This window comes from Anaerobacillus sp. MEB173, from assembly GCF_052119505.1.
Lineage (GTDB): Bacteria > Bacillota > Bacilli > Bacillales > JBJMAU01 > JBJMAU01.
Window position 1 is genome coordinate 115,344 of sequence record NZ_JBJMAU010000006.1, and the last position, 57,671, is coordinate 173,014.

The following is a 57,671-nucleotide window of genomic DNA, read 5'->3' on the forward strand; positions in this document are numbered from 1 at the left end:
TTAAAGAAATTATAGATGGAAAAGAATACAAAACGATTATTGCTGGTAGCAAAGAATATAAAGCACGTGCCGTTATTTTAGCGACGGGTGCAATGTACAAGAAACTAGGTGTTCCTGGTGAGAAGGAGCTTGCTGGTCGTGGAGTCTCCTACTGTGCCGTTTGTGATGGTGCTTTCTTTAAAGGGAAAGAATTAGTTGTTGTTGGCGGAGGGGATTCAGCGGTAGAAGAAGCTGTATACTTAACTCGATTTGCAACAAAGGTGACAGTAGTCCACCGTCGTGATCAGCTGCGGGCCCAAAAGATTCTGCAAAAACGTGCATTTGACAATGAGAAAGTGGAATTTATTTGGAACCATACAGTAAAAGAAATTAACGGTGAAAATAATAAAGTCGGCAGTGTTACACTAGAAAATACGCAAACTGGAGAAATACAAGAATTTAAGACTGATGGCGTCTTTATCTATGTAGGAATGGTACCTTTAAATGATGCTGTGAAAAATTTAAACATAATAAATGAAGAGGGCTATGTTGAAACGAATGAGAAAATGGAGACGAAAGTGCCTGGTATTTTAGCAGCCGGAGACATTCGTGATAAGACGTTACGCCAAATCGTTACAGCTACGGGTGACGGAAGTATTGCTGCTCAATCAGCACAGCATTATATTGAAAACTTAATGGAAGAATTAAAGGTGAAAAACTAGTTAGAAGTTAAAAGTTGAAAGTTAAGAGCTAACAACTAACAGCTAAAAATTAACAAAACGTAATTCGGTTTTAACTCTGTTGTAACAGTTATGAAATAAAAAGGGAGTATTATAAAGGTAAGTAATTGACCCCCTTTTTTTATATACCTTGGAAAACACGGATCAGAGCATCCGTGTTCTTTTTTTGTGTGAAAGGTTTTTAACTCTAAACTCTAAACTCTAAACTCTAAACTCTAAACTCTAAGTTTTCCTTAAATTCGTATATATATTCATCCTAACTTTGTCTATATTCAATGAAACCTCGAAAATTTGTAAAAAAACTTTTGATGGCATTATTAAATAAGAAGAAACAAGTGCAATACATAAACAGTTTAGAAATGGAAAATCAACAATATTGTTAGTGAATAAAAATGATAGTATACTTGAATAAAGAGGTGAATACTGTGCAAAGAGTAACGAATTGTTTATTGCGTAATGGTCAGCAAGTCCTCTTACTCCAAAAGCCCCGCAGAGGATGGTGGGTTGCACCAGGTGGAAAAATGGAGTCTGGAGAATCAATAAAAGAAGCAGTAATGCGCGAATATCGCGAAGAAACTGGAATTTTCCTGAAAAAACCACAAATTAAAGGTGTATTTAACTTTGTCATCATCGAGAACGACAAGATTATATCAGAATGGATGATGTTTACCTTTGAGACATCTGAATTCGATGGGGAATCAATGGAACAGTCGCCTGAAGGAAAGCTGGCATGGAAACATGTTGATGAAATAAATGAGTTACCAATGGCACCAGGAGATTATTTTATCTTAGATCATATGATAAATGGAGAAGGCGTTATGTACGGCACCTTCCATTACACACCAGAATTTAAACTGTTAAAATACCGCTTAGACCCTGAACCGAAAAAAATAATGTAAAATGTAAAATTTAAAATTTAAAATGTTGTAAGAGATTTCAAAGATGTTATCTTCCTAGAAATACTATAACCATTTTACATTTTACATTTTCAATTTTAAATTTAACCGTGGTGGTGATCGTATGTCGTTTGGGCAAGAGGATATTCAAATTGTCATAATTACAGGAATGTCAGGAGCTGGGAAAACGGTTGCTGTCCAAAGTTTTGAGGATCTAGGTTTTTTCTGTGTGGACAATTTGCCACCAGCACTCATTCCTAAGTTTGTAGATTTAATTGAAAGCTCCGACGGGAAAATGAATAAAGTAGCACTAGTTATCGATTTAAGAGGTCGAGAGTTTTTTGATCATCTTTTTGAAGCAATTGATGATTTAAGTAAAATATCACAAGTGAAGCCGCAAATTCTATTTTTGGATGCAAAAGACGCGGCACTTGTTCGACGTTATAAAGAAACAAGGCGTTCTCATCCTTTAGCTAAAAAGGGCCTTCCTTTGGAGGGGATTCAATTAGAAAGAAATATGCTGGAGGATTTAAAAGGCAGAGCACAGCAAATCATCGATACTTCGGATTTAAAACCGATTCAGTTGCGAGAAATCATTATTCAACGCTTTTCTAATTTTGAGCAGCAAGGCTTTTCGGTAAATGTAATGTCATTTGGATTTAAATATGGAATTCCGATTGATGCTGATCTTGTCTTTGATGTTCGTTTTTTGCCTAACCCTCATTATATTGACCATATGAGACCAAAAACAGGATTAGATAATGAGGTTTCATCATATGTTTTAAAATGGTCTGAAACACAACAATTCCTTGAGAAATTAGATGACCTTCTGACCTATATGCTTCCTCAATATAAACGGGAAGGAAAGAGTCAGGTGGTGATCGGGATCGGGTGTACAGGTGGAAAGCACCGTTCTGTAACGTTAGCTGAACATTTTGGAAAGAAATTTTCAAATGAATACTTAACACATGTTACACACCGAGACATCGAGAAGGGAAAGGAAAAATGACTTGAGTAAACAAAAAAAAGCTAATATTGTCGTTATCGGAGGAGGAACAGGCCTCTCAGTCCTATTAAGGGGTCTCAAAATGTTCCCAGTCGATATTACAGCAATTGTAACGGTTGCTGACGATGGCGGAAGCTCAGGGAGACTGCGGAAGGAATTCGACATTCCTCCACCAGGCGATGTTCGAAATGTTCTGGTTGCTTTATCCGAGGTAGAGCCGCTTGTTGAGGAACTGTTTCAACATCGATTTACGAACGGAAATGGCCTAACAGGTCATTCACTCGGCAATTTGCTTCTCGCTGGAATGACATCGATTACAGGTGACTTTGCCCAAGGGATACGTGAGCTGAGTCGAGTCCTTAATGTACGTGGAAAAGTACTTCCGGCAGCAAATCAAAGTATTATTTTAAAAGCAGAAATGGATGACGGTTCAATTGTTGAAGGGGAATCAAAAATTCCTCTTGCAGGAAAGAAAATTAAAAAAGTTTTCTTAGTACCAAAGCAAGTGAAACCGTTGCGTGAAAGTATTACTGCGATTCGCAGTGCGGATTTAATTGTTATTGGACCAGGAAGCCTTTATACGAGCGTGCTGCCTAATTTATTAGTCCCGGGACTGGCTGATGAAATAAGTCAGGCAAAGGCCAAAAAGGTATATATTTGTAATGTTATGACTCAACCTGGAGAAACTGATAGATACACTGCAGCTGACCATGTGCAAACATTATTTGATCACATTGGGCTTGAAATTTTAGATACGATTATCGTGAATAAACAAGCGATTCCAAAGGAAATCAAACTGCGGTACGAAAAGGAGCATGCAGAGCCAGTCTTATATGACCGTGCCCGCCTGCAGAAGCTGGGGCTGGAAATCGTAGACGAAAATCTGCTCCAATTTAACGGAAATTACCTGCGCCACAACGCAAAGAAAGTCTCGCAAATACTTTTAGAAACAATTAAGAAAACTTAAGAACAAATTTAGAATTTATAATGTATAATTTAGAATTGGTTGTGGGTATATCAACGATGATTTAGCACATATAAGAAGTTTTCTTCATAGAAAACACTTACACCAATTCTAAATTCTTAATTCTAAATTATAAATTATTGTGGAGGTGAGATAGGTGTCTTTTGCTGCTAAGACGAAGAAGGAGCTTACAATGCTCGAGATTAAGGAGTGTTGTAGTCAGGCGGAATTGGCAGCGCTTATTCGAATGAATGGCTCACTTTCATTTAGCAATCGGCAAATCGTCCTGGATATTAGTACCGAGAATGCTGCGATTGCTAGAAGAATTTATACATTAATCAAAAAATCTTTTGATATTCATGTAGAATTACTTGTTCGAAAAAAAATGCGCTTGAAAAAAAATAATGTGTATTTAGTACGAATTTCTAAACAAGCCAAGCAACTTTTAGAAAATCTTGGTATTATAGGAGAAGGTTTTACTTTTACGAGGGAAATTTCTCCACAGTTTACGAAAAAAAATTGCTGCAGGCGTTCATACTTACGAGGAGCATTCTTGGCAGGAGGATCAGTCAATCACCCAGAAACTTCTTCCTATCACTTAGAAATTTTTTCAATGTATGAAGAGCACAATCAATCTCTTTGTGAATTAGTGAACTCTTTTGGATTAAATGCGAAAACATTGGAACGAAAAAAAGGATTTATACTATATATAAAAGAGAGTGAAAAAATTACTCAATTTCTCAATGTGATTGGGGCACATCAAGCTTTACTGCACTTTGAAGATGTGCGTATTATGAAAGATATGCGTAATTCGGTAAATCGTCTGGTGAATTGCGAGACTGCCAACTTAAATAAAACTGTTGGTGCTGCAATGCGACAGGTTGAAAATATTCGATTCATCAATGAGACAGTTGGATTAGATGTTTTGCCAGGAAAATTAAGAGAAATTGCCGAACTGAGAGTGAAACATCAAGATGTAACTTTGAAGGAACTTGGAGAGATGGTTACAAGCGGCAAAGTAAGTAAGTCAGGAGTGAACCATCGCTTACGTAAGATTGACGAAATCGCCAACAAATTAAGATTAGGTCAAACAATCAATGAATAAGCTAAATAAAGAGGAGGTAAATAACCAGTGGTTCAAGAGAATATTGTAGTTAAATTAAAAACAGGTTTACAAGCACGTCCGGCTGCTTTGTTTGTACAGGAAGCCAACCGTTATCATAGTGAGGTTTTTGTAGAGAAAGATGGGAAAAAAGTGAATGCGAAAAGCATCATGGGAATTATGAGTTTGGCAATTAGCTCTGGCACAGAAATTACTGTCATTGTTGAAGGAAAAGATGAGGTTGAGGCTCTGAAAGGGCTTAAGGCTTTTGTAGAAAGAGAACAATAAGGAAAGGCTTCCCCAAATCACAATTTGGAGGAAGCCTTTATTTGTGTCGGCGCCTGGGCGCTTAAGGGTAAGTCACTTGCGTTTTCTTATCTATTCTTTCTTTGCGCTGCTTGCGATAACATCGTCAATTAAGCCATATTCTTTCGCAGCAGGAGCTGTCATGAAGTTGTCACGATCTGTATCGCGTTCAATCACTTCTATTGGCTGACCAGTACGCTCAGAAAGGATTTCATTTAACTTTTCACGCATTTCGATAATACGCTTCGCATGGATTTGAATGTCTGATGCTTGACCTTGTGTACCACCTAGTGGTTGGTGAATCATGACTTCACTGTTTGGAAGTGCATAACGTTTTCCTTTTTCACCTGCAGCTAGCAAGAAAGCACCCATAGAAGCAGCCATACCGATACAAATTGTTGAAACTTTTGGTTGAATGAATTGCATTGTATCATAGATGGCCATCCCAGCTGTGATGGATCCCCCTGGACTGTTAATATAAAGGGAAATATCTTTCTCAGGATCTTCTGCAGCAAGGAATAATAATTGAGCAACAATTGAATTCGCGACATTGTCATCAATCGCGCTACCTAACAAAATAATACGGTCTTTCAATAGACGGGAATAAATATCGTATGCTCTTTCGCCACGGTTTGTTTGTTCAATAACTGTTGGAATTAGGTTCATCTTAAATTCCTCCCTTTAATTAAGTTTTAAGTAAAGATACGCTCAGATCAAAATCTGACCGTTTAGTAAAGAAAGTATCGTATGTAAGTTCATGATACCGTAAAGGTCAACTAAGGTCAAATGATATGCTATCACCTTACCTTATTGTTAAATTCGGTGTTAACCAATTAAATCCTTTCTCAAAAATAATAAATTATGTAACAATATTTTGACACCCCACTCATTCACAGTCACTTTCAACATTTACTTTTAACTATACCCTAATACATCATAACCCTTTTGCGAAAAAATAATAACAGTGAAAAGGCTGTTTATAGTGCTAGGCAGTTAAAGTTCATATAATCTTTTTATTTTCGGATAAAGTAAACAAGTATAATGGTTTGTATACTAAACGAAAGAGGGGATTTCTAATGGAACAGCAAAGACCTGTAACAAATGTCATACTGAGGTACAAAGAAAAACAAAATGTTGAGGATTTTGCGATGATGTTAGAAACAATCGCCAAGAAGCTGAAAGAGCAAGGCAAATTTATTTTCGTTCAAAATGGTGAAGAAATTGAAGTTCAACCAGGTCCAGTCATTAAAACAGAAATTGAATATACGCAAAAAGGGGACAAGCATTCCTTTGAAATTGAATTTGATTGGTACGAAGGGAGACAAACCGAGCAAGGCGGAAAAATGGAAATAAGGTAATGGTTTCCACACATACCATTAAGACACTATCGATTTACGGATATAAAATATGAGAAAATGAAGTCAGTAAGTTAGTCCAACTTACCTGCTGCAGCTGCGCTATCATTATGATGATAGCGCAGTTTCAATTTTATAGAAAAAACAGTTATTTTTATGATAAAATAAGGTAATCACCTCATTTTGTAGGTATCGAGACAAGGTTTTCTTTCATATAATCAAAAAAGAAAACGTTTACAAGCATGGAGTGAAAGTTTAGAGTTTAGAGTGTAGAGTTGATTTTTTAGTACACTAGAAGCGGTTTTGCAGGAGTTTTCCTTCTTCAATGAAAAAGTTCGTCAACTCTAAACTCTAAATTCTAAACTCTAAACTAATAAGCAGTTGTAGGGGTGATGATGATGAATATGGATTTTGGATTATTTCAACAGCAGAAGTTAAAGCTTGTCATGACAAACGAACTGAGACAGGCTATCACCATTTTGCAATATTCAACATTAGACTTACTAGATTATATCCAAGAACAAGCGATTGAAAACCCTTTAATGGAGCTCTCTGATTCTACGGGCAATGAGGAGCAATGGGAGAAGTCATCGATAGAAGATTGGGAACCTAATTTAGATTCAAAGCCATATGAAGGCGATCCGACATACTCACCGCTTGATCATATTAGTAAAAATGAGGATGGTCTTCAGGATTATTTATTAAATCAAATCCGTTTTTTACAAATTAAAGATATAGAACGTAAGACAATGATGTACTTAGCGCTCAATCTGAATGACCATGGATATTTTGTAAGAGATGTTCATGATATTGCTCTTGAACTGAATGTGGATGTTTCTGTAGTGGAAACGTCATTGATGAGACTGCAGATGTTAGAGCCTGCTGGTGTAGGGGCTAGGAACTTACAGGAATGCTTACTGATTCAATTAAACGATTTAGAAAGTCGAGATGTCCTCGCAGAAACAATTGTTGAGCAATATTTGGATTTATTCGCTGAGAAAAAGTGGAAGCAGATTGCAAAAGAATTGTCTGTAACCGTCCAAGATATACAAGCTGTTTCTGATCTGCTGCAAACATTAGAGCCTAAACCAGGCGCTTGTTTTGGCGGCGATCCTTCTAAATACTTAATTCCAGATGTTACGATTGAGCAAGTGGAGGATGAATATTTTGTTATCGTCAACGATTCATTATTGCCAAGAATTCAATTAAACACGCAATATCGATCGTTGTTAAAGCAGAATGAGGAAACTGATGCCTCTAAGTTTGTTCATCAAAAATATCAACAAATGATGTGGCTATTAAAAAGCATTGACCAGCGCAGAGTCACATTAATGAAAGTGACTGAAGCGATTGTTCGTCACCAAAAAGACTTTTTTGATCATGGTCCAAATCATTTGAAACCATTAACGTTAAAGGAAATTGCTGAGGAAGTAGAAGTACATGAGTCAACGGTAAGCCGGGCAACGAATCAAAAGTACGTCCAAACGCCAAGGGGGCTGTATGAATTAAAGTATTTCTTTACTTCATCCCTAAGTACAGAAGATGGTGAACAAACATCGTCAAATAGTGTGAAAGAGTCTATCAAAGCATTGATTGAACAGGAAAATAAGGAAAAACCATTATCTGATCAAAAAATCGTGACACTACTTAAAGATCAAGGAATTGTCGTTTCAAGGCGGACAATCGCAAAGTACCGTGATGAAATGAGAATTCCATCATCTGCAAAGAGAAAGCGGTATGGGTGAGTTTCAATTTAGAATTTAGAATTAAGAATTTAGAATTAAAAGATAAGAGAAAAAGTAATGTAAAATTTAAAATTTAAAATGTAAAATGTAAATTGAAAAGATAATGAAAAAGATATAGTTAAAGATTTTGTAAAAGGGATGGTTGGATTTGGAGCGTGTACGTGTTGTGTTTTATTCGAAGGTGGATTGTCCTTTATGTGATAAAGGCTTAGCGGTTTTGCATGAAATTGATAAGGAAATTCCACTGGATATAGAAGTTATTGATATCTATCAGGACGATGAATTATTAGAAAAATACCAAATCATGATCCCGGTTGTCGAAATTAATGGTGAAGAAGTGGACTATGGGATACTGACGAGAGAAAAAATAGAAAAATACTTACGTTAGTTTAGAGTGTAGAATTTAGAGTGTAGAGTTTAGAGTTAATGAAAGATTCTCTGTGAAGAGCTTCTAGAAACAACATACAAACAACTATAAACTCTACACTCTTAACTCTAAACTCAAAAAAAGGGCTTGCCATAAGATTGATTCCTTGGTAAAATTGTGAATTATCAGGAGTTGATCTTTTTTTTGTTCTAGTCGGGACATAATATGTCTATGCGGGACAAAGATAGTCCACCGATGAATCCGTAAGGGGTAGATTCGTTTGAAAGTATTATTAGACATTCAAAAAAAATTATTACCGGACTTCCTGACTGTGATGAATGAGCGCTACCGTATTTTACAAACAGTGCGTTTGTTGGAACCGATTGGAAGAAGGAATTTAGCAACTAATTTAGGGATTTCAGAGCGTGTCCTTCGTGGAGAAGCAGATTTTCTGAAAGACCAAGGGCTAGTCAATGTTTCACCTTCCGGGATGAGTTTGACGGATGAAGGAAGACACTTGCTCTTTCAACTTGAGGACATCATGAAAGAATTATTTGGTCTAAAGGATTTGGAGGAGCAATTAATAGGGAAATTACCTGTCAAAGGGGTCGTCATTGTTCCGGGTGACAGCGATCAGCATCCATGGGTAAAGCAGGAAATGGGAAGATCATGTGTTAGCGAAATGAAGCGTAACCTCACTGGTGAAAAAATTATTGCTGTTACAGGTGGCAGTACTTTAGCGGCAGTTGCTGAGATGATGACACCTGATGAAACAATGAAAGAGGCGTTATTCGTTCCTGCACGAGGCGGTCTAGGAGAGCAAGTAGAAAATCAAGCTAATAACATATGTGCAACGATGGCCAGAAAAGCGCTGGGGCATTATCGCTTACTTCATGTTCCTGATCAACTCAGTACAGAAACGTATGAACGATTAATTGCTGAGCCATCGGTAAAGGAAATTCTTTCATTAATCAAATCGGCTTCAATGATCGTCCATGGAATTGGTGAAGCAAAAACAATGGCCAAGCGTAGAAAATCATCAGATCACGTAATAAGTAAGCTTGAAGAGATGGAAGCAGTTGCTGAAGCTTTTGGTTATTATTTTAACCAATCAGGGGATATTATCGATAGAGTGAATACTATCGGCCTACAACTTGAAGATGTAAAACAAAGTCATTCAGTAATAGCAGTAGCTGGTGGTCGTTCTAAAGCAGCGGCAATCGCCGCTTACATGAAAAGAAACCATAGTGACATTTTAATCACTGACGAAGCAGCAGCGAGAGAACTGTTACAGATAATGTAAAATTAAAAATGTAAAATGTAAAATTAATATCTTGGGTTTACACTCAAGGTAGAACTTAAGAGTTCTTCAATAAGGCTCTTACAACAATTTTAAATTATAAATTATTAAATATAAATTGAACTTATTGGGAGGAATTTTTTATGACGACGAAGATTGGGATTAATGGGTTTGGACGTATTGGACGTATTGTGTTTCGCGCAGCATTAAAAAATCCTAATGTTGAAGTAGTAGCGATTAATGACTTAACAGATGCGGAGATGCTTGCTCATTTATTGAAGTATGATTCTGTTCATGGAAGATTTGATGGAACAGTTGAAGCAACGCAAGGCGCTCTTATCGTTAATGGGAAAGAAATTAAAGTAATTGCTGAGCGTGACCCAAGTCAGCTTGGCTGGGGCAACTATGGTGTTGATGTTGTTGTTGAATCAACGGGCCGTTTTACAAAGAGAGAAGATGCAGCAAAGCATTTAGAAGCAGGGGCGAAGAAGGTTATCATTTCTGCACCGGCATCTGATGAGGATATTACAGTTGTTATGGGTGTTAACCATGAGCAGTATGATGCTGCAAACCACCATGTTATTTCAAATGCTTCTTGTACAACAAACTGTTTAGCGCCGTTTGCGAAAGTGTTAAATGACAAATTTGGAGTGCGTCGTGGAATGATGACAACTGTACACTCTTATACAAATGACCAACAAATTCTTGATCTGCCGCACAAAGATTATCGTCGTGCTCGTGCTGCTGCAGAAAATATTATTCCAACAACAACAGGTGCTGCTAAAGCAGTAGCTCTTGTACTGCCTGAATTAAAAGGAAAATTAAATGGTGGAGCAATGCGTGTTCCGACACCAAATGTTTCCCTTGTTGACCTTGTTGCAGAATTAGATAAAGAAGTAACAGCGGAAGAAGTGAATGCAGCATTTAAAGCAGCGGCTGAAGGTGAATTAAACGGCATCCTAGGATACAGTGAAGAGCCATTAGTTTCTGGAGACTACAATGGTAACCCATATTCTTCAACAATTGATGCACTTTCAACAATGGTGATGGAAGGAAATATGGTAAAAGTAATCTCTTGGTACGATAATGAAACAGGATATTCACACCGTGTCGTAGATTTAGTTGAATATATTGCCAAACAAGGGCTATAATCCTTGTAGAGGAATTTAATACATTGGGAGGAGAAAGTAATTTCTCCTCTTTTCAATGAACAAAAAAGAAAATGTAAAATTCAAAATGTTAAATGTAAAATTAATACGGGAAAATTCATAAGATGAAGTTATGAATTTCCTACTGCGTTTAGCCAAATAATAATTTTAAATTTTACATTCTACATTTTACATTTACTAAAAGGGGGATACTTCCATGAATAAGAAATCAATTCGCGATATTGATGTTAAGGGCAAGAAGGTTTTCTGTCGCGTTGACTTCAATGTACCGATGAATAGTGGTGAGGTTGGCGATGATACAAGAATTCGTGCTGCAATTCCTACAATTAATTATTTACTTGAGCAAGGAGCAAAACTAATTTTAGCTAGTCATCTAGGACGTCCAAAGGGACAAGTTGTTGAAGAATTACGATTAGATGGTGTTGCCAAAAGACTAAGTGACTTATTAGGGAAAACCGTAACCAAAACTGATGAAGCCTATGGTGAAGAAGTAAATAAAGCAATTGACGGTTTAAATGAAGGCGAGGTTCTTTTACTGGAGAATGTTCGTTTTTATCCTGGAGAAGAAAAAAATGATCCTGAATTAGCCAAATCATTTGCGGCTTTAGCTGATATTTATGTAAATGATGCATTCGGTGCTGCTCATCGTGCCCATGCTTCAACTGAAGGAATCGCACAGCACATCCCAGCAGTAGCCGGGCTTTTAATGGAAAAGGAACTTGAAGTATTAGGGAAGGCATTAACGACTCCTGAGCGTCCTTTTACAGCGATTATTGGTGGGGCAAAGGTAAAAGATAAAATTGATGTGATTAATAATTTGCTAGAAAAAGTGGATAACCTTATTATCGGTGGTGGTTTAGCCTATACATTCGTAAAAGCAAATGGTCATGAAATTGGAAAATCACTTTTAGAAGAAGATAAGATTGATCTCGCCAAATCATTTATGGAAAAAGCAAAAGAAAAAGGCGTTAACTTCTATATGCCAGAAGATGTGATTGTTGCTGACCAATTTTCTGAAGATGCAACTACACAAGTTGTTGATATTGATGCGATTCCAAGTGACTGGCAAGGATTAGACATTGGTCCAAAAACAGTTGATACATACCGAAATGTCATCATGGAATCAAAACTTGTCATTTGGAATGGACCAATGGGTGTGTTTGAAATGGAAGCATTTGAAAGAGGAACACGGTCCGTTGCAACTGCATTGGCTGATGCAAATGATGCTTATACAGTCATCGGCGGTGGTGATTCAGCAGCAGCAGTGGAGAAGTTTGGACTTGCTGACAGTATGAGTCACATCTCAACAGGCGGCGGTGCTTCCCTCGAATTCATGGAAGGAAAACAACTGCCAGGCGTAGTAGCACTTAATGATAAATAGAGTGTAGAGTTTAGAATTTAGAGTTTAGAGTTAGTGAACGGTTTCTCAAAGAAGTAAGTACTTCTTGAGAAAACATACAAACAACTCTACACTCTACACTCTCAACTCTAAACTAAAGAAAAGGTGGTTTTATAACATGCGTAAGCCGATTATTGCGGGGAATTGGAAAATGAATAAGACTTTGTCTGAAGCTAGGGCTTTTGTGAAAGAGGTTGATGGTCTCGTACCTCCGGAGGATAAAGTCGATTCAGTAGTATGTGCGCCTGCATTATTTTTAGATTGTTTAGTGGAAAATGCTCAAGGATCAGCATTGAAAATTGGTGCACAGAATATGCACTTTGAGGATTCAGGGGCTTTTACAGGGGAAATTAGTCCACTTGCTTTAAAGGATCTTAATGTAACTTATGTTATCATTGGACATTCTGAACGTCGTGAAATGTTTGCGGAGACTGACGAAACTGTAAACAAAAAGGTTCATGCAGCATTCAAGCATGGGCTAATTCCAATTATGTGCTGCGGAGAAACGCTTGAGCAACGTGAAGCAGGTCAAACAAATGACTTAGTCAAAGGACAAGTTGAAAAAGGATTAGCAGGCTTAACAGAAGAACAAGCAAAACAAGTGGTTGTTGCTTATGAACCGATTTGGGCGATTGGAACCGGAAAGTCCTCATCGGCTGAAGAAGCAAATGACACATGCGGAGTTATTCGATCCGTTATTGAAAATGTGTTTTCTAAAGAAGTAGCAGAGCAAGTTCGTATTCAGTATGGTGGCAGTGTGAAGCCAGAAAACATCAAAGATTATCTCAATCAGCCTCATATTGATGGTGCCCTTGTAGGTGGGGCAAGCCTTGATCATCAATCATTTTTACAATTGTTGGAGGCAGTAAACGAAAATGAGTAAAAAACCAGTAGCATTAATAATACTAGATGGGTTTGCTTGTAGGAAAGAGACGAAAGGAAATGCGGTTGCACAGGCAAAGAAACCAAATTTCGATCGTTATTGGGGTGAGTATCCTCACGCCCAACTACAAGCATGTGGAGAAGCAGTGGGATTACCAGAAGGACAAATGGGGAACTCAGAAGTCGGGCACTTAAATATTGGTGCAGGACGTATTGTGTATCAAAGTTTAACTCGTGTGAATAAGTCAATTCGTGAAGGCGAGTTTTTTGAAAATGAAACATTTGTTGAGGCGATGAAGCATGTGAAACAGCATAACAGTGCCTTGCATGTGTACGGACTTCTTTCTGATGGCGGTATTCATAGCCATATTGAACATCTATTTGCACTGATAGATTTAGCAAAAAAAGAAGGCGTAGACAAAGTGTATATTCATGGTTTCCTCGATGGGCGCGATGTTGGGCCAACAAGTGCAGAGGTATATATTAAGTCACTTGAAGAGAAATTAGCAACAGCAGGCGTTGGAAAAATAGCGACAATTCATGGCCGCTATTATGCGATGGACCGTGATCAACGCTGGGAAAGAGTTGAAAAATCGTACCGCGCCATGGTCTACGGTGAAGGTTTAAGTTATCGTCAACCACTAGAAGCGTTAGAAGATTCCTATAAAAACGGAATTCATGATGAATTTGTGCTTCCTTCTGTTATGACGAATGAGGATGGAAGTCCAGTCAGCACAATTCAGGACAATGATGGGATTATCTTCTTTAACTTCCGTCCGGACCGTGCGATTCAAATGTCGCAAGTGTTTACAAACGAAGATTTTCGTGGCTTTGAACGAGGTGACAAGCATCCAAAAGATGTCCACTATGTTTGCCTTACACATTTTAGTGAAACAGTTCAGGGATTTGTCGCTTTCAAACCGACAAACCTCGATAATACGTTAGGTGAAGTGTTGTCGCAGCAAGGCTACAAGCAGCTTAGAATAGCTGAAACGGAGAAGTATCCACATGTAACATTCTTTTTCAGTGGTGGTAGAGAAGAGAAGTTTCCGGGCGAAGAGCGTGTCTTAATTGACTCTCCAAAGGTTGCTACATATGATCTGAAGCCGGAAATGAGTGCGTATGAAGTAACTGATGCACTGCTGGCAGAAATAGAGGCTGATAAGCACGATGTCATTATTTTAAATTTTGCAAACCCAGACATGGTGGGTCATTCGGGTATGTTAGAGCCAACGATTAAAGCCGTTGAAGCCGTTGATGAATGTCTTGGGAAAGTCGTTGATGCGATCGTAGCAAAAGGTGGTCACGCCGTCATTACTGCTGATCATGGAAATGCTGATGAAGTCATCACACTAGAAGATACACCAATGACAGCTCATACGACAAACCCGGTTCCAGTTATTGTTACGAAAAAAGGTGTCGAGCTAAGACAAGACGGCATTTTAGCAGATCTATCACCTACGGTCCTCAATCTACTAGGTGCAAACCAGCCAAAAGAAATGACAGGACAAAGCCTTATAAAGGGCAGTTAAAAGTTAAGAGTTTAGAGTTATTGTGGGTTAAATCTTTGATGCCAAGTAATTGAGAAATAATTGATAATAGAGGATTTATTTTTTAAAATATTATGGTATGCTTTTCCAAGACATCATTGAACTACTTACATACAACTCTAAACTCTAAACTATAAATTCTAAACTAATAAAAATGGAGGTTTTTTTGATGACGTTAATTACTGATGTATATGCTCGTGAAGTGTTAGACTCTCGTGGGAATCCTACGGTTGAGGTTGAAGTGTATTTAGAATCTGGTTCAATGGGACGCGCGCTTGTTCCAAGTGGAGCATCAACAGGTGAGCATGAAGCGGTTGAGCTTCGTGATGGTGGTGACCGTTACATGGGCAAAGGAGTAACAAAAGCTGTTGATAATGTAAATGATATTATTGCTCCTGAATTAGTAGGTTTTGATGCATTAGATCAAGTGGGGATAGATGAATTATTACTCGAATTAGATGGAACTAGCAACAAAGGAAAATTAGGTGCTAATGCCATTCTTGGTGTATCTATGGCTGTTGCTCATGCTGCTGCTGATGCTTTGGATGTTCCTTTATATGTATACCTTGGTGGATTCAATGCGAAGACGTTACCTGTACCAATGATGAACATTTTAAACGGCGGGGAACATGCGGATAACAGTGTTGATATTCAAGAATTTATGGTTATGCCGGTTGGTGCTGAGAAGTTTTCTGATGCTCTTCGTATGGGAACAGAAATTTTCCACAACTTAAAATCAGTTCTTAAAGAAAAAGGCCATAACACAGCTGTTGGTGATGAAGGTGGTTTCGCGCCAAACTTAGCATCAAATGAAGAAGCGATTACAACGATCCTTGAAGCAATAGAACGTGCCGGCTACAAAGCTGGAGAAGAAGTCATGCTTGCTCTTGATGTTGCAGCTTCTGAAATGTATGAAGGAGGCAAGTACCACTTCAAAGGCGAAGGTGTTGTAAAAACTGTTGATGAAATGGTTGAGTTCTACAAAGACTTAACTAGCAAATATCCAATTATTTCAATTGAAGACGGTCTTGATGAAAACGATTGGGAAGGCTGGAAGAAGCTGACTGATGCGATCGGTGACAAAGTTCAGTTAGTTGGTGACGACTTATTCGTTACGAACACGGAAAGACTTTCAGATGGTATCGAAAAAGGTGTTGGGAACTCAATTTTAATTAAAGTGAACCAAATCGGTACGTTAACAGAAACGTTCGATGCGATTGAAATGGCGAAACGTGCTGGTTATACAGCGGTTATCTCACATCGTTCTGGAGAAACTGAAGATGCAACAATTGCTGACATCGCAGTTGCAACAAACGCTGGGCAAATCAAAACGGGTGCGCCTTCACGTACTGACCGCGTAGCAAAATATAACCAATTATTACGTATTGAAGATGAATTAGCTTACATTTCACGTTACGGTGGAAAAAAAGCATTCTATAACCTTAATAATAAGTAATCTCCAAAAAGCCTGCTTTAACAGTAAAAAGTTAAAGCAGGCTTTTTTTGCGTTGAAATAAATAATTTTTTTATAAAAACTAGTCTGAATTTTCCCTATTGTCTGCTATAATAAAAAGAAAACCTAGCAAAAAGGAGCCCTTTCTTATGACTACTGAGCTACTAGAGGATGTATTGCATAAACTTAATCAGGTTGAGGAAAATATAAACGAAATGAAAGCGGTTGCAGTTAGTGTTGACGACTTTAAAGTCGTGAAAGAGATGGTGTCATCGATATCCGAACAACTAGAGGCTGAATTAGGACAAGATCAGAAATTTAACGATGACGTTCTTAGTGCTATTTTTGATTAAGTTTTCATGAACAAATTGCTATAGCCTCAATTTTGTGATACATTTATACTATTGTATAGTGTGTCTTGGAGGTGACTGTTGTGCAAGCTGTTGCATTTACATTATTAATTATTGTTTCAATCGCTCTAATTATCGTTATATTATTGCAATCAGGTCGAAGTGCAGGTTTAGCAGGGGCTATTTCTGGTGGTGCTGAACAATTACTGGGAAAACAAAAGGCTCGTGGGATTGATGCTTTCTTAGGGAAAGCTACGGTTGTTTTGTCAGTCTTATTTTTCCTTTTATCGATTGCAGTAGGATATTATATGTAATAAAGGCAAGCAGTAAGTCACAACACTAGTGACTTGCTGCTTTTTTTGTTTGTTGATTCAATTTGTACAATCTGCGCCCATATAATAATCTTACATTATAGTTGATCACAAAAAGGGTAAATTAAATGTATGAATAAAACGAATAATATTAGCATGAATCTTGTATGAAAAGAAAGGTGAGCAAGATGATTGGATGTTTATGTATCCATGGTTTTACTGGAGAGCCTTATGAAGTGAAACCATTAGCTGATTATTTACGTAAAGAAACGGATTGGTTAATTTATACACCTGTTCTGCCAGGACATGGACCGAATGAAAGTTTAAAAGGTGTAACGTATAAACAGTGGCTACATGCTGCAGAGACTGCGCTGCAAAGACTTCAAGAGCACTGTAAGAAAGTATATATTATTGGGTTTTCGATGGGTGGAATGATTGCCGGTTATTTAGCCTCAAAATATCAAGTGGAAAAACTTGTATTACTCAGTGCGGCAGCGTATTATTTTAATCCTAAGCAGCTGTTCATGGATATTAAGGGGATTGTAAAGGATGGTTTTCGTGGTCACCTTCATCATAACGAGCTGTATCAGCGCTATCGCCGTAAAATTATTAATACACCAATGACGGCAACGTATCAATTTACTCAGACAGTTCGAAGAGTACGGCCATCACTTAGGAAAATTGAAATCCCGACACTTATCATCCAAGGTGAGCAAGACGGGCTAATTCCAAAGAAGAGCGCCCAGTATTTATATAACACGATACCGGCACAGAAAAAAGAAATTCGTTATTTTAAAAAGTCAAAGCACATGATCTGTCACGATTGTGAAAAGGAACAATTATGTGCTGAAGTTTATCAATTTTTACATGAAGACAGCTTCACGCAAAAAAAGCCTAGTTAATAAAATAATACATTGTAGTTTGGAGAGGTAATGATAATGAAAGAAGTTGCACCAAAGCCGTTTACATTTGAAGGAGAAAATCAGCGGGCAGTTTTGCTTTTGCATGGTTTTACCGGTAGTTCGGCCGATGTTCGAATGCTCGGCCGGTTTCTGCAAAAACATGGATACACCTGTCATGCCCCCCAATATAAAGGGCACGGAGTTCCACCGGAAGAGCTCGTTCATACTGGTCCTGAGGATTGGTGGAAAGACGTCATGGAAGGATACGAATACTTAAAAGGGGAAGGTTTTGAAGAAATTGCCGTAGCAGGGCTTTCCTTAGGTGGGGTTTTTTCTTTGAAATTGGGATACACTGTACCAATAAAGGGGATAGTCCCAATGTGTGCGCCAATGTTCATAAAAAGCGAAGAAGTCATGTATAGAGGTGTTTTAGCTTATGCTGAGGAATATAAAAGAAGAGAGCAAAAAAGTAACGAGCAAATCCGGGAAGAGATGGAGCAGTTCGAACAAACTCCAATGAAAACATTAAAGGCGCTTCAAGAACTAATGACTGAGGTAAGACAGCAAGTTGACCTCATCTATTCCCCTATCTTTGTAGTACAAGCTAGACATGACGAAATGATCAATCCAGATAGTGCAAATATCATTTACAACGAAGTCGAGTCAATTGAAAAAGACATCAAATGGTACGAAAACTCAGGCCACGTCATTACACTGGATAAAGAGAAAGAACAATTGCATGAGGACATACTTCGGTTTTTAGAGAGACTTGATTGGAATAGTTAATAGTTGAAAGTGGTTTAAAGTTTAGAGTTTAGAATTTAGAGTTTAGAGTTGGTGAGGGTTACTTCAATGGAGCGCTAAAGAAAGGCTTCGTAGTAGTACTTGCACTAACTATATACTCTACACTATAAACTCTAAACTGAAAAGATTTTGATAAAAGGGGTGATTTATTTGAATCAGGAGAGAATGAATAAGGTTTTAGGGTTTATGAAGGAAGAGGCTTATAAACCTTTATCTGTAACAGAATTAGAAGAAGCGTTTGGAATTACTGATTCGGGTGATTTTAAAGAGTTTGTCCAAATGCTTAACTATATGGAAGAGAACGGAATGATTGTTCGCACTCGCAGTAACCGCTATGGTATACCGGAGAAAATGAATCTTGTTAAAGGGAAAGTCCAAGGTAATGCCAAAGGCTTTGCCTTCATTATTCCGGAAGATGGTGAACGTGATGTGTATGTAACGCAATCAGATATGAGTGGAGCAATGAACGGAGATACGGTCCTTGTTCGTCTTCATCCCAAATCATCTGGTGCAAGGCCAGAAGGTAAGGTCATTCGAATATTGGAGCGTGGCGTAACTGAAGTCGTTGGTACATATGTTGATAGCAAACATTATGGGTTTGTCGTTGCAGATGACAAACGAATACCAAATGATATTTTCATACCAAAAGAGGCTGCTGGTGGAGCTGTTGATGGTCATAAGGTTGTTGTAAAATTAACAAAGTATCCTGAAGGACGTATGAGTGCTGAGGGTGAGGTTATAACAATTCTTGGTCATAAAAATGATCCGGGGATTGATATTCTCTCAATTATTCATAGTCACGGGTTACCACAGGAATTTCCGCAAGACGTACTTGACCAGGCAAATGCTGTACCTGATCAAATCGATCCGAAAGAAATTGAGGGGCGCAGGGATTTGCGTGATCAGACCATTGTTACGATTGATGGTGCGGATGCAAAGGACTTAGATGATGCTGTTGCCGTTGAGAGACTCGATAATGGAAACTACAAGCTTGGTGTTCATATCGCAGATGTCAGCTATTATGTAAAAGAAGGTTCACCAATTGATAAAGAGGCATTTGAGCGCGCAACGAGTGTCTATTTAGTTGACCGGGTGATCCCGATGATTCCGCATCGACTATCAAATGGGATCTGCAGCTTAAATCCGCAAGTAGACAGGTTGACGCTATCTTGTGAAATGGAAATCACACCAACGGGAGAAGTGGTTAACCATGAGATCTTCCAAAGTGTGATTAATACAACCGAACGAATGACATACACGGATGTTCGTAAAATTTTACAAGATGAAGATGAAGAAGTGACGAAGCGTTATGAACCACTGATTCCATTCTTTAAACAAATGGGAGAACTTGCAGACATCCTTCGTAAAAAACGAATGGAACGCGGGGCGATCGACTTTGACTTTAAGGAAGCAAAGGTGCTAGTTGATGAGGAAGGGAAGCCAACAGATGTAGTTGTTCGTGAACGTTCTGTTGCTGAGCGATTAATTGAAGAGTTTATGCTTGCAGCAAACGAAACGGTTGCTGAACATTTCCATTGGCTAAAAGTTCCGTTTGTATATCGGATCCATGAAGATCCAGATGCTGAAAAACTAACGAGATTTTTGGAGTTTATTACAAACTTTGGTTATGTTGTACGAGGCAATGGCAATACTGTTCACCCTCGCGCATTACAACAGCTGCTTGAAGAAGTACGTGGTGAGCCTGAGGAAACAGTCATTAGTACGGTAATGCTTCGTTCGATGAAGCAAGCTAAATATGATCCGAACAGTCTCGGTCACTTTGGTTTATCAGCTGAATTCTATACTCACTTCACATCACCGATTCGTCGATATCCTGACTTAATTGTTCATCGTCTAATCCGGACATATCTAGTCGAAGGAAAAATGGATGACGGAACACAAACTCATTGGAATGAAAAGCTCCCGGATATTACACGACACTCGTCTGAAATGGAGCGACGCGCCGTTGAAGCTGAACGTGAAACGGATGAGCTGAAGAAAACACAGTTCATGGAAGATAAAATTGGTGAACAGTTTGAAGGAATTATTAGCAGTGTTACAAACTTTGGTATTTTCGTAGAACTGCCAAATACAATCGAAGGACTTGTTCATGTCAGCTATTTAACCGATGATTACTACCATTATGATGAAAAGCAGTATGCGATGATCGGTGAGCGTACAGGAAATGTATTTCGAATTGGTGATGAAATTGAAGTTCGTGTGATCGGTGTTAATGTTGACGAATCCTCAATTGATTTTGAAATCGTCGGCATGAAGGGAAGCAAACCGAGAGAACGAAAAGCAAGACCGAAAGTCATTGTGTCCGAAAAACGCCGACCAGCCAAAGGAGCTCAAGGGAAAGCTCAAGGGAAAGCTCAAGGGAAAGCGCAAGGAAAAGGCCAAGGTCAAGAAACAGGTCAAAAGCAAGGTGAAGGAAACAGAAGGAAAAAGAAGAAGAAATTCTACGAAAACGCACCAAAAGCGAAGAGAAGTAAAGGGAAGAAAAGACGGTAGTTTAGAATTTAGAGTTTAGAGTTGGGTTTGAGGAATGACTTTGTTTTCATTCCTCTCCCTTTTAATTAAGAATTTAGAATTTAGAATTATTGTAGGAGATTTCTAAGAGGTAGCGTAAAGAACTTTTTCTTTATTGGCTTCTTTGAAGTTATCCCAAAACAATTCTAAATTCTACATTATAAATTCTAAATTCGCCTTTCTTGTTTTTTCCTGGTAAATTTGCTACTATTAAAGTCTAGATTGTAATTGAAGGGTGCGTTTGGCTATGGCTGGAACTGGAACTGAAGGGAAAGTAGTTGCTCAAAACAAAAAAGCGCGACATGATTATCATATTGAAGAAACGTATGAAGCAGGGATTGTTTTAACAGGTACTGAAATTAAATCTGTTCGTGCCGGGAAAGCAAACATTAAAGATGCTTTCGTACGAATCCAAAATAATGAAGCGTTTCTTTGGAATGCTCATATTAGTCCTTATGAACAAGGCAACCGCTATAACCATGATCCGCTGCGCACGAGAAAACTTCTTTTACACAAGAAGCAAATCAACATGCTTATAGGTGCTACTCGTGAAAAAGGCTATACACTGGTACCACTGAAGATTTACATTAAAAACGGTTTTGCCAAAGTATTAGTTGCGCTGGCAAAAGGGAAGAAAAACTACGATAAGCGTGAAACGTTAAAGAAAAAGGATGCGAAGCGTGAGATCGAGCGTGCCTTCCGCGAACGCCAAAAAGCATAACAGATAAGACACAAATTACCATTTGTTTTATCAATGTCATATGTTATACTAACTTACGTAGAAGTCATTAAAACAACTCACATTGTTCTTTTGAAAATTCTATATGATTTTTAACTTTAGCTGTTTAGTAATAATTGTTTAGATTTATCAGCACTTCATCAATGAAGCTGGCTGCACAACTCTAAACTCTACATTCTAAACTCTAAACTTTATAACCTGGGGACGTTTTGGATTCGACAGGGATAGTTTGAGCTTAAGTTGCGAGTCGAGGGGGTCGGCCTCGTTAAAACGCCAACGCCTATAACTGGCAAAGAAAACAACAACTTCGCTTTAGCTGCTTAATAGCGCTTAGCGGTTCCTCCCTCCATCGCCCATGTGGTAGGGTAAGGGACTCACTCTTAGTGGGCTACGCCGGTTGTTCTCCGTCTGGGGACGATGGAAGAGATTAATCAGACTAGCATCACGGAAGCCTGTCGCTGGGCCGAAGTGATTGCGAAATACTAATATAGCGACTACGCTCGTAGAAGCTTAAGTGCCAATGTTCTTGGACGTGGGTTCGATTCCCACCGTCTCCACCAAAATACCATGAAGGAAGACCACCGTGTTAGGTGGTCTTCTTTGCGTTTAGAGTAAACTTATTTCCTCGAATAATATTCATTACATATTTCCTTCTGATTAGGCAATTTTAACATTGTACCAAAAATAATTTAACTCAGGAGGAACAGCTATGTTTCAAAATCAATTCAATTCATCATCTATTGGGGTCCAAGTTCAAAACATGCTTCATCAAATGCAGCAAATGGAGTCACAACATGCACAACAATTACGACAAATAACAAGTCAGTTGCAGCAGATTGCTCAACATGAAAGTTCAGCCAGTCAACAAATTCAGCAATTATCGAATCTCTACAATCAGCTCATTCAAGAAAATCAACGTATCAGTCATATGAACCAACCACAAACACATTACCAACAGCCGATGTTCCAGCAACATCAGAACCCTAATCAATTCCAGTAAAAGCTACTTTAATATCAAAAAAAAGGAAATTCAAATTCAAAAAAGTTACGTATGTTTTCGCTAGGTTCTTCACATAATAATTTTTGTGAACGGGGGTGAGACAAGATGGCACGTAACAATCGTAATAACCGCAACAACAACAATAACAACAATAATAACAACAACAATAACGAGTTGAACGTGAACAATGCGAACGTTGAGTTTGCAAATGAAAACGACGCTCAAAATTTAAACAACCGTAACAACCGTAATAATCGCAACAACAATAACAATAACAACAACTAATTGTTGATGCCGAAAAAAAGCGTACGAAGGTAATGAAACCTTTGGTACGCTTTTTTTTATGGAGTAACGGAGTATTGATATAATTCCTAATTGTGAATAATTGACCTCTAATGGGGAAATTTAGAATTAAAATAACCAATTTATTCGAGGTATAACATGAAACAAACGAAAAATCCTATAGTTCATAACGTACAAATAAATCTTGCTACATTTAAGGAACAATTTAATAACTGTGCTGATGTTGTTTTTCGAAAATTTCATGTTAAAGGTAAAGTGGCCTACTTATTTTATGTAGATGGACTAATTAATACTGAGAATATTCAAAGTCATGTATTACATGAGTTTGTGGTTAATCGACGGGATAATAATGCGACATTACAAACATTAGATGAAGAAATTATTACTCTTGCAGATATATCTGAAAATAATCATGTTGAAGACGTAGTGAACGAAATTTTAGATGGTAATGCTGCTTTGATTATTGATGGATTTGATAAAGCCTATATCTTCCCAGTTGGAGGGTTTGAATCTAGAGCTGTTTCCGAACCAGAGTCGGAATCGGCAATTCGTGGACCTAGGGAAGGTTTTATTGAAAATATCCGTGTTAATACATCGTTAATAAGGCGGAAAATTAAGAATCCCAATTTAAAACTTATAACAAAGAAGATTGGTGAGCAAACAAAAACAGCTGTTGAAATTTTTTATATTGATGGGATTGCTGATGAGAAAGTGTTGAAGGAATTACATAATCGTTTAGATCGAATTGAAATCGATGGAATATTCGAAACGGGTTACATTGAAGAGCTCATCGAAGATAATGCATGGAGTATCTTTCCTCAGCTGCAAGTGACTGAACGTCCCGATTCTGTTGCTGCTAATTTACTTGAGGGAAGAATTGCGCTTCTTGTTGATGGGACTCCATTTGTCATGATTATTCCAGCAACGTTTTGGCAGCAGTTTCAAGCAAGTGAGGATTATTATGACCGTTTTTATATTGCTATATTTCTAAGAGTCATACGGTTATTTTTTTTAGCAATTGCCCTGTTATTACCAGCATTATATGTGGCAATAACGACCTATCATCAAGAAATGATACCAACAAATTTATTATTAAGTTTTGCAGCGAGTCGAGAGGCGATTCCATTTCCCGCTTTTGTAGAGGCGTTAATTATGGAAGTTTCATTTGAAGCGTTACGTGAAGCAGGGGTAAGACTTCCAAAAACAATCGGCCAAGCCGTCAGTATTTTGGGGGCACTTGTTATTGGAACTGCAGCAGTTGATGCCGGGATTGTTTCTGCACCGATGGTTATTATTGTCTCTTTAACAGGGATCGCTTCGTTCACAATTCCAAAATTTAATTTAGGGATTTCAATTCGACTATTACGGTTTCCGTTAATGATCTTAGGAGCTACATTTGGATTATTTGGGATCGTTATTGGTATGTTAATGATTTTAACTCATTTATGTAAGCTGAGATCGTTTGGTGTTCCGTATTTTGAGCCGCTAGCACCATTAAAGTTCTCAGAATTAAAAGATGTACTTGTACGTGTACCTATATGGATGAATGACTTGCGTCCAAGGGATTTTGCGAAAAAGAACGTAAGAAAACAAGGTAATAATCTATACCCATCTCCTAGACAAAAGCAAAAACAATGGAGGAAGGATCTATGAAGCGTCTGTTCAAGCTTATCATTTGTATCATTGTTCCAGTCGCTCTCACTGGTTGTTGGGATCGTCTCGAGGTTAATGATCTAGCAATTGTGACTGGAACAAGTTTTGACAGGGTAAATGAAACGACCTTCAGGATTGCAGCACAGATTCCATTACCCGGTCAAATGGGTGGAGCTGGAAGTTCAGGAGGCGGTGGCGGTACCTCAGGGGGAGCTTCGTATTATTTGGATGCTGGTGTAGGCAAAAGTGTCCGGGAGGCAAATGCAGATTTGCAGAAACGAATGTCAAGAAGGTTGAGTTTCGGTCATCGTCGTGTAGCAATTTTTGGAGAAGGATTAGCACGGGATGGATTAAGTAAAGCATTAGATGTTTTAACAAGAACAAGGGATTCACGGTTGACAACACAAATCTTTATTGCTGAAGGAGAGGCTATGCCAGTATTAAGTGCAAATCCGCAGTTAGAAAGTTTTTCTTCAGAAATAGTTAGAGAAATTGGTGTTTATACCTTTTACTTAACAGTTAAAGATTTTTTATTGAATTTTCAGCAAAAGGGTAATGATCCGATTCTCCCTGTAATTAGTGTGACAAAGAATGTTAGCCCAAACCCTGAGCTTGTAGAAGATCAAATTGAAATTGAAAAAGTAGCGATTTTTCAAGGTGATAAATTACAATTCTTTACTGACCAAAAACAAACAGTTGCAGTAAAATATTTACTTGAAAAAATGGAGGGGGAGTTTTATACGATCGATTTTGAACCGGGAAAAAGTATTACACTTCGGATAACAGAACAGAACACCGATCTTTCTTATCGTCTCGAAAATGATAAACCTGTTTTTCAATATAAAATTGATGTGTATGGAAACGTTATCGAAAATGAAACAGAATTAAACTTTGAAGATAAAGGTGTACTCGATATTGTTAATAAGCAAATGGAAAAAGAAATTGTCAAAGCAATTCAACCGTTACTGACTGAAACTTTATCAAGAGGTATCGATTCATTTGGTTTTGGGTGGCTCCTGCATCGAAGAGAGCGAGAGAGATGGAACGAAGAATGGAAGCAAAACTGGAAGGAAAACCTACCCAACATAGATTATGAAATACAAGTAAATGCTTCAGTTGAATTTACTGGTTTGGTAACAGAAGGGATAGGCATAGGAGAGTGAAAGGAAAAATGATTGACGCTATTTTTATTTGGAGTACATTAATCATTACCTATCTACTAAGCAGACATGTCTTTAAAAAAGAAAAAAAAGTGAGGAATATATACCTTCTCTTTTCAGGTATTACAGCTGCAGCTGCTATTTTTTTACACTTTAACCTAGTGTTTAATGGTTATCTTGATTTTTTATCAACAATATTTGGTGGTTTTACAAGCCTGGTGATTGGTCAATGAAAATCCAAATATCCGATCGACAACTTGGGTTTTTAACCGCTAATAACATTTTAGCAAGTAGTTTAGTTGTTCTGCCTCAATCATTAATTGATCTGGCACTTCAAAATAGCTGGCTTGTTCCCTTTTTTTTGTTTGGCTTTGTCATTATCACCGTGAATGTGGGATTATTTGGATTACCTAAACTTAATGCCATATTATTTGAGCCAAACAGTATTAAGACAAAACTGTTTGCTCTCCTTATGGTTATTTTTATTTCGCATATTGTAGTACGTGACCTTAGAATTATTACAGGGTTTATTGAAACAACATTACTGCCGATTACTCCAACATTCATTGTATTGATGCTGATCATTGGTTGCAGTTTATATATAGCATGGGCTGGTATTGAAGTTATTGCAAGGGTTAATGAAATTGTATTTGTCTTATTTGCTTGTGTTGTATTGTTTATTCCATTATCATTACTTGCCGAGATCGAGTTAGAAAATTTTGAACCAGTTTTAGGTTTCGAAGTTATCCCATCTGTTTTTCAATCAACGTACCTTGGCTTAGCTTGGATTGGTGAATTCTTAATTATTTTATTAATAATTGGTACGACCAAATCTTTAAAAAACACAAAAAAAACACTTATTTGGGGTGGTGGGCTAGGCCTTGGATTATTTTTTATCCTATTGTTTACGGAAATCGCTGTACTGGGAGCAGAAATTGTTCGGTATTCTGCTTATCCGACTTATTCACTTGTTCAACAAATTCGGTTAACCGAGTTTTTAGACAGGCTTGATTTTGCGATTGTATCAATGTATTTTCCGACAATCATTGTAAAATTTGCGCTTCTCTTATATGGGTTGAATCGTTCGATTAATTTGCTTTTTACCAGTAATAGTAGGATCCCGCTAATTCCTTTATCTTTATTAATGCCAATATTATCTGTGATACTTATTAAAAATAAGAGTATGTTATTTGAATTTAAGATTCATGTCTGGGCTACACTTGGTTTGTTATTAGAGCTTCTTCTTATTCTCGTTATCTTTTTTATCATTAGAGATAATAGGAAAGAAACAAAGAAGCAAACTTTTAATGAGTAGGGATAAGCTATTAATTTTAAAATTAAAAAATGGCTTAGAAATCATAGTCTAAGCCATTCTTAATATCTTTCATTAATTCTTTTCATGAGAAAAAGATTATACACGATGTCGTCGCCAACCGATATAGATGTCTTGATAGATTTCTTTCAGATGCTGCTCTTCTAGATTCATTCGGTAGTGAAGAGCTGCACCCATAACTGGGAAGACGATGGTAAGTACTAACCAATTTACACTAATAAATAAGCTTAGCCCGATTACGATGAGAAACAGCCCGGTTTGAAAAGGATGACGAGTAATACGATACGGTCCGTGACTTAGCAATGGACGAACTTTCACTGAATGAATGGACCGTGTGTAATACTGTTTCATTAGGGAATAGCTCCAGTAACGAAAGATAATACCACTTGCCATTGAAAATAACCCAAACTCTTTAATTAATAGGTTAGGTCCCCACTGAAACTTTAAGGCAAAAAGGTAGCTTACCGACACACTGATAATGATGCTTGCCTGTATAAAGAGCAGGCTGACATCTTTCTGTGAATGCTCCTCCTTTCTTTGTTGATCTTTAAAGAGAACGAATTCTAGGATCCAAAATGTCAATAGAACACCAAATAGAATAGTTAATATCTCCATATGTATAATATGTGTAAGAATAGAGGTATTTATAAATAGGGATGAATTAAGATGAGTGACAATGTTTTCCTTTTGAAGGCTTAATTGTAATTCCTGCTAGATAAGGATATTGATCATTTATAAAAAGTTCGAGTAAGCTGATAAGTTCGGAAATAAGTGTATCAACAGTATGTTGATACAGTTGAAATACATTTTCTACATGGAGCCGCAATGTCCCCATGAAGACAAAATTATTATCGATTGCTTTTAGTACATCGTTTTTATTTTGACTTGAAGTGGCAATGCTAAGGATCATTGAAGCGTACAGTTTACTGTCAGTCATATAGTCTAACTTCCTTTCAAATTAATCCAATATATACAATTATACTTGAAAAAGATCCAAAAAAGTATAATTTTCTGTAAAATCCGACAATTTTATAATTAGTTAAAAGTTGAAAGTTGATAGTTCATTTGAGAAGCTAGATAATGGAAACAAAAAAAGAGTGGATTAGAAAGGATTTGAGTGATTGAAATGAAGAAGAAATTTGATGAGCAGTTAGATGGTTTACTTGAGAAATATACGGAGCTTTTATTAGGCGAAAGCTCGCCTGAACTTCAGGAAAAAGTGAAAGCGTGGGCACTCTACACGCATATCTCAAAAAGCATGCCGCCATTAGCAAAACACTGGAACGAACAATACCCTGATGCAAAAGAAACGATGAAGAATGTTGTGAAGGAAATTCAGGAATTGAATAAAGCGCATCGGGAGAAGAAGAATGTTAATTAACTTGAAAGATAATTTAGAATGTAGAATGTAGAATTATTTTAAAAAAATTGAGACCTTAAAAAGCGATTCAATATTGAATCGCTTTTTGCTGATTGTTTTTAATTCTAAATTCTACATTCTAAATTAAGAAGGGGTTGTATTACTATACGGAAATTGGTTGCTGTAGCCGGTGAAGCGTTGGTACGATTGTTGCAGTGTTTGTTGGTCTGTTGCTTCAAAGCTGTACCAGCCTTTTTTGAACATCGTGTTAAATAGGTTACGTTGACAATCCTGTGTTTCATTACAGATAGTAGCTAAATCGCGATAGAGGTTTTGGTGACTTGCTTCATTTAAGGCAATGCTGTATGAAGAAGTCATGTATTTCTCTGTTGCCAACACATCATTAATAAAATCACGGTCAGTCATTTGTGGAGTTTGAGGAACTTCTGTTTTTGGATTACGAATTTTAGAATTTTGGTTCATGATAAAAATCCTCCTTTACTGTAATGTCCCTTGTGATTGTTGTGCTGGGTTGTTTGGGTTTTGCAGGTGACTTAGAATTTTCTGGTAATGACGTTCATGCATTCTTCCCGCCTGTTCGATCGCTGCTTTAACTTCTTGATCAGCACATTGCTGGGCAAAAAAGTGACACTTTTTCATCGCCAGTAAGTTCCAAGATAGCATATCTGAAATATATAAATGGTCTTTACTTGTAACGATGTTTGGTGGTTGTGTCATAATGCCTTGTTGATTACTCATCATATTTTGCTGTTGTTGTTGTGATTGCATTTGCATGCGTAGTACCTCCTTTTTCATTCAAAAGACTACACGTATAGCTTCTCACTGCCATAAATGATCTATGCGATGGTAATTAGGGCAAAAAGTTGGAATAACAAAAACATACATCGAACTTCTTCATCCAATTCAGTTTACAGGCATATAATTAGGAATAAGTAGCTGAAAGCGGGTGAGGATATGGAGAAAGTGATGAGACATTTCTTTTTATATCTAGCCAAAAATGCATATTTTAAAAAAGCAGCAAAAAAGTATGGGCTTAGACTTGGTGCCAAACGCTTTGTTGCTGGTCAGTCGTTAGAAGAAGCTGTAGCGGTCATTAGAAAATTAAACGAGCAAGGCATAGCTGTGACGGTGGACCATCTTGGTGAATTTGTACGCAATGAAGTAGAGACAAAAAAGGCAGTTTGTCATTGTCTTGCTGCGATTAGAGGGATGGTAAACGAAGAACTTGATGCACAGATCTCACTTAAGTTAACTTCATTAGGTCTTGATATTAGCCGTGAACTTACATTAAAGAATATGCGCCACATATTAGATAAGGCGAAAGCCAACAATGTGTTTGTAACGATTGATATGGAAGATTATAGCCGCTGCCAGGCAACTTTGGATATTTTTAAAAAGTTAAAAAAAGAATATGACAATCTTGGTACGGTATTGCAAGCTTATTTATATCGAACAGAAAAAGATATCCAAGAATTATCACAATTACAATCCCATCTCCGCCTATGCAAAGGGGCCTATAGGGAATCTCCAGCAGTAGCCTTTCCTCAAAAAGCTAATGTTGATGAAAGCTTCAAACGTATGATTAAAGCACATTTACTCTCCGGTAGCTATACAGCAATTGCTACACACGACGAAAAAATAATCTCCTATACGAAACAACTCATTTCAAAATATCAAATTCCCAAAGAGCAATTTGAATTCCAAATGTTATATGGAATATGTCACGATCTTCAGCTCCAATTAGTGAATGAAGGATACAGAACAAGGGTTTATGTTCCTTATGGCAGCGATTGGTTTGGTTATTTTATGAGACGCTTGGCTGAGCGGCCTGCGAATGTCTGGTTTGTTTTGAAAAATTTCATTTAGTTTAGAGTGTAGAGTTTAGAGTGATTTAAGTAGTTCTAAGGAGTTTTTTTAGAGCATAAATTATAGCGTAGACAAAGATAAGTGAATGACTTGTACCTTTTATTTGGTGATTTTTTTTGAGGGAAAAATGAATGAGTATTCATTTTTTGAAAATGAGATAGAGGGGGCTGGGGATGATCGGACGAATTGGGAAGGTCGCAGTTTTAGGTTCTGGTGTTATGGGTTCTGGTATTGCCGCTCATTTGGCGAATACCGGGATACCAACGTTGTTGTTGGATATTGTTCCTCGAGAACTGACGAAGGAAGAAGAGGCACAAGGGTTAACGATTGAAGATAAAAAAGTACGCAATCGTTTGAGTGCAGCTGCAATCCAAAAGCTGTTAAAACAAAAGCCGGCACCATTAACATTGAAAGAAAATGCTAACCTTATCGAGGCCGGAAACCTTGAAGATGATCTTGAGCGATTGGCAGAGGCTGACTGGATTATTGAAGTTGTCGTTGAAAATCTTGCCGTAAAGAAGAAAGTGTTTGAAAAAGTAGATCAATACCGAAAGCCAGGAAGTATAGTCAGCTCAAACACATCGGGTATTTCGGTAAATGCCATGGCAGAAGGCCGTTCAGAAGATTTTAAAAAGCATTTCCTCGGAACTCATTTCTTTAACCCGCCACGTTACTTAAAATTATTGGAAATTATACCAACACCACATACGAATACAGATGTTGTTACTTTTATGAAACATTTTAGTGAAGATGTACTCGGAAAAGGTGTTGTATTTGCCAAAGACACACCCAATTTCATCGCGAATCGGATTGGTACGTACGGTCTTCTTGTTACTGTCGCAGAGATGGTAAGAGGCGGTTACTCCGTTGGTGAGGTGGACTCTGTTACAGGTCCTTTAATTGGACGACCAAAAAGTGCAACATTCCGTACGTTAGATGTTGTTGGTCTTGATACATTTTTGCACGTTGCCAAGAACGTTTATGACCAGGTAGAAGGAAAGGAAAAAGAGGTGTTTAACCCGCCACAATTTATGAAGCAAATGGCGGAAAAAGGCTGGATAGGAAGTAAGTCAGGAAAAGGATTTTTTGTTAAAAACGGTAGTGAAATCTTAGAGATCAATCCAAATACACTAGAGTACGTGCCGAGACAAAAGTTGAAGGCGCCTTCCTTGATGACAGCCAAGCAGGCAAAAACATTAAGTGAAAAAATGAAAGCATTAGTTTATGCAAAAGATCGTGCAGGGGAATTGATTTGGAATATACTCAAACCTGTGCTGCTTTATTCAGCTGAAAAATGCTATGAGATTGCAGACAACATTCTTGCGGTCGACCAAGCAATGAAATGGGGTTTTGGCTGGGAGCAGGGACCGTTTGAAGTATGGGATGCCATTGGAGTTGCTAAGTCGGTAGAACGAATGGAAGCTGAAGGAGAGGTTGTCCCAAGTTGGATAAAGTATATGCTTGCAGACGGTTTTCAATCGTTTTATGACAACGAAGGCAGCTTTTATGACAATGGCATTTACTGCAGAGTCGAAAGAAATAAAAAGGTCATTCATTTGCATCGCTTAAAGGAAGAGCAACGTGTCATTACAAAAAATAGCGGGGCTTCTCTTATTGATCTTGGCGATGATGTCGCTTGCTTACAGTTTACATCTCCAAATAATTCGATCGGTCTTGATGTCATTCAAATGATTAACAAGTCTATTGATGAGGTTGAAAAAAACTATCGAGGGCTTGTCATTGGTAACCAGGGAAAAAATTTCTGTGTTGGCGCGAACTTAATGATGATTTTAATGGAAGCACAAGATGATAATTTCTTTGAGATTGATCTCGTTGTGCGCCAGTTCCAACAAGCAATGGCCAAAATCCGTTATTCAGCCAAGCCTGTTGTTGCTGCACCGTTTGCGATGACATTAGGTGGGGGAACAGAAGTTTGTTTGCCGGCAGCTAGAATTCAAGCCGCTTCTGAAGCCTATATTGGACTCGTTGAAGTTGGGGTTGGCCTTATCCCGGGAGGTGGAGGTAATAAGGAATTGTACTTGCGTGAACTTGAACGTCTCCCGCACGGTGCAAAAATTGATCACCAAGCTGTCGCTAATAAAGTATTTGAAACAATTGCCTTAGCAAAAGTATCGACATCTGCCGCTGAAGCTGGCCAGCATGGCTATATTCGCTCTGTTGATGGAATTAGTGTCAATAATGATCACCTGTTGCATGATGCAAAGCAGGTTGTTCTTCATCTTTCAAGGCAAGGGTATCAGCCGCCACAACGAAAGAAAATACCGGTCGTTGGTGAGGCAGGTTATGCCACAATGCTGTTGGGAGCGAAAATGATGAAATATGGCGGGATGATTTCTGATCATGATCTTAAAATTGCCGATAAACTAGCATTTGTTCTTGCAGGTGGCCGTCTGCCAAGAGGAACACTTGTTGATGAGCAATATTTACTTGATTTAGAACGGGAGGCTTTTTTAAGTTTAGTAGGAGAACCGAAAACACAACAGCGGATGCAGCATATGTTGGCGAAAGGGAAAGCGTTGAGAAACTGATTTAGTTTAGAGTTTAGAGTTTAGAGTTTAGAGTGTAGAGTTGAAAGTTGAAGGCAAAAGGTAATTAAAAAAGCTATGGAGATGGGGGGATGTTTGCGTTGAGAGAAGCGGTCATTGTTGCTGGTGCGAGAACTCCGGTAGGAAAAGCAAAGCGCGGGTCGTTTGCGAATATGAGGCCAGATGATTTAGGTGCGGTAACAATTAAAGAAACGTTAAAGCGAGCGGGAGGTTTGGATCCAAATCAAATAGATGATGTGATTATTGGATGTGCAATGCCAGAAGCAGAGCAAGGAATGAATATGGCACGAAATATTGCCGTACTTGGTGGACTGCCCAATACAGTTCCAGCGATTACGATTAATCGGTACTGTTCATCTGGCTTGCAGTCGATTGCCTATGGTGCGGAACGAATTATGCTAGGATATGCCAACGCTATCTTAGCTGGTGGAGCGGAATCGATGAGCTTAATTCCAATGGGGGGGCATGTGATTTCACCGAATCCAACGCTTGTTTTGGAGCAGCCTGAATATTACATGAACATGGGATATACTGCTGAAGAAGTTGCGAATCGGTTTGAGGTAAGCCGTACGGATCAAGATTTTTTTGCAGTGGATAGCCATAAAAAGGCAGCAAAAGCAGTAGTTGAAGGGAAATTTAATGATGAAATTGTCCCGGTTGAGGTTACCCACCGTTCAGTAGGGAGTGACAACAAACTAAAGGAAAGGAAAATAACATTAACCCAAGATGAAGGTGTTCGTCCAGAAACAACGGTAGAAGGGTTGGCGAAACTGCGCCCGGTGTTTCATCCGAAGGGAACGGTTACTGCCGGAAATGCCTCACAAATGAGTGACGGTGCGGCAACAGTTCTCGTTATGGATCGTGAAAAAGCAGAAGCTGAGGGACTGAAACCACTAGTTAAATTCCGCTCATTTGCGGTAGCAGGGGTTGCCCCTGAAATTATGGGGATCGGGCCGGTTGAAGCCATTCCAAAAGCATTGCAATTAGCAGGGCTTGAGCTAGCGGATATTGGCCTATTTGAATTAAATGAAGCCTTCGCATCACAGGCATTACAGGTGATTCGCCATCTCAACTTGGACTATGACAAGGTCAATGTAAATGGCGGTGCCATTGCCTTAGGACATCCACTAGGCTGTACAGGTACAAAAATCACCCTCTCTCTCATCCATGAAATGAAACGCCGGAACGAACAATTCGGGATCGTCACAATGTGCATCGGCGGAGGAATGGGAGCCGCAGGAGTGTTTGAACTGCTTTAGAGGCAATTATTAATTAAAACAAAGGCAAAGGCATAAGAGTTAACGAACTTTTTAGATACGCTGAGTAGCTAAAAACAATTATAAATTATTAATTTTAAATTATAAATTCGTTTTTAGGGGTTGGTGAGTGTGGCGAACGTTAAAGGTGGGGGCTTTTTAATTGAGGATATAGATTGTCAGTCTGTGTTTACACCTGAGGACTTTTCAGATGAACAATTGATGATTGCCAAAATGACCGAAGAATTTGTAGTGAACGAAGTTGTTCCTGAGCTAGACAAAATTGAGCAACATCAATTTGAGATTTCGAGACGTTTGCTGACAGAAGCGGGAGAGCTTGGCTTGTTAGGTGCAGATGTTCCGGAGGCTTATGGTGGGATTGGATTAGATAAAATTAGCTCTTCCTTAATTACTGAAAAATTTTCACGTTCTGGCGGTTTCTCATTAAGTTATGGGGCGCATGTAGGAATCGGCTCATTGCCAATTGTATTCTTCGGCAATAAGGAACAAAAGCAAGCCTATTTGCCTGATCTTGCTACTGGAAAAAGAATTGCCGCTTATGCCCTTACAGAACCTAGCTCAGGTTCAGATGCTTTAGGGGCAAAGACAGTAGCAAAACTGAATGAAGCGGGAACTCACTATCTGTTAAATGGTGAGAAACAATGGATAACGAATGCCGGATTTGCAGATGTTTTCATCGTTTATGCCAAAATTGATGGTGATAAGTTTACAGCATTTATTGTGGAACGGGGATTTGATGGTGTCTCAACAGGTCCTGAAGAGAAAAAGATGGGGATTAAAGGTTCGTCAACAAGAACACTGATTTTGCAAGATGCTGCTGTTCCTGTAGAGAATGTGTTAGGAGAAATTGGAAAAGGTCATGTGATTGCGTTTAATATTTTGAACGTAGGTCGTTATAAGCTCGGAATCGGCTGTATAGGTGGCGCAAAGCGTACAGTTGAGTTGGCAGTGAAATATGCCAATGAACGTCAACAATTTAAAACACCAATTTCCCGTTTCACACTTATTCAAGAAAAGTTAGCGACAATGGCTGCGAAAACATATGCTGCAGAATCATCAATCTATCGCACTGGAGGATTAATCGAAGCAAGTTTTGCCAATTTATCTGAAGAGCAACAAAATGATGGAAAGGCTGTTGCCACATCCATTGCTGAATATGCTATTGAATGCTCATTGAATAAAATATTTGGTACTGAGGTACTCGATTTTACTGCGGATGAAGCCGTTCAAATTCATGGTGGCTATGGTTTTATGTCTGAATATGAGGTAGAACGCATCTACCGTGATTCTCGTATTAATCGAATTTTTGAAGGGACAAATGAAATCAACCGATTGTTAGTTCCGGCAACAATTCTTCGAAAATCATTAAAAGGTGAACTGCCGCTTCTTGAAAAAGCAACAGCGCTCCAAGGAGAGCTTATGATGCTCATGCCGCAAGAGGTAGGTGATGAGCCTTTGGAACAAGAAAAGTATTTAGTTTCGATGGCAAAAAAGATCTTTTTATTTATCGCAGGCCTGGCCGTACAGAAGTATGGCAAAGCTTTTGAAAAAGAACAAGAACTTCTCGCTAATATTGCAGATATCGTAAATGAAACGTTCGCGATGGAATCCGTACTGCTACGAACGGAAAAGGCTATTCAGACAACAGGTTTAGAAAAAAACAAACAAAAGCTCCTTTATACACAAGTGTACTGCCAGGAAGCGTTCAACAACATCGAGGCCGCCGCCAAAGAAAGTCTTACAGCCATTGAGGAAGGGGACACATTACGCACAATGCTATCCATCCTCCGCAAACTAACCCGTCACACCCAAATCAATGTCATCACCAAGAAAAGAGAAATCGCAGCAACACTGATCGAAGAGGAGAAATATGTTGTTTAGAGAGTTGAGAGTGTAGAGTTTAGAGTTGAAAGTTAAAAGTTAAAAGTTAAAAGTTGAGAGTGATTGAAGGCTGGGGCTGCTGGAGAGGTGGTCTTAGCTTTTTTATTTTTTTAAAGACTCCAAAATGAGTCAATATGGGCTTTATTCCTTTAACTCTAAACTCTACATTCTAAACTCTAAACTAAAAAGTTCTTCCTTTTCATAAATTTATTTTTATCTCACATAATATTGTTGAGCTTGTATAACTTTGCTCAGAAAATAGTGGGGGGTATTTGCGTTGAGGAGACGAGAGAATGAAGTGATTTATGATGGTGATTTAACAGGTGTTGAAGAGTTTTCGAGAGAACTTACGGATGCGATGCCTGTTGAAAATGGAATCCAGGAATCATGGGAGACAGAAGAGCTGGAAAATCAATTTACCCATGAAAAACATGGAGGAAAAAATTAATTCTCACCGAAAAGAGTAATAAGGGAAAATTTTGTCGTTCGCCTTAGCCACCTAAGGCGAACATAATTATATTTAAGGGGTTGAGAATTATGGCATTAACATTATATTGGTACCCAAAGTGAGGATCGTGTCGTAAAGCCAAGGTTTGGCTTGAGGAAAATAACATTCCATTTGAAGCAATACATATTGTAGATCATCCGCCATCAAGGGAAACATTAGCAGATTTGCATGAGGCTAGTGAAGTTGAATTAAAGAAATTCTTTAATACAAGCGGAAAAAAGTATCGTGAGCTTGGACTAAAAGACAAAGTAAATTCAGCATCAAAAGATGAGCTTTTGGACATCCTGGCATCAGACGGTATGCTAATTAAACGCCCAATCATCACCGACGGAAACAAAGTAACCATTGGATTTAAAGAAGAAACGCTGGAAGAAGCGTGGAAAAGCTAATTTAGTTTAGAGTTGAGAGTGTAGAGTTTAGAGTTATTTGATGGGCAGTTTCTTGAAGCTTCTTGATGCTTCTTGAGGCGCTAAAACCAACTCTACACTCTAAACTATAAACTCTAAACTTTTATAAGTTGTTTCCTCCTCTATTTTTCGATAATATAGTGGTGTTGCAGTATACACAATTATGGTATTGAATAAAAATGTTGGAGGGAAAGTAATGAATTTACCAAAGGAATTAAAGTATTCTAAAGAACACGAGTGGGTAAAGGTTGAAGGTGATAAAGTTCGTATTGGGATTAGTGATTTTGCTCAATCTGAACTTGGAGATATCGTTTTTGTTGAATTGCCAGAAGTAGGTGACGAAATTGAAGCGGACGCGCCATTTGGCAGTGTTGAATCAGTGAAGACTGTTTCTGAATTATATGCTCCAATTAGTGGCAAGGTAGTTGAAATCAACGAAGATCTTGAAGATTCACCTGAATTTGTAAATGAATCTCCATATGAAAAAGCATGGATGATCGTCATAGAACCATCTGACACATCTGAAATTGACAAGCTAATGTCTGCTGAAGCATATGAGAAAATGGTAAGTGAAGAGTAAAATCTACATAAAACACAGCGGTTTTCATGACGAGAACTGCTGTGCTTTTTTTTACGGCCACCAGTACCTTTATTTGTGGAAAAATAGCCTGCTTTGAAGATTTGGCGGTCACCAGAGACCTTAAAGGCTTAAAATTTCCTCATTAACTCAATAAATTGAGCAAATAGGGTCTCTTATGGCCGTATACTTTGAAAAAAGCACACATTTAGCAAAATAAAGTCTGTCGTGTCCTCCAAATTAATAAACTCCAGACCACCAACCACGAACCGCCAATTCAAACTCCATCCACTTATTGGTTCACTAACAACAAACAAACCGGGAAAGATAAGTAGTAGATGTAAATCGAAATAGGTGTTGAGGAGGGTTAATGATGGAAAAATTAGATGTAACTGACCGTATACAAGGAAAGCTGTGCAATGGTAACATTGTTTTGTATTATAATGAAGATGAAATTGGAGAAATCAATTTATCGAGTGGATTGGCGAAATATGAATTGTCAGAGGAATTTCAATTAGAGAATAATAAGATCTACTTGAATCAAGATGTGGAAAAAATAAATAACCAGGACACAGAAGACTGTGATCTTGGCTGGTGTTAGCAAATTAATTAAACGTTTGATTAACTTCCAAATTTTAAAAGTGAACATTTTTAAAAACAAATTGACACCTTGTTTCGGTGCATGCTATGATACGTTCATGCAATATTGTTTTAATAAAATAATAAATAACTTTATACTCTTATCAAGAGAGGTGGAGGGACTGGCCCGATGAAACCCGGCAACCTTTAAACTAGTTTTTTAGTTTAAAAAGGTGCCAATTCCTGCAGGGCAATTACGCTTTGTAAGATGAGAGAAAGGAACCTGATACTAAACCTTTCTGCTCAATATTGACGGAAAGGTTTTTTTGAGCACATTTTGTTAAAACTTTGACTGTATATGGAGTTAAAGTATAGTATTATGATATGGATAATGAGTTTAATATGGAGGTGATGCTCATTATGATTTCTTTAGAAGGAATTAGAAAAATCTTTTCAACAAAAGACGGACAAGTTACAGCTGTTGATAATGTTGATTTAACAATAGATAAAGGTGAAATTTTTGGAATTATCGGTTATAGTGGTGCAGGAAAAAGTACGTTAATTCGAATGCTCAATATGCTTGAGAAACCGACGCAAGGAACGATTACGGTTGCCGGAAAGACGCTATCGTCATTAAGCGGAAAAGAGCTTCGAATGGCGAGACAGGAAATTAGTATGATCTTCCAACACTTCAACCTGCTTTGGTCAAGAACCGTAAGAGAAAACATTGCCTTCCCACTTGAAATTGCGGGTGTGAAAAAAGAAGAACAAAAAAAACGTGTCGATGAGCTGATTAAGTTGGTTGGTCTTGAAGGACGAGGCGAATCGTATCCATCACAACTTAGTGGGGGACAAAAGCAACGTGTTGGCATCGCCAGAGCATTAGCGAATAACCCTAAGGTATTATTATGTGATGAAGCAACATCAGCGCTAGATCCGAAAACAACGGATTCGATCCTAGAGTTACTTGTTGATATTAATCAAAAGCTAGGACTGACGATTGTTCTTATTACTCATGAGATGCATGTTATTCGAAAAATTTGTCATCGTGTAGCGGTGATGGAGAATGGAAAAATTGTTGAGCAAGGGCCTGTATTACACGTTTTCCGTAAACCTCAAGAAAATATGACAAAAGAATTTTTAAAGCAAGTAACAGAGCCAGAAGAAACAATAGAAACTATTGAACATTTATTAGCTGAAGATCCAACTGGAAAGGTGATTCAATTGACCTTTGTTGGTGACGAGGCAGAAAAACCAGTAATCACTCAACTAATTCGTAATTTTGATCTTGAGATTAATATTTTACAAGGGAAAATATCAAAAACCCAAGATGGCTCTTATGGAACTTTGTTTGTACGCATTAATGGTGATGAAAGTGAAATAGAACGAGGAATTGCCTTCATTCGCAATCAGCAAGTTGAAGTGGAGGTGATCGATTATGCTAAATAACTGGTTTGAGAATGTTAAATGGGACAAATTGTGGGATGCTACTATTGAAACTATTTATATGACATCAATCTCTGTTGCAGCCACTTTTATTCTCGGTTTGATCTTAGGATTAGTCCTATATTTAACTAGCAAAGGGAATCTATGGGAAAACCGGCCGATTAATGCTATATTTAGTGGGATTGTTAATGTATTTAGATCCGTTCCATTTATTATACTCATTGTTTTACTCATTCCATTTACTCGAGTAATCGTAGGTTCTATGTTAGGGGCCAATGCTGCACTTCCAGCTTTAATTATTGGTGCCGCGCCTTTTTATGCCCGTATGGTGGAAATAGCTCTAAGGGAAATAGATAAAGGAGTTATCGAAGCTTCACAATCAATGGGGGCAACGAATTGGCAAATCATTTATAAAGTATTAATTCCAGAATCATTACCGGCACTTATTTCCGGTATTACAGTTACAGCGATTGCTTTAGTAAGTTATACGGCGATGGCCGGTGTTATCGGAGCAGGTGGACTTGGTCATTTTGCATATTTAGAAGGATTCCAACGTAATAGAACTGAGGTAACTTTGGTGGCAACAATCGCGATCCTGGTCATTGTCTTTATTATTCAATGGATCGGTGATTTTCTCACATATAAAACAGATAAAAGATAATACGTAAGGGGGCAATAAGATGAAGAAGTTTTTAAGTTTAATCGGAGCTGCTGCTTTATCTCTTTCACTAGTAGCTTGCGGTGGTGGAGAAAGTGAGCAACCAGCAGAAGAAGGACAAGAGGATGCAGTACAAGAAGAAAGAACGAAACTAGTGGTTGGGGCATCAGCTGTTCCTCATACAGAGGTTTTAGAAGCAGCGAAACCACTACTTGCAGAACAAGGAATTGACCTTGAAATTATAACTTTCCAAGATTATATTTTACCTAACCAAACATTAAGAGATGGAGAATTAGATGCAAACTACTTCCAAACTCCTGGCTATCTAGCGATGCAAATCGAAGAATTTGGTTATGACTTTGTTAGTATTGGTGCAATTCATGCTGAGCCAATCGGCGTTTATTCAAAAGAATATAGTAGTTTAGATGAGCTTCCTGATGGAGCGAAAATTATTATGAGTGATTCATTTAGCGACCATGGTCGTATTCTTCCAATCTTTGAGCGTGCAGGCGTGATCGAACTAGATGTTGAAGAAGGACAATTAGCAACTCGTGAAGACATCGTATCAAATCCTAAAAATCTAGATTTCTCTACACTTGTTGAAGCAAAAATGCTTGCTCCAGCCTTTGAAAGTGGAGAAGGAGATGCAGTTGTTATCAATACTAACTATGCCCTAGAAGGTGGAGTTGATATTGAACAATACGGTATTGCATTTGAAGGTGAAGATGTTTTACAACCAAACTTAATCGTTGTTCGTTCTGAAGACGAGACTCGTCCAGAAGTTCTTGCATTAGTTGAAGTTTTACGCTCTGAAGAAATTCGAAACTTCATTAATGAAACATACAATGGTGCCGTAATTCCTATCACTCAGTAATATTATTGGTCTGTTCATTGGTACGTTAGCGTGCCGTGGACAGGCCTTTTTTTGTTAAACCTCATATTTACGTTTTTTATTGTCATACTATACTTGATTACCTAAAAAGGAGCGAGTAAACATGGAAATGCAAAATATGAACCAAGATATGAACACAATTGAAATGGCGATTCAGGAGTATAAAGAAGGGTTAGGTCACTTCACCCAAAAGATGCCGAAAATTGCCCAAAAATATAACGCTTTTACAGAAGCTTGCTTTGAGAAAGGAAAGCTTTCACAAAAAGAAAAACAGCTGATTGCCTTAGGCATCAGTTTGTATTCACAAGATGAATATTGCATCATCTATCATACAAAAGGCTGTATTGACCAAGGATGTACTGAGGAGGAAATCTTCGAAGCAGTGGCTGTAACAGGTGCCTTTGGTGGTGGGGCAGTCATGAGTCAAGCGGTTACTCTCGTTCAGGATGCTGTCTCTGAACTAACGCAAGTAAAGCAATAGATTATATTATACAATAATTCGACAAAAGATGTAAATATTCTAAACAATTAGATAATAGGAGTAAATTCGTGAAAATTGAAAAAAGATAAAGACTTCATAATCGTAATTCTTTCTCACAATTTTATGAGCGGAAATATTGCGGAAAATCGCTTTTGTTACTTTTTTTATACTGTGATACGATAAAGACCGAAAGAAAAAATCGGTGAAACAAGGATTCGCAGATGTCTAGCTCCAGCGCCTAGCCGCTCGAGGTCACTTCGGTCCGTCAAACGTGTCCATAAGGCGGAACCCTTATTGTCGGCCCTCCAGTGCTTGTCGCGGCTGAGCAAGGCGCTTGCGCTTTTCTTAAAAACCGTAAAAATGAAAGGGTTGATTGATTATTTATCACCAACTGAAGTCACCGCATACTGAAGGAATGGAAAAAGCGATGCAACAATCTCATGGAATTGGATATGCGGAATATAATCGCCGACTAGAAAATCGAATGAAGGTTGAGAAACAGCGCGAGCTTGACTACCAAAAGAGTCTGGAAATTGTTAATAATCACAGTCATAAACTAGGAGTATAAATGAAAAGGATGAGGTGGAGTTCTCTACTCCATCTCATTTGCTTTTTAGCTAGGGTGCCAAACCTGCCTACAAAGGAGTAATGCAAGTAGTAGAGGTTGGCAAGGCATCTGCGCTTTTCTCTTTTGTAGATTATTGTAGAAAAAATGTCAAAAAAATGATAAATTCAAACACATCACAACAATTTTACAGTATAATAACTAAAGTCAGTGTACAAATTGCTGGCTTTTTTTGTGTACATATTCTATAGAACTATTATGCATAGAAAGAAACAATAATTGAAATAATAATTTAGATACAATATTCAGGAGTGATCTTTGAATCTGTCTTCAATAATTTTAAATTCTAAATTTTACATTTCATAAGCTTGTTCATTTTCACTCTATTGAGAATGGTTTTCATGAGTCGATATCTTTGAAAATAGGAAAACAGCTGGTGTAAAATTGATATATATCAACTTTCTAAACAAAAGTGTTTAAAAAGTATTTTTAGTTTCCAAATCACTTGTAATAGAGAATCTTTTGTTATAAGATTGTAATGAGAATAGATTGAGAATAGAAAAGTATCTAATTATTAATGATGTAATTAGCGATAAATTGGAGGTAAAAAATATGTCAGTTCCAAACTTGAAAATTGAAGATCTTCATGTTGCGATTGAAGATAAAGAAATTTTAAAAGGGTTCAACCTCGAAATTAACGGAGGAGAAATTCATGCAATCATGGGTCCAAACGGTACAGGGAAATCTACCCTTGCATCTGCACTCATGGGGCATCCTAAATATGAAGTAACGAGCGGAAAAGTAACGTTCGATGGTGAAGATTTATTAGAAATGGAAGTTGATGAAAGAGCAAAAGCTGGTCTTTTCTTGGCGATGCAATACCCTAGTGAAATTAGCGGTGTAACAAATGCTGATTTCCTGCGTTCAGCGATTAATGCAAAGCGTGAAGAAGGCGATGAAATTTCACTAATGAAGTTCATCCGTAAATTAGACGAGAAAATGGGTCTTCTTGAAATGGATGAGTCTTTCTCACAGCGTTACTTAAATGAAGGCTTCTCAGGTGGGGAAAAGAAGCGTAATGAAATTTTACAACTTCTTATGACTGAACCGAAAATTGCTATTTTGGATGAAATTGATTCAGGTCTCGATATCGATGCTCTTAAAGTTGTTTCAAAAGGTGTTAACGAGATGCGCGGCTCTGAATTCGGCTGTTTAATCATTACACACTACCAACGTTTATTAAACTACATTAAGCCAGACAAAGTACACGTAATGATGCAAGGACGTATTGTGAAATCAGGTGGTCCTGAGCTGGCAGAGCGTCTGGAAGCTGAAGGATATGACTGGATTAAAGAAGAGCTAGGAATCGAAGACGAAACAGTAGGCCAAGAAGCGTAAGCGGTAAGGAGGAATATGTAATGTCAGTAGATACGACACTTCAATTCGATCAGCAATATGTAACGAATTTCTCTAAAGACCGCCAAGAGCCTGAATGGTTATTACGTCTACGTCTAGAGTCTTTGGAGTTAGCTCAACAGTTACAATTGCCGAAACCAGAAAAAACAAAGATTGATAAGTGGAACTTTACACAATTCAATCATACAAGTGAACAAAAAAGCGTGAATGCAGTTACTGAATTACCGGAAGTTGTTCAAGGATTGATCGGGAAAGAAGAACAACAAAATCTTCTTGTACAACGTGACGGTACAGCAGCTTACTCTCAATTGACAAACGAGCTTCAAGAAAAAGGGATCATATTCACTGATATCGCAACGGCTGTTCGTGAGCATGGAGAGTTAGTTCAAAAATATTTCATGACTGAAGCTGTAAAAAAAGATGAAAATCGTTTAACTGCTTTACATGTTGCATTATTAAACGGTGGTACATTCATTTATGTACCAAAAAATGTAGAGGTAGAATTACCATTACAAACGATTTATTGCCTGGATGATTCACAAGCAGGATTATTTAATCACATTCTGATTGTTGCAGAGGACCATAGTTCAGTGACTTATGTTGAAAACTATGTATCTTTAGAAGAGCAAACGAATGCTGTAGCGAACATTATTGCTGAAGTCTATGCGGGAGCAGGATCGAAAGTATCGTTTGGAGCTGTTGATAATTTTTCAAAAGGTGTAACAACCTATGTGAACCGACGGGCTACTGTTGCTCGTGATGCCAAGGTTGAATGGGCATTAGGGCAAATGAATGACGGAAATACCGTTTCGGAAAATACAACCTACTTAGTAGGAGATAATTCATATACTGATACAAAAACTGTTTCAATTGGAACAGGCGAGCAAAAACAAAACTTCGTAGCCAATGTGATTCATTATGGAAAACATTCTGAAGGCATTATGCTGACACATGGAGTTATGAAAGACGCTGCAAGTTCTATTTTTAACGGAATCACAAAGATTGAGCATGGTGCAACGAAATCAAACGGTGTTCAAACAGAGCGTGTTCTCATGTTAAGTCCGAAAGCCCGTGGAGATGCGAACCCGATACTTCTTATTGATGAAGATGATGTAACAGCAGGCCATGCTGCTTCTGTTGGTCGTATTGACCCAACGCAAATGTTCTATTTAATGAGTCGCGGACTTTCTCGTGAAGAGGCTGAAAGATTAGTCATTCATGGCTTCCTCGCTCCAGTAGTTACAAAGTTGCCAATTGATGCGGTTAAAGAACGTTTAACAGAAGTAATCGAAAGGAAAGTTAAATGATGAATGTCCAAGAAATACGTAAAATGTTCCCGATCCTTGATCAAGAAGTGAACGGAAAGCCGCTCGTATACTTGGATAGTGCTGCGACATCTCAAAAGCCAGCACAAGTCATTGACAAAATTTCTGAATACTACCGTGGATATAACTCAAATGTTCACCGTGGTGTTCATACACTAGGTACACTGGCTACTGACGGCTATGAAGGTGCCAGAGAAAAGGTTCGTAAATTCATTAATGCAAAATCAACAGAAGAGATCGTATATACACGTGGTACGACAACAGCTCTTAATCTTGTTGCACAAAGCTATGGTAAAGCAAACGTTGGTGCAGGTGATGAGATCGTCATTACACCAATGGAGCACCATAGTAACATTATTCCTTGGCAGCAAGTTGCAAAGGAAACAGGGGCAACATTAAAGTATATTCCGCTGCAAAAAGATGGGACAATTTCACTTGAGGATGTTGAAAAGACGGTGACGAGCAATACAAAAATCGTTTCAGTTATGCATGTATCCAACGTACTCGGCACAGTGAATCCGGTGAAGGAAATTGCGGCAATTGCTCATAAACATGGAGCCGTTATGGTTGTTGACGGGGCGCAAAGTACTCCACACATGAAAATTGATGTTCAAGATTTAGATTGTGATTTCTTCGCGCTATCTGGTCACAAAATGGTTGGACCGACAGGAATCGGTGCATTATATGGAAAGAAAGCATTGCTTGAAAAAATGGAGCCAATTGAATTCGGCGGTGAAATGATCGATTTTGTTGGTTTATATGAATCAACATGGAAGGAGCTCCCATGGAAGTTTGAAGGGGGTACCCCGATTATTGCCGGAGCGATTGGACTTGGAGCGGCAATTGACTTTTTGGAAGAAATTGGTATGGATAACATTGAAGCACATGAACAAAAGCTGGCAAATTATGCGATGGAGCGTCTATCTGAGATTGACGGCCTAACAATTTATGGTCCAAAGCATAGAGCTGGCGTAGTCACGTTTAACTGTGATGATGTTCATCCACATGATGTAGCTACTGTGTTAGATGCAGAGGGAATTGCTGTAAGAGCAGGACACCATTGTGCACAACCGTTAATGAAATGGCTGGACGTAACGGCAACAGCTCGTGCAAGCTTTTATTTATACAATACAGAAGAAGATGTTGATGCCCTTGTAAAGGGATTAATAAAAACAAAGGAGTATTTTGGTCATGTCTTTGGGTAATAATCTCGATACATTATATCGACAAGTAATCATGGACCATTATAAAAATCCAAGAAATCGAGGAGAGTTTGATGGTGACTCTCTCACTGTCAACATGAACAATCCGACGTGCGGGGATCGTATTCAATTGCAAATGCAGGTTGAAGATGGAAAAGTCGTTGATGCGAAGTTTGTTGGTGAAGGCTGCTCGATTAGTTTATCATCAGCATCAATGATGACCCAGGCAGTGAAGGGATTAAGTATTGATGACGCACTGAAAATGTCTGAGATTTTTTCTGACATGATGTTAGGAAAAGACTATGATGACAAAACATTTGATTTAGGTGATATTGAAGCACTGCAAGGTGTAGCGAAATTCCCTGCTCGAATCAAATGTGCAACATTAGCATGGAAAGCAATGGAGAAAGGTCTTGAAGGTCAGAAGGAAGATAAAGAATAAGTTCTCCATGCAAAAACTAAGGAGGGTTCGTCATGGCTAAGAAAATGCCTGAGATTGGTGAATATAAATATGGTTTCTCCGACAAGGACGTCTCGATCTTTCGTTCAAAAAAGGGTTTAACGAAGGAGATTGTTGAGGAAATCTCAAAAATGAAAAAAGAGCCTCAATGGATGTTGGATTTTCGTCTGAAATCACTTGAGCACTTTTATAAAATGCCTATGCCACAATGGGGCGGCGACTTAGCTGACTTAAACTTTGATGAAATTACGTATTATGTAAAGCCATCTGAGAAGTCTGAGAAGTCATGGGATGAAGTACCAGAAGAAATCAAAAACACATTTGATAAACTTGGTATTCCAGAAGCTGAGCAAAAGTATCTTGCCGGGGTTTCTGCTCAATATGAGTCAGAGGTTGTTTACCACAACATGAAAGAAGACTTAACTGAGTTAGGTATTCTATTCACAGATACAGATTCAGCGTTAAGAGAGCATGAGGAAATTTTTAAAGAGTATTTCGGTACAGTTGTACCGCCAACTGATAACAAGTTTGCGGCATTAAACTCAGCAGTATGGTCTGGTGGATCATTCATTTACGTTCCAAAAGGAGTAAAAACAGATACGCCACTTCAAGCGTACTTCCGTATTAACTCTGAGAATATGGGACAGTTTGAGCGTACGTTAATTATTGCTGATGAAGACAGCTCAGTTCACTACGTAGAAGGCTGTACGGCACCGGTATACTCTACAAACTCACTTCACAGTGCGGTTGTAGAAATTATCGTTAAGAAAAACGCCTATGCGCGTTACACAACGATTCAAAACTGGGCACCAAATATCTTTAACCTTGTTACAAAGCGTACTGTCTGTGAAGAAGGCGCAACAATGGAATGGGTTGACGGTAACATTGGTTCAAAATTAACGATGAAATACCCGGCTGTCATTATGAAAGGCCGTGGCGCAAGAGGATTAGTTCTTTCAATTGCGATTGCTGGAAAAGGACAGCACCAAGATGCCGGAGCAAAAATGCTTCATTTAGCACCTGATTGCTCATCGACGATTGTATCAAAGTCGATCTCTAAGCATGGCGGTAAAGTAACGTATCGAGGGATTTCACACTTCGGACGCAACTCTGAAGGCTCTAAAGCGAAAATTGAGTGTGATACGCTTATTATGGATAATGAATCAACATCAGATACAATTCCATATAATGAAATCTTAAATAACAACATTACTCTTGAGCATGAAGCGACAGTTTCAAAAGTATCTGAAGACCAACTGTTCTACTTAATGAGCCGTGGTATTTCAGAACAAGAAGCAACTGAAATGATTGTTATGGGCTTCATTGAGCCGTTTACGAAAGAATTACCAATGGAATATGCCGTTGAAATGAACCGTCTTATCAAGTTCGAGATGGAAGGTTCTATTGGGTAATAAATAAAAAACCTTTGTATAACAAGGGTTTGGAAGTTATAAAACGTGCCAAATTAAAATTATCTTTGAGTGTAGGAGGCGAACTTTTGAAGTTCGTCTTCTTCTATTTTTTCAGTAATATCAAGATAAGTACCCGCTGTTGTTATGATGGTTTTATGCCCCAAGCGATTTGAAACATATTTAAGGCTTGCACAACCTATTTACATGTAAGCTGAATGATTGTCAATTCCGATTATGTTGTTGAACAAAAACAATTCAAAAACCTTGACAGCTCCTATTGGATTAGGAGAGGGTTGAAAAACCTATTTCACCGTAAAGAATTTCAGTGTCATTTTTGAAACTATGTGTTTAATAACAAACTTTCTAAGAGATGCTGGGCTGAACACCCAATTTTACATAGACAATTAACTAAAACGTTTATACCTATATATACTGTCAGAAAAAGGAAAGTAAAGGTGAAAAATAATGTGCAGACAGAATTCCTATTACGGACACTCTTCATTTCTTTACCCTTTTTACTATCCAGAAATGTGGCAAAGTTATAACAGTAGCATACAAGAACCTTATTGTGCCCACTTTGCTCCTACTACACCATACACCTCGTGGGCACCATTTGGGTGGGAAAGAAGGAGACCAACTTTAATGAGTATAGATAGCCCAGTTAGTCTCATGTCTGCTTATGGTCCCACTAATCAAAAAGTAGATGTATCCAATACAGATGCTTCTTTAAGACTATTCCCTTTAGCAATAACGAAAAACCAAGAGCGAATTATAAATCTGAGGAGAGCAGCTGGTTTCAATGATGCTGAAGCACTTGCCCTTATGTTCGAAGATAGAGAAATTGCGGACGATGGAACACTTCGGGGACGATTGATAGCCATACTCGATGCTACCGAATCCAAAATCGTCCCCGGACTGCAAACAGGGATAGAGTTTCAAGATGTAGGATTCAAAGGCGACAGGAACCACGGGGGAAAGGGATTTAAAGACCCTCATCCTTCGAGCCGAAATCAGGTTGGGCATTTTCTTACTGCGGTAGGTCTCGCATTTCGCCCTGAAATCGTATCACGTCCTGTATTGGGAATCCCAATGCGTCATCACATAGGTATTCCTGCCTCACTCAGCGACCGTGATGTTGCCCTTCGATTAACTATTGGTCACGAATTATCACCTGATCCGAATGTTTTGCTAGCTGGCACAATAGGAACAGGGATTCCGGGGACTGGACCCCTATTGGGTGGTGGAATTGCCTTATATTATGAAATTTGGACTTCTTACCGAAATCAATTTTTTAGTGTCAAGCCAGAAGATGTACTTGCGTTCAATATTGCATTAAAAGCGCTTGGTACCAATCTCATACTAAATATGAATGCAGCTGAAGTTGCTCTAATTCCTATTTTCACCAAAATCCGTGTTCAAAAGCGTGGGAATAGCTATCAAGATTTGCGTCTCAGCCTGGTAGGTTGGTATTTAGGAGAAGCCATTTTGCAAGGTAGATATACAAGTGGAAAACAAGTCTCGGAATGGGTTCGTAAAAATCTGAAAGAATAATATCTTGATTATCTTCACTTAGATTGCCGACCTTTACTTAACAAGTCCTGTCCTTCCCCAGATTCTTTTTTATTTTATTATAAAATGTATGTATTCTTATGGGAGTTTCTGTGCCGACTTCGTGCCGAAATGACTTTAATGTGCATATTTAGCTATTTTATAAAAATCGGTTAAACCCTTGATATAAAGCCGTTTCTTTATAAATCCTTTCAAGCTGTTTTAAGTACAATTAATCAAGTTCGAGATGGAAGGTTCTATCGGATAATTAACCATAAATAAAAAAGCGAGTCCAAATCATTGGATTCGCTTTTTTTTATGAGAAGTCTTAAAATAATAATTAGAGATAATCTTACATAATTATAGTTAACATCATTTTTTTATAAGGGAAGAGTATAGGCAATGATATATATTGGTTTAACAGGATGGGGAGATCATGATGACCTCTATGAAGGAGGTACGAAAGGTCAGGATAAGCTTGCAATATACAGCAGTCATTTTCCGATTGTTGAAATAGATTCATCTTTTTATGCAATACAGCCGCTTACGAATTACAATAAATGGACGAACATAACTCCTTCATCTTTTTCCTTCGTTGTGAAAGCTTACCAAGGGATAACAGGCCATATTCGTGGTGACATTCCATTTGCAAATAAAGCAGAGATGTTTCAACGGTTTGTTGAATCAGTAACACCACTTGTAACCGCAGGTAAACTTAAGATGGTCCTGTGTCAATTCCCGCCATGGTTTGAATGCAACAGGGCTAATGTGGACTATTTGCGTTATTGTAAGGAGAAGCTGGAGAATCTTCCAGTCGCTTTGGAGTTTCGTCATCAATCTTGGTTTGCACCTCACTATTATGATAAGACATTAGTGTTTATGGAAAAAGAAGGCTGGATTCACAGTATTTGTGATGAGCCGCAGGCGGGGAAAGGCTCAGTCCCGACGGTCCTTCATCCAACCTATTCAAGCCTCACTCTCGTCAGATTCCACGGTCGAAATAAGTATGGCTGGAATGATCCGGGTACGGGAAACTGGAGAGAGGTTCGTTATCTCTACCGTTATTCTGAGGAGGAACTGGCAGAGTGGGTAACACAGCTTCGGCAGTTAGAGAAAGATTCAGAAGAGGTTTGTGTACTATTTAACAACAATTCTGGTGGCGATGCGGCAGCAAATGCAAAACAGCTCATTGAGATGTTAGGAATTACATACACAGGACTTGCCCCGCAGCAATTAAAACTGTTTGAATAAAAAAGGGTAAACTAATTGTGGTTTGCTATAATTAGTGCTTGAAAATGGATTAGAGAAAGTTGGAAATGTTTATGGAGTGGTTATTACTCATTGTCATTGGACTTGTTGCTGGAACGCTAGGAAGTCTTATGGGACTAGGTGGAGGGATCATTGTTGTTCCAGCTTTAATGCTTCTTGGCAGCTACACAATGATTCTAGCTGGAATTACGCCACAAGTGGCAGTAGGAACATCACTTGTTATTATGATTTTTACAGCATTGTCATCCACATTAGCTTATATTAAGCAGAAAAAAGTAGATTACAAAAGTGGATTGTTGTTTTTTTCGGGTTCAGGTCCGGGAGCATTATTTGGTGTTTGGTTAAACAAAGACATTGATGCGAATTCATTTCTTGTCTATTTTGGAATTTTTATTATCATTGTTTCATTTATACTCATGGTTCGTAAACATTTAAAGCCGTTAAAAGTAAGTGCTAAGGGAGTTCAGCGGGGCTATATAAATGAAAATGGTGAGGAAACTATATATGGCTATCAGCCGGTTTTAGCAATTTCCATCTCGTTTATTGTTGGAATGTGCTCGGGATTATTCGGTATTGGTGGCGGCTCTTTAATGGTTCCAGCGATGATCTTATTATTTGGATTTCCAGCCCATATTGCTGTTGCAACATCAATGTTTATGATTTTTCTTTCATCGATTGTCAGTTCCATTTCTCATATCTCATTAGGTAATGTTAACTGGCTCTATGCACTAGCCCTCGTTCCAGGCGCCTGGTACGGTGGGAAACTAGGAGCTGCAATCAACCAAAGACTCAAAAGCGATACCGTCGTAAACATCCTCCGCATTTTCCTCATCATCATCGGAATCAGATTGATTTGGCAGGGAATGACGGGGTAGGTTTGTTAAAAGTTAAAAGTTAATAGTTGAAAGTGAATTTAGTTTAGAGTTTAGAGTGTAGAGTTTAGAGTTGCTTTTGGGGTAACTCTGTGAAATTTTTAAAAGACTTCTTTAGAAAAAGCTAACGAACAACTCTAAACTCTAAACTTTTAATTCTAAACTCTAGAAAGGGGTTGATGTTTTTGTCGCTTTCGCAAATTTTTATTTATCATACGAATGATTTACATAGCCGCTTGGAAAATTGGCCAAAGGTTGTTTCTTATTTTAAGAAGCAGCGGGAGCATCATAAGCGTCGAAATGAGTCAGCTCTCTTTTTTGATATTGGTGACCATGCAGATCGGGTTCATCCGATTACAGAGGCTACAAACGGAAAAGGAAATGTCCGTTTAATGAATGAAGCAGGATTTCATAATGCGACGATCGGTAATAATGAGGGAATTACGTTTTCAAAAGAACACCTGGATCGTCTTTATGATGAAGCAAATTTCAACGTTCTTGTAGCCAACCTGTTTGAAGCAAATGGTGATCAGCCTACGTGGACTCAGTCATATGATTTTCATCAGCTTGATAATGGTCTAACCGTTGGTGTGATTGGGATGACGATGCCATACTATCCTTTTTACCGCAGTTTGGGCTGGGATATTAAGGATCCGTTTGAACTTTTGCCAAGCTTAGTTGAGGAAGTTCGGAAACAAGCGGATATTGTTGTTCTGCTTTCCCATTTAGGTTTTAACATCGATGAAAAAATTGCTGATGAACTAGAAGGGATAGACGTCATTTTAGGGGGGCATACTCATCATTTACTCCAAAACGGACGTTATGTAAAAGGAACCGTTATTGCTCAAGCGGGTAAATTCTGTAAATATTTAGGACAAATCTCTTTAACGTATGATCATGAATTAAAGGAAATTGTCTCACATGATGCGTATTGTATCCCAACCGAGCAACAGCAGAATTGTGAAGTAACAGAACAGCTTCTTACAGATTTATTTGTTGAACAGGAGAAAACGCTGTATGAAGAAGTTACATCAATAGAGCATCCGCTGTATGTGAATTGGTTTGAGCCTTCTGCGTTTGCTCAAATCACTGCAAGAGCGCTACGAGAGTGGTGTCATGCTGAGATTGGCATGGTCAATTCGGGTGTTATTCTTGAAGGTCTAACGGAAGGGAAAGTCACAAGAGGGGATTTGCATCGAATCTGCCCGCATCCGATTAATCCTTGTAAAGTAAAATTACGCGGTGATTTACTAAAGGAAACGATACAGCATGCCTTTACAGAAGAAATACAGCAGCTTAAGGTTAATGGCTTTGGATTTCGCGGCAAGGTGATGGGAATGATGGTCTTTGATGGGATTGATGTAAAAACAACTAAGCTTGCTGATGGACTTACCCATGTAACAAGCATTAAAATAGGCGGAAAACCAATCGACCCTGATCGTATTTATGAAATAGGAACAATCGATATGTTCACATTCGGAAAACTCTTCCCAGCCATCGCCGCATCACCAGAAAAACAATACTACATGCCAGAACTACTTAGGGATGTGTTAGCGTGGAAACTGGGGAAAGAAAATTTATAGTTTAGAGTTGAGAGTGTAGAGTTTAGAGTAAAAGAAAGTAGTTCATGGATGTTTGCATCATTGGAAAAACTTAAACAACTCTAAACTCTAAATTCTAAACTCTAAACTTATTTAAAAAACGCACTTTTTTCCCATTGCTTCATAACTTGATAAAGAGGTAGATGGATGACTATGTTCATTTCATTGTGAAATACTTTGTCAGGGGAGTGTGGAGAAAGATATGGTTGAGATGTACCCTATCGTCATTGAGGATCAGCAATTTACAGCTATTATTGTAAAATTACCGAAAACAAATTTTATGGCCGTTACAAATGATAACGGATATATAATGTGTGGGGCATTGGATGTTGCTTTATTGAATGCCAAATTAAAAGAACGCAAAATTATTGCCGGTCGGGCAGTAGGGGTCCGAACAATTGATCAGTTGCTTGAAGCACCTTTAGAATCAGTGACTTTGGAAGCTGAGGAAAGAGGTATTTATAAAGGCATGAAAGGTAAAGATGCTTTGTTAAAAATGGTATAATTTTTTTCTCCTGGCATGATGATTGCCAGGTTTTTTTATCGTGTAAAAATCCTTTTGATGAAAGTTTCACTTACTCGATGCAACAGAAAGGTAGATACAAGCAAATCATTCGCTTATAATAAATATATCCATGAAAAAAAATTTGGTTTACATTAGTTGTTTGTTCATGTTAACCAATATGCTTAGATATAATAGCAAAGTCTTGAGGAGAAGTTGGGGTTGGATGTAGATGAGATTAGTAGTTACAAAATCATTAAAGCCGGGTGTAGAGTTAGGAAAGTCAATTTACAATGAAAATGGACAAGTATTGATTCAATCAGGGGTGACGCTAAGTGAACGAATGATTAACCGCCTCCAAGAAATAGGGATTACATTTGTTTATATTAAAGATTCACGAGCAGATGGAATTGAAGTAAAAGAATCGATTACCCAGGAGACACGGAAAAAAGCCATTGATACAATTAAAACTGAATTTTCAACGATGACGGATCAAGGTATCCTATCGAAATCATTTAATCCTGACTTAATTCAAAAAAAGTTTTCTGTAGTGATTAAAAATATCCTGAATGATATTAAGGGGAATCGTGAGGCATTATCATTACTATCGAATGTTTACAGTTATGATTCTTATATTTTCACGCACTCATTAAATGTAACGATCTATACTCTTGCTTTAGCTGTAAAGGCAGGATTTAACGAGAAGCAATTAATGGAAATTGGGATGGGCGCAATGTTGCATGATATTGGCAAAATGACAATTCCTACTGAAATACTTGGAAAACCTGGTAAGCTAACAAATGAAGAGTATGGGATTATTAAGGAGCATACAACTGCTGGTTTTAACATCTTAAGAAAATCAACAAGTATCTCTTTGCTCACGGCTCACTGTGCTTTTCAGCATCATGAAAGGTTAGATGGATCGGGCTATCCAAGAGGACTGGCACGTGATGAGATTCATTACTATGCCAAAGTGATTGGCATCGCTGATGTGTTTGATGCCATGACTTCAGAGCGAGTGTATCGTCAAGCAATGCTTCCTAATGAAGGAATGGAAATTTTATTTGCAGGTGTTGAAACGCAGTACGATAAAAAACTCGTAGAAATTTTTAAAGAAACAATCGCTGTCTATCCATGTGGTTTAACTGTCGTGTTAAGTGATGGCCGAAAAGGAATTGTTTCTAAGCAGAACAAACAACTCACGACAAGGCCGGTTGTAAGGATTATTGAAGAGCATGGAGTAGAACTTACTAATACATATGAAGTTGATTTATTAGAGGAATTGAATGTAACAATTACAGAGTGCGAAACAAGATTAGCTTCAGAAAAAAAAGAGTATTCTATAAAGAAACTATGATAAATTGAGGTGTTACTTAGCTTGAGACAATATTTAGACGTTATGCAAGAGATATTAGATCACGGAGTAAAAAAAGAGGATCGTACAGGAACAGGGACATTGTCACTATTTGCTCGGCAAATGCGTTTTAACCTGCAAGAAGGCTTTCCGTTAGTCACAACAAAAAAGCTGCATTTACGTGCGATTATTCATGAACTTCTATGGTTTCTTAAAGGGGAAACAAACATTAAATATTTAATGGAAAATCGGGTGTCAATTTGGGATGAATGGGCAGACGAGAACGGTGAACTCGGTCCAGTTTATGGTAAGCAGTGGCGTGCTTGGGAGACACCTGACGGCAGAACAATTGATCAAATTAGCGAGGTAGTGGAACAAATTAAGACAAATCCAAACTCAAGGCGACTGCTTGTAAATGCCTGGAATGTCGGAGAACTGGACAAAATGGCACTTCCTCCATGTCACTATTCGTTTCAATTTTATGTGGCAGATGGAAAGTTGTCATGCATGTTAAATCAGCGCAGCTGTGACTTTTTCTTAGGTGTTCCTTTCAATATCGCAAGCTACGCGATTTTAACCCATATGATTGCACAACAATGCGATTTAGAGGTGGGTGAATTTATTTGGTCCGGTGGCGATGTTCACCTGTATTTGAATCATCTCGAGCAAGCGAAGTTACAGTTAACGAGAGAGCCGCTGCCATTGCCAAAGTTAGTCATTAAGAGAAAGCCAGATACAATTTTTGACTATCAGTTTGATGATTTTGAAATTGTTGATTACGAAGCACATCCACATATTAAGGGAGAAGTTTCAGTATGATTTCATTAATTGTCGCAATGGGAGAAGGACGTGTAATCGGATTAAATAATGAGATGCCGTGGCATTTGCCGGCTGACCTTGCTTATTTCAAAAAAGTAACAACTGGTCATACGGTGATCATGGGGAGAAAAACGTTTGAATCGATTGGCAGACCGCTGCCGAATCGAAACAATATTATTTTAACGCGAGACCGAAATTTTATGGCTGACGGCTGTACAATAGTACATTCTATTGAAGAAGCATTAGCCCTTGACGGTGATCTTTTTGTGATTGGCGGTGCTGAAATTTATAAACAGTTCTTACCTTATACTGATCGTATCTATGTTACCCAAATTGATCATTCGTTTGAAGGGGATACGTTTTTTCCTCAAATGGGTGATGAATGGGTGGTTGTACATGAGGAAGCAGGAATCCGTGACGAAAAGAATCGTTATGATCACCGCTTTTTAATTTATAAGAAAATGTCCAAATCGTAGGCGTAAATCTAGTCCCTCCTTGCATACATATAACTATGTAAGGGGGGATTTTGTTTGGCACTGATTAAAAAAAGACTGCGTCCCCGAAAAGGACCGTTACCATTTCGATATGTATTTTTGATATCATTTGTTATCTTTATTATTCTTACTGTTCAAGGATTATGGTTTGTAGAAAGAGGAATACGGCCTACATTGCTGGCTATTGCGCATACAGAGACTCAACGGATTGCGACGCTGGCCATTAATGATGCCATTTCGAAAAAGATTTCAGAAAGCACGGAAATGGAAGAGTTAATTGTCATTGATAAAGATGCGCAAGGAAATATCACTTCTGCCCGTTTTGATCCTACCATTTATAATAAAGTGTTATATGAAGCGACGTATCGGGTCCAACATTATTTAAAAATGGTTGAAGAAGGAAGAGTCGAGGAACTTGGATTACCTAATGGGGTTGAAGTTGAACGAAATCATGATTCTGGTTTCAATGGAATTATTCATACAATCCCGTTGGGTCAAGCAACACAAAATGCCCTCCTCGCTCATTTAGGCCCGCAAATTCCGGTCCGATTTACGGCGATAGGAGACGTGAAATCACAGATTAATAATACGATCAAAGAAGTAGGAATTAATAATACGTGGATCGATGTAGCAGTCGATATTGAGGTCGATGTGCGAATTATTATTCCTTTTGCAACAGATACAGCTGTTGTATCTACTTCGATTCCAGTTGGAATGTTATTTGTACCTGGTAAAGTGCCTGATTTTTATAATCAAGGTGGTAGTGGTTCACTGCCTGCACCAGCGATTATTAAAGAATCTGACATTAGAGAAGCAATTAACTAAAATTAACATTGTTGTTCAAATGGAATATTGCTATACTTTTATAATGTAATAGAATAAGTTAAGCCTCATCAATCGATGAGGTAGAGGCGCGAAAATCATGAGTATGTAATGTGAGGATGACAACGAAGACCATTACAAAAAGGGAAATTCGCCGAAGTAAAGATAAAAGTCATGTTTATCTTTACTG

60 protein-coding genes, 1 other RNA gene and 2 riboswitches (2 of these 63 cut by a window edge) are annotated in these 57,671 nt (G+C 38.2%); of the genes, 55 read left to right on the forward strand and 6 right to left on the reverse strand.

Annotated features, from left to right (window positions below; genetic code table 11):
* The 6 genes from trxB to ACJ2A9_RS13990 form a co-directional block, all read left to right on the forward strand.
* On the forward strand, positions 1-701 hold the 3' portion of the coding sequence (gene trxB, locus ACJ2A9_RS13965; RefSeq protein ID WP_441422286.1) for a thioredoxin-disulfide reductase. It extends 250 nt beyond the left edge of the window; 701 of the gene's 951 nt are visible here — the last part of the coding sequence; the start codon falls outside the window, past its left edge; the stop codon is at positions 699-701.
* 443 nt (positions 702-1,144) lie between these two features.
* Positions 1,145-1,618 (forward strand): 8-oxo-dGTP diphosphatase, encoded by a 474-nt coding sequence (locus ACJ2A9_RS13970; protein WP_441422287.1) that lies wholly within the window; start codon positions 1,145-1,147, stop codon positions 1,616-1,618.
* A 121-nt stretch (positions 1,619-1,739) separates the two neighbouring features.
* Positions 1,740-2,624 (forward strand): RNase adapter RapZ, encoded by an 885-nt coding sequence (gene rapZ / locus ACJ2A9_RS13975; protein ID WP_441422288.1) that lies wholly within the window; start codon positions 1,740-1,742, stop codon positions 2,622-2,624.
* Positions 2,584-3,588 carry a gluconeogenesis factor YvcK family protein gene (locus ACJ2A9_RS13980; protein ID WP_441422289.1) on the forward strand — a complete coding sequence of 335 codons (1,005 nt, stop codon included), beginning with the start codon at positions 2,584-2,586 and terminating at the stop codon, positions 3,586-3,588. Before rapZ ends, ACJ2A9_RS13980 begins: the two co-directional genes overlap by 41 nt.
* A gap of 154 nt (positions 3,589-3,742) precedes the next feature.
* Positions 3,743-4,690, forward strand: coding sequence for a DNA-binding protein WhiA (gene whiA, locus ACJ2A9_RS13985; RefSeq protein WP_441422290.1), 948 nt, complete (start codon positions 3,743-3,745; stop codon positions 4,688-4,690).
* A 27-nt stretch (positions 4,691-4,717) separates the two neighbouring features.
* The gene (locus ACJ2A9_RS13990; RefSeq protein ID WP_441422291.1) at positions 4,718-4,975 is read left to right on the forward strand and encodes an HPr family phosphocarrier protein; all 258 of its coding nucleotides are present in this window, start codon (positions 4,718-4,720) and stop codon (positions 4,973-4,975) included.
* A 90-nt stretch (positions 4,976-5,065) separates the two neighbouring features.
* On the opposite strand, the gene clpP is transcribed toward ACJ2A9_RS13990, so the two are convergent.
* Entirely contained in the window at positions 5,066-5,659 is a 594-nt protein-coding gene (clpP, locus tag ACJ2A9_RS13995) for an ATP-dependent Clp endopeptidase proteolytic subunit ClpP (RefSeq protein WP_441422292.1), read from the reverse strand.
* 410 nt (positions 5,660-6,069) lie between these two features.
* Here clpP and ACJ2A9_RS14000 point away from each other — a divergent pair, with 410 nt between their 5' ends.
* The 17 genes from ACJ2A9_RS14000 to ACJ2A9_RS14080 all read left to right on the forward strand — a co-directional run bounded on the left by ACJ2A9_RS14000 (position 6,070) and on the right by ACJ2A9_RS14080 (position 22,851).
* A complete protein-coding gene (locus ACJ2A9_RS14000) occupies positions 6,070-6,351 on the forward strand; it encodes an amphi-Trp domain-containing protein (RefSeq protein WP_441422293.1) in 282 nt (93 codons plus the stop codon).
* Positions 6,352-6,746: 395 nt separating this feature from the next.
* Positions 6,747-8,093: an RNA polymerase factor sigma-54 gene (rpoN, locus tag ACJ2A9_RS14005; protein WP_441422294.1), complete on the forward strand. Its 1,347-nt coding sequence runs from the start codon at positions 6,747-6,749 to the stop codon at positions 8,091-8,093.
* 148 nt (positions 8,094-8,241) lie between these two features.
* Entirely contained in the window at positions 8,242-8,481 is a 240-nt protein-coding gene (locus ACJ2A9_RS14010) for a glutaredoxin family protein (RefSeq protein WP_441422295.1), read from the forward strand.
* A 259-nt stretch (positions 8,482-8,740) separates the two neighbouring features.
* Positions 8,741-9,763 carry a sugar-binding transcriptional regulator gene (locus ACJ2A9_RS14015; protein WP_441422296.1) on the forward strand — a complete coding sequence of 341 codons (1,023 nt, stop codon included), beginning with the start codon at positions 8,741-8,743 and terminating at the stop codon, positions 9,761-9,763.
* A 140-nt stretch (positions 9,764-9,903) separates the two neighbouring features.
* A complete protein-coding gene (gap, locus tag ACJ2A9_RS14020; RefSeq protein WP_441422297.1) occupies positions 9,904-10,911 on the forward strand; it encodes a type I glyceraldehyde-3-phosphate dehydrogenase in 1,008 nt (335 codons plus the stop codon).
* 214 nt (positions 10,912-11,125) lie between these two features.
* Positions 11,126-12,310, forward strand: coding sequence for a phosphoglycerate kinase (locus tag ACJ2A9_RS14025; RefSeq protein WP_441422298.1), 1,185 nt, complete (start codon positions 11,126-11,128; stop codon positions 12,308-12,310).
* 136 nt (positions 12,311-12,446) lie between these two features.
* Complete coding sequence (gene tpiA / locus ACJ2A9_RS14030) at positions 12,447-13,211, forward strand: triose-phosphate isomerase (protein ID WP_441422299.1); 765 nt, start codon at positions 12,447-12,449, stop codon at positions 13,209-13,211.
* Complete coding sequence (gpmI, locus tag ACJ2A9_RS14035) at positions 13,204-14,742, forward strand: 2,3-bisphosphoglycerate-independent phosphoglycerate mutase (protein WP_441422300.1); 1,539 nt, start codon at positions 13,204-13,206, stop codon at positions 14,740-14,742. The genes tpiA and gpmI overlap by 8 nt, the downstream gene beginning before the upstream one ends.
* Before the next feature lie 187 nt (positions 14,743-14,929).
* A complete protein-coding gene (gene eno / locus ACJ2A9_RS14040) occupies positions 14,930-16,216 on the forward strand; it encodes a phosphopyruvate hydratase (RefSeq protein ID WP_441422301.1) in 1,287 nt (428 codons plus the stop codon).
* A 146-nt stretch (positions 16,217-16,362) separates the two neighbouring features.
* The gene (locus ACJ2A9_RS14045) at positions 16,363-16,566 is read left to right on the forward strand and encodes a hypothetical protein (protein WP_441422302.1); all 204 of its coding nucleotides are present in this window, start codon (positions 16,363-16,365) and stop codon (positions 16,564-16,566) included.
* Between the two features lie 80 nt (positions 16,567-16,646).
* Positions 16,647-16,877, forward strand: a complete 231-nt coding sequence (secG, locus tag ACJ2A9_RS14050) for a preprotein translocase subunit SecG (RefSeq protein ID WP_441422303.1) — start codon at positions 16,647-16,649, stop codon at positions 16,875-16,877.
* A gap of 185 nt (positions 16,878-17,062) precedes the next feature.
* A complete protein-coding gene (locus ACJ2A9_RS14055; protein ID WP_441422304.1) occupies positions 17,063-17,776 on the forward strand; it encodes an alpha/beta hydrolase in 714 nt (237 codons plus the stop codon).
* 36 nt (positions 17,777-17,812) lie between these two features.
* Entirely contained in the window at positions 17,813-18,562 is a 750-nt protein-coding gene (locus ACJ2A9_RS14060; RefSeq protein ID WP_441422305.1) for an alpha/beta hydrolase, read from the forward strand.
* Between the two features lie 183 nt (positions 18,563-18,745).
* Positions 18,746-21,094, forward strand: coding sequence for a ribonuclease R (gene rnr / locus ACJ2A9_RS14065; RefSeq protein WP_441422431.1), 2,349 nt, complete (start codon positions 18,746-18,748; stop codon positions 21,092-21,094).
* A 265-nt stretch (positions 21,095-21,359) separates the two neighbouring features.
* Positions 21,360-21,833, forward strand: coding sequence for an SsrA-binding protein SmpB (gene smpB / locus ACJ2A9_RS14070; RefSeq protein ID WP_441422306.1), 474 nt, complete (start codon positions 21,360-21,362; stop codon positions 21,831-21,833).
* A 218-nt stretch (positions 21,834-22,051) separates the two neighbouring features.
* Positions 22,052-22,411, forward strand: a transfer-messenger RNA (tmRNA) gene (gene ssrA / locus ACJ2A9_RS14075).
* Positions 22,412-22,560: 149 nt separating this feature from the next.
* Complete coding sequence (locus tag ACJ2A9_RS14080; protein ID WP_441422307.1) at positions 22,561-22,851, forward strand: hypothetical protein; 291 nt, start codon at positions 22,561-22,563, stop codon at positions 22,849-22,851.
* Positions 22,852-22,920: 69 nt separating this feature from the next.
* On the opposite strand, the gene ACJ2A9_RS14085 is transcribed toward ACJ2A9_RS14080, so the two are convergent.
* Positions 22,921-23,076, reverse strand: coding sequence for a hypothetical protein (locus tag ACJ2A9_RS14085; RefSeq protein ID WP_441422308.1), 156 nt, complete (start codon positions 23,074-23,076; stop codon positions 22,921-22,923).
* A 216-nt stretch (positions 23,077-23,292) separates the two neighbouring features.
* On the opposite strand from ACJ2A9_RS14085, the gene ACJ2A9_RS14090 reads away from it, so the two are divergent.
* The 4 genes from ACJ2A9_RS14090 to ACJ2A9_RS14105 are packed head-to-tail and all read left to right on the forward strand — an operon-like array spanning position 23,293 to position 27,282.
* The gene (locus ACJ2A9_RS14090; protein ID WP_441422309.1) at positions 23,293-24,807 is read left to right on the forward strand and encodes a spore germination protein; all 1,515 of its coding nucleotides are present in this window, start codon (positions 23,293-23,295) and stop codon (positions 24,805-24,807) included.
* Positions 24,804-25,970 (forward strand): Ger(x)C family spore germination protein, encoded by a 1,167-nt coding sequence (locus tag ACJ2A9_RS14095; protein WP_441422310.1) that lies wholly within the window; start codon positions 24,804-24,806, stop codon positions 25,968-25,970. The genes ACJ2A9_RS14090 and ACJ2A9_RS14095 overlap by 4 nt, the downstream gene beginning before the upstream one ends.
* An 8-nt stretch (positions 25,971-25,978) precedes the next feature.
* Positions 25,979-26,200 carry a hypothetical protein gene (locus ACJ2A9_RS14100; RefSeq protein WP_441422311.1) on the forward strand — a complete coding sequence of 74 codons (222 nt, stop codon included), beginning with the start codon at positions 25,979-25,981 and terminating at the stop codon, positions 26,198-26,200.
* Positions 26,197-27,282, forward strand: a complete 1,086-nt coding sequence (locus tag ACJ2A9_RS14105) for a GerAB/ArcD/ProY family transporter (RefSeq protein ID WP_441422312.1) — start codon at positions 26,197-26,199, stop codon at positions 27,280-27,282. Before ACJ2A9_RS14100 ends, ACJ2A9_RS14105 begins: the two co-directional genes overlap by 4 nt.
* A gap of 96 nt (positions 27,283-27,378) precedes the next feature.
* Here ACJ2A9_RS14105 and ACJ2A9_RS14110 read toward each other — a convergent pair whose 3' ends face one another.
* Together ACJ2A9_RS14110 and ACJ2A9_RS14115 are read right to left on the reverse strand one after the other, a co-directional pair.
* A complete protein-coding gene (locus tag ACJ2A9_RS14110) occupies positions 27,379-27,882 on the reverse strand; it encodes a methyltransferase family protein (protein WP_441422313.1) in 504 nt (167 codons plus the stop codon).
* A 79-nt stretch (positions 27,883-27,961) separates the two neighbouring features.
* On the reverse strand, positions 27,962-28,237 hold the full coding sequence (locus ACJ2A9_RS14115) for a hypothetical protein (RefSeq protein WP_441422314.1): 276 nt from the start codon (positions 28,235-28,237) through the stop codon (positions 27,962-27,964).
* Between the two features lie 189 nt (positions 28,238-28,426).
* Between ACJ2A9_RS14115 and ACJ2A9_RS14120 the strand changes: the two genes are divergently transcribed.
* A complete protein-coding gene (locus ACJ2A9_RS14120) occupies positions 28,427-28,681 on the forward strand; it encodes a YusU family protein (RefSeq protein WP_441422315.1) in 255 nt (84 codons plus the stop codon).
* A 123-nt stretch (positions 28,682-28,804) separates the two neighbouring features.
* Here ACJ2A9_RS14120 and ACJ2A9_RS14125 read toward each other — a convergent pair whose 3' ends face one another.
* Both ACJ2A9_RS14125 and ACJ2A9_RS14130 read right to left on the reverse strand, forming a co-directional pair.
* On the reverse strand, positions 28,805-29,143 hold the full coding sequence (locus ACJ2A9_RS14125) for a spore coat protein (RefSeq protein WP_441422316.1): 339 nt from the start codon (positions 29,141-29,143) through the stop codon (positions 28,805-28,807).
* Positions 29,144-29,158: 15 nt separating this feature from the next.
* Entirely contained in the window at positions 29,159-29,449 is a 291-nt protein-coding gene (locus ACJ2A9_RS14130) for a hypothetical protein (RefSeq protein WP_441422432.1), read from the reverse strand.
* A 186-nt stretch (positions 29,450-29,635) separates the two neighbouring features.
* Between ACJ2A9_RS14130 and ACJ2A9_RS14135 the strand changes: the two genes are divergently transcribed.
* The 27 genes from ACJ2A9_RS14135 to yunB all read left to right on the forward strand — a co-directional run bounded on the left by ACJ2A9_RS14135 (position 29,636) and on the right by yunB (position 57,484).
* Positions 29,636-30,547 carry a proline dehydrogenase family protein gene (locus ACJ2A9_RS14135; RefSeq protein WP_441422317.1) on the forward strand — a complete coding sequence of 304 codons (912 nt, stop codon included), beginning with the start codon at positions 29,636-29,638 and terminating at the stop codon, positions 30,545-30,547.
* A gap of 173 nt (positions 30,548-30,720) precedes the next feature.
* The gene (locus tag ACJ2A9_RS14140) at positions 30,721-33,096 is read left to right on the forward strand and encodes a 3-hydroxyacyl-CoA dehydrogenase/enoyl-CoA hydratase family protein (RefSeq protein ID WP_441422318.1); all 2,376 of its coding nucleotides are present in this window, start codon (positions 30,721-30,723) and stop codon (positions 33,094-33,096) included.
* A gap of 98 nt (positions 33,097-33,194) precedes the next feature.
* Positions 33,195-34,373: an acetyl-CoA C-acetyltransferase gene (locus tag ACJ2A9_RS14145; protein ID WP_441422433.1), complete on the forward strand. Its 1,179-nt coding sequence runs from the start codon at positions 33,195-33,197 to the stop codon at positions 34,371-34,373.
* 129 nt (positions 34,374-34,502) lie between these two features.
* Entirely contained in the window at positions 34,503-36,272 is a 1,770-nt protein-coding gene (locus ACJ2A9_RS14150; RefSeq protein ID WP_441422319.1) for an acyl-CoA dehydrogenase family protein, read from the forward strand.
* 277 nt (positions 36,273-36,549) lie between these two features.
* On the forward strand, positions 36,550-36,720 hold the full coding sequence (locus ACJ2A9_RS14155) for a hypothetical protein (protein WP_441422320.1): 171 nt from the start codon (positions 36,550-36,552) through the stop codon (positions 36,718-36,720).
* A gap of 89 nt (positions 36,721-36,809) precedes the next feature.
* Positions 36,810-37,169 (forward strand): arsenate reductase family protein, encoded by a 360-nt coding sequence (locus ACJ2A9_RS14160; protein WP_441422321.1) that lies wholly within the window; start codon positions 36,810-36,812, stop codon positions 37,167-37,169.
* A 214-nt stretch (positions 37,170-37,383) separates the two neighbouring features.
* Positions 37,384-37,767 carry a glycine cleavage system protein GcvH gene (gcvH, locus tag ACJ2A9_RS14165; RefSeq protein WP_441422322.1) on the forward strand — a complete coding sequence of 128 codons (384 nt, stop codon included), beginning with the start codon at positions 37,384-37,386 and terminating at the stop codon, positions 37,765-37,767.
* Positions 37,768-38,137: 370 nt separating this feature from the next.
* Positions 38,138-38,365, forward strand: coding sequence for a DUF2553 family protein (locus ACJ2A9_RS14170; RefSeq protein WP_441422323.1), 228 nt, complete (start codon positions 38,138-38,140; stop codon positions 38,363-38,365).
* Between the two features lie 136 nt (positions 38,366-38,501).
* Positions 38,502-38,618, forward strand: a riboswitch (SAM riboswitch).
* Positions 38,619-38,763: 145 nt separating this feature from the next.
* Positions 38,764-39,792: a methionine ABC transporter ATP-binding protein gene (locus tag ACJ2A9_RS14175; RefSeq protein WP_441422324.1), complete on the forward strand. Its 1,029-nt coding sequence runs from the start codon at positions 38,764-38,766 to the stop codon at positions 39,790-39,792.
* Complete coding sequence (locus tag ACJ2A9_RS14180; protein ID WP_441422325.1) at positions 39,782-40,450, forward strand: methionine ABC transporter permease; 669 nt, start codon at positions 39,782-39,784, stop codon at positions 40,448-40,450. The genes ACJ2A9_RS14175 and ACJ2A9_RS14180 overlap by 11 nt, the downstream gene beginning before the upstream one ends.
* Before the next feature lie 19 nt (positions 40,451-40,469).
* Positions 40,470-41,321, forward strand: coding sequence for a MetQ/NlpA family ABC transporter substrate-binding protein (locus tag ACJ2A9_RS14185; RefSeq protein WP_441422326.1), 852 nt, complete (start codon positions 40,470-40,472; stop codon positions 41,319-41,321).
* A 121-nt stretch (positions 41,322-41,442) separates the two neighbouring features.
* Entirely contained in the window at positions 41,443-41,820 is a 378-nt protein-coding gene (locus ACJ2A9_RS14190) for a carboxymuconolactone decarboxylase family protein (RefSeq protein ID WP_441422327.1), read from the forward strand.
* Positions 41,821-42,235: 415 nt separating this feature from the next.
* Positions 42,236-42,388, forward strand: coding sequence for a hypothetical protein (locus tag ACJ2A9_RS14195; protein ID WP_441422434.1), 153 nt, complete (start codon positions 42,236-42,238; stop codon positions 42,386-42,388).
* A 609-nt stretch (positions 42,389-42,997) separates the two neighbouring features.
* Positions 42,998-43,783, forward strand: coding sequence for a Fe-S cluster assembly ATPase SufC (gene sufC, locus ACJ2A9_RS14200; RefSeq protein ID WP_441422328.1), 786 nt, complete (start codon positions 42,998-43,000; stop codon positions 43,781-43,783).
* A 20-nt stretch (positions 43,784-43,803) separates the two neighbouring features.
* Positions 43,804-45,108 carry a Fe-S cluster assembly protein SufD gene (gene sufD, locus ACJ2A9_RS14205; RefSeq protein ID WP_441422329.1) on the forward strand — a complete coding sequence of 435 codons (1,305 nt, stop codon included), beginning with the start codon at positions 43,804-43,806 and terminating at the stop codon, positions 45,106-45,108.
* Complete coding sequence (locus ACJ2A9_RS14210) at positions 45,108-46,331, forward strand: cysteine desulfurase (RefSeq protein ID WP_441422435.1); 1,224 nt, start codon at positions 45,108-45,110, stop codon at positions 46,329-46,331. Before sufD ends, ACJ2A9_RS14210 begins: the two co-directional genes overlap by 1 nt.
* Positions 46,318-46,770, forward strand: coding sequence for a Fe-S cluster assembly sulfur transfer protein SufU (sufU, locus tag ACJ2A9_RS14215; protein ID WP_441422330.1), 453 nt, complete (start codon positions 46,318-46,320; stop codon positions 46,768-46,770). The genes ACJ2A9_RS14210 and sufU overlap by 14 nt, the downstream gene beginning before the upstream one ends.
* 32 nt (positions 46,771-46,802) lie before the next feature.
* Positions 46,803-48,200, forward strand: coding sequence for a Fe-S cluster assembly protein SufB (sufB, locus tag ACJ2A9_RS14220; RefSeq protein ID WP_441422331.1), 1,398 nt, complete (start codon positions 46,803-46,805; stop codon positions 48,198-48,200).
* A 642-nt stretch (positions 48,201-48,842) separates the two neighbouring features.
* Positions 48,843-49,751, forward strand: a complete 909-nt coding sequence (locus tag ACJ2A9_RS14225; RefSeq protein ID WP_441422332.1) for a hypothetical protein — start codon at positions 48,843-48,845, stop codon at positions 49,749-49,751.
* A 399-nt stretch (positions 49,752-50,150) separates the two neighbouring features.
* Positions 50,151-50,999, forward strand: coding sequence for a DUF72 domain-containing protein (locus ACJ2A9_RS14230; RefSeq protein WP_441422333.1), 849 nt, complete (start codon positions 50,151-50,153; stop codon positions 50,997-50,999).
* 71 nt (positions 51,000-51,070) lie between these two features.
* A complete protein-coding gene (locus ACJ2A9_RS14235; RefSeq protein WP_441422334.1) occupies positions 51,071-51,892 on the forward strand; it encodes a sulfite exporter TauE/SafE family protein in 822 nt (273 codons plus the stop codon).
* Positions 51,893-52,074: 182 nt separating this feature from the next.
* Entirely contained in the window at positions 52,075-53,472 is a 1,398-nt protein-coding gene (locus ACJ2A9_RS14240) for a bifunctional metallophosphatase/5'-nucleotidase (RefSeq protein ID WP_441422335.1), read from the forward strand.
* A 220-nt stretch (positions 53,473-53,692) separates the two neighbouring features.
* Complete coding sequence (locus tag ACJ2A9_RS14245; RefSeq protein ID WP_441422436.1) at positions 53,693-53,995, forward strand: YunC family protein; 303 nt, start codon at positions 53,693-53,695, stop codon at positions 53,993-53,995.
* A 229-nt stretch (positions 53,996-54,224) separates the two neighbouring features.
* On the forward strand, positions 54,225-55,349 hold the full coding sequence (locus ACJ2A9_RS14250) for an HD-GYP domain-containing protein (RefSeq protein WP_441422336.1): 1,125 nt from the start codon (positions 54,225-54,227) through the stop codon (positions 55,347-55,349).
* A 21-nt stretch (positions 55,350-55,370) separates the two neighbouring features.
* On the forward strand, positions 55,371-56,165 hold the full coding sequence (thyA, locus tag ACJ2A9_RS14255; RefSeq protein WP_441422337.1) for a thymidylate synthase: 795 nt from the start codon (positions 55,371-55,373) through the stop codon (positions 56,163-56,165).
* A complete protein-coding gene (locus ACJ2A9_RS14260) occupies positions 56,162-56,641 on the forward strand; it encodes a dihydrofolate reductase (RefSeq protein WP_441422338.1) in 480 nt (159 codons plus the stop codon). Before thyA ends, ACJ2A9_RS14260 begins: the two co-directional genes overlap by 4 nt.
* 54 nt (positions 56,642-56,695) lie before the next feature.
* A complete protein-coding gene (gene yunB / locus ACJ2A9_RS14265) occupies positions 56,696-57,484 on the forward strand; it encodes a sporulation protein YunB (RefSeq protein WP_441422339.1) in 789 nt (262 codons plus the stop codon).
* Positions 57,485-57,557: 73 nt separating this feature from the next.
* Positions 57,558-57,671: riboswitch (Lysine riboswitch) on the forward strand (it continues 65 nt past the right edge of the window).

What these genes read in the sequence shown, in the direction of transcription:
- ACJ2A9_RS14185 (WP_441422326.1), top strand. Translation starts at nt 40,470, where the DNA reads ATGAAGAAGTTTTTAAGTTTAATCGGAGCTGCTGCTTTATCTCTTTCA.
- ACJ2A9_RS14105 (WP_441422312.1), top strand. Translation starts at nt 26,197, where the DNA reads ATGAAAATCCAAATATCCGATCGACAACTTGGGTTTTTAACCGCTAAT.
- sufB (WP_441422331.1), top strand. Translation starts at nt 46,803, where the DNA reads ATGGCTAAGAAAATGCCTGAGATTGGTGAATATAAATATGGTTTCTCC.
- ACJ2A9_RS14180 (WP_441422325.1), top strand. Translation starts at nt 39,782, where the DNA reads ATGCTAAATAACTGGTTTGAGAATGTTAAATGGGACAAATTGTGGGAT.
- ACJ2A9_RS14060 (WP_441422305.1), top strand. Translation starts at nt 17,813, where the DNA reads ATGAAAGAAGTTGCACCAAAGCCGTTTACATTTGAAGGAGAAAATCAG.
- ACJ2A9_RS14210 (WP_441422435.1), top strand. Translation starts at nt 45,108, where the DNA reads ATGAATGTCCAAGAAATACGTAAAATGTTCCCGATCCTTGATCAAGAA.
- ACJ2A9_RS14170 (WP_441422323.1), top strand. Translation starts at nt 38,138, where the DNA reads ATGGAAAAATTAGATGTAACTGACCGTATACAAGGAAAGCTGTGCAAT.
- ACJ2A9_RS14260 (WP_441422338.1), top strand. Translation starts at nt 56,162, where the DNA reads ATGATTTCATTAATTGTCGCAATGGGAGAAGGACGTGTAATCGGATTA.
- ACJ2A9_RS14045 (WP_441422302.1), top strand. Translation starts at nt 16,363, where the DNA reads ATGACTACTGAGCTACTAGAGGATGTATTGCATAAACTTAATCAGGTT.
- ACJ2A9_RS14090 (WP_441422309.1), top strand. Translation starts at nt 23,293, where the DNA reads ATGAAACAAACGAAAAATCCTATAGTTCATAACGTACAAATAAATCTT.
- ACJ2A9_RS14190 (WP_441422327.1), top strand. Translation starts at nt 41,443, where the DNA reads ATGGAAATGCAAAATATGAACCAAGATATGAACACAATTGAAATGGCG.
- ACJ2A9_RS14130 (WP_441422432.1), bottom strand. Translation starts at nt 29,449, where the DNA reads ATGCAATCACAACAACAACAGCAAAATATGATGAGTAATCAACAAGGC.
- ACJ2A9_RS14230 (WP_441422333.1), top strand. Translation starts at nt 50,151, where the DNA reads ATGATATATATTGGTTTAACAGGATGGGGAGATCATGATGACCTCTAT.
- ACJ2A9_RS14250 (WP_441422336.1), top strand. Translation starts at nt 54,225, where the DNA reads ATGAGATTAGTAGTTACAAAATCATTAAAGCCGGGTGTAGAGTTAGGA.
- ACJ2A9_RS14120 (WP_441422315.1), top strand. Translation starts at nt 28,427, where the DNA reads ATGAAGAAGAAATTTGATGAGCAGTTAGATGGTTTACTTGAGAAATAT.
- ACJ2A9_RS14225 (WP_441422332.1), top strand. Translation starts at nt 48,843, where the DNA reads ATGAGTATAGATAGCCCAGTTAGTCTCATGTCTGCTTATGGTCCCACT.
- ACJ2A9_RS14000 (WP_441422293.1), top strand. Translation starts at nt 6,070, where the DNA reads ATGGAACAGCAAAGACCTGTAACAAATGTCATACTGAGGTACAAAGAA.
- gcvH (WP_441422322.1), top strand. Translation starts at nt 37,384, where the DNA reads ATGAATTTACCAAAGGAATTAAAGTATTCTAAAGAACACGAGTGGGTA.
- ACJ2A9_RS14115 (WP_441422314.1), bottom strand. Translation starts at nt 28,237, where the DNA reads ATGACTGACAGTAAACTGTACGCTTCAATGATCCTTAGCATTGCCACT.
- ACJ2A9_RS14095 (WP_441422310.1), top strand. Translation starts at nt 24,804, where the DNA reads ATGAAGCGTCTGTTCAAGCTTATCATTTGTATCATTGTTCCAGTCGCT.
- rapZ (WP_441422288.1), top strand. Translation starts at nt 1,740, where the DNA reads ATGTCGTTTGGGCAAGAGGATATTCAAATTGTCATAATTACAGGAATG.
- gpmI (WP_441422300.1), top strand. Translation starts at nt 13,204, where the DNA reads ATGAGTAAAAAACCAGTAGCATTAATAATACTAGATGGGTTTGCTTGT.
- sufD (WP_441422329.1), top strand. Translation starts at nt 43,804, where the DNA reads ATGTCAGTAGATACGACACTTCAATTCGATCAGCAATATGTAACGAAT.
- rpoN (WP_441422294.1), top strand. Translation starts at nt 6,747, where the DNA reads ATGAATATGGATTTTGGATTATTTCAACAGCAGAAGTTAAAGCTTGTC.
- sufU (WP_441422330.1), top strand. Translation starts at nt 46,318, where the DNA reads ATGTCTTTGGGTAATAATCTCGATACATTATATCGACAAGTAATCATG.
- eno (WP_441422301.1), top strand. Translation starts at nt 14,930, where the DNA reads ATGACGTTAATTACTGATGTATATGCTCGTGAAGTGTTAGACTCTCGT.
- ACJ2A9_RS14025 (WP_441422298.1), top strand. Translation starts at nt 11,126, where the DNA reads ATGAATAAGAAATCAATTCGCGATATTGATGTTAAGGGCAAGAAGGTT.
- clpP (WP_441422292.1), bottom strand. Translation starts at nt 5,659, where the DNA reads ATGAACCTAATTCCAACAGTTATTGAACAAACAAACCGTGGCGAAAGA.
- ACJ2A9_RS14125 (WP_441422316.1), bottom strand. Translation starts at nt 29,143, where the DNA reads ATGAACCAAAATTCTAAAATTCGTAATCCAAAAACAGAAGTTCCTCAA.
- ACJ2A9_RS14175 (WP_441422324.1), top strand. Translation starts at nt 38,764, where the DNA reads ATGATTTCTTTAGAAGGAATTAGAAAAATCTTTTCAACAAAAGACGGA.
- smpB (WP_441422306.1), top strand. Translation starts at nt 21,360, where the DNA reads ATGGCTGGAACTGGAACTGAAGGGAAAGTAGTTGCTCAAAACAAAAAA.
- ACJ2A9_RS14140 (WP_441422318.1), top strand. Translation starts at nt 30,721, where the DNA reads ATGATCGGACGAATTGGGAAGGTCGCAGTTTTAGGTTCTGGTGTTATG.
- ACJ2A9_RS14055 (WP_441422304.1), top strand. Translation starts at nt 17,063, where the DNA reads ATGATTGGATGTTTATGTATCCATGGTTTTACTGGAGAGCCTTATGAA.
- rnr (WP_441422431.1), top strand. Translation starts at nt 18,746, where the DNA reads ATGAATAAGGTTTTAGGGTTTATGAAGGAAGAGGCTTATAAACCTTTA.
- ACJ2A9_RS14135 (WP_441422317.1), top strand. Translation starts at nt 29,636, where the DNA reads ATGGAGAAAGTGATGAGACATTTCTTTTTATATCTAGCCAAAAATGCA.
- gap (WP_441422297.1), top strand. Translation starts at nt 9,904, where the DNA reads ATGACGACGAAGATTGGGATTAATGGGTTTGGACGTATTGGACGTATT.
- ACJ2A9_RS14235 (WP_441422334.1), top strand. Translation starts at nt 51,071, where the DNA reads ATGGAGTGGTTATTACTCATTGTCATTGGACTTGTTGCTGGAACGCTA.
- sufC (WP_441422328.1), top strand. Translation starts at nt 42,998, where the DNA reads ATGTCAGTTCCAAACTTGAAAATTGAAGATCTTCATGTTGCGATTGAA.
- ACJ2A9_RS13980 (WP_441422289.1), top strand. Translation starts at nt 2,584, where the DNA reads ATGTTACACACCGAGACATCGAGAAGGGAAAGGAAAAATGACTTGAGT.
- ACJ2A9_RS14195 (WP_441422434.1), top strand. Translation starts at nt 42,236, where the DNA reads ATGGAAAAAGCGATGCAACAATCTCATGGAATTGGATATGCGGAATAT.
- tpiA (WP_441422299.1), top strand. Translation starts at nt 12,447, where the DNA reads ATGCGTAAGCCGATTATTGCGGGGAATTGGAAAATGAATAAGACTTTG.
- ACJ2A9_RS14245 (WP_441422436.1), top strand. Translation starts at nt 53,693, where the DNA reads ATGGTTGAGATGTACCCTATCGTCATTGAGGATCAGCAATTTACAGCT.
- ACJ2A9_RS14100 (WP_441422311.1), top strand. Translation starts at nt 25,979, where the DNA reads ATGATTGACGCTATTTTTATTTGGAGTACATTAATCATTACCTATCTA.
- ACJ2A9_RS14080 (WP_441422307.1), top strand. Translation starts at nt 22,561, where the DNA reads ATGTTTCAAAATCAATTCAATTCATCATCTATTGGGGTCCAAGTTCAA.